Source organism: Gaoshiqia sediminis (assembly GCF_025907915.1).
Taxonomy (GTDB): Bacteria; Bacteroidota; Bacteroidia; order Bacteroidales; family Prolixibacteraceae; genus Gaoshiqia; species Gaoshiqia sediminis.
Genome location: NZ_JAPAAF010000020.1, coordinates 1 through 57,671 on the forward strand (window position 1 = coordinate 1; position 57,671 = coordinate 57,671).

The 57,671-nt window shown below is 46.0% G+C and carries 47 protein-coding genes (1 of these 47 running past the window's edge); 39 read left to right on the top strand and 8 right to left on the bottom strand.

The window, feature by feature from the left end; all coding sequences use genetic code 11:
• Positions 1 to 173: 173 nt before the first annotated feature.
• From N2K84_RS13020 to sucC, 4 genes are all read right to left on the bottom strand, one after another.
• Positions 174 to 1,118: a mechanosensitive ion channel family protein gene (locus N2K84_RS13020; RefSeq protein WP_282592261.1), complete on the bottom strand. Its 945-nt coding sequence runs from the start codon at positions 1,116 to 1,118 to the stop codon at positions 174 to 176.
• Between the two features lie 4 nt (positions 1,119 to 1,122).
• On the bottom strand, positions 1,123 to 4,002 hold the full coding sequence (locus N2K84_RS13025) for a hypothetical protein (protein ID WP_282592262.1): 2,880 nt from the start codon (positions 4,000 to 4,002) through the stop codon (positions 1,123 to 1,125).
• Positions 4,003 to 4,597: 595 nt separating this feature from the next.
• Entirely contained in the window at positions 4,598 to 5,479 is an 882-nt protein-coding gene (gene sucD, locus N2K84_RS13030) for a succinate--CoA ligase subunit alpha (protein WP_282592263.1), read from the bottom strand.
• A gap of 48 nt (positions 5,480 to 5,527) precedes the next feature.
• Positions 5,528 to 6,661: an ADP-forming succinate--CoA ligase subunit beta gene (gene sucC, locus N2K84_RS13035; RefSeq protein WP_282592264.1), complete on the bottom strand. Its 1,134-nt coding sequence runs from the start codon at positions 6,659 to 6,661 to the stop codon at positions 5,528 to 5,530.
• Between the two features lie 217 nt (positions 6,662 to 6,878).
• Between sucC and N2K84_RS13040 the strand changes: the two genes are divergently transcribed.
• Positions 6,879 to 7,490, top strand: a complete 612-nt coding sequence (locus N2K84_RS13040; RefSeq protein WP_282592265.1) for an SIS domain-containing protein — start codon at positions 6,879 to 6,881, stop codon at positions 7,488 to 7,490.
• A 116-nt stretch (positions 7,491 to 7,606) separates the two neighbouring features.
• Complete coding sequence (locus N2K84_RS13045; RefSeq protein ID WP_282592266.1) at positions 7,607 to 8,149, top strand: isochorismatase family protein; 543 nt, start codon at positions 7,607 to 7,609, stop codon at positions 8,147 to 8,149.
• Positions 8,150 to 8,348: 199 nt separating this feature from the next.
• Here the strand turns inward: N2K84_RS13045 and N2K84_RS13050 are convergent, their stop codons facing one another.
• The 4 genes from N2K84_RS13050 to N2K84_RS13065 form a co-directional block, all read right to left on the bottom strand.
• Complete coding sequence (locus N2K84_RS13050; protein ID WP_282592267.1) at positions 8,349 to 10,922, bottom strand: T9SS type A sorting domain-containing protein; 2,574 nt, start codon at positions 10,920 to 10,922, stop codon at positions 8,349 to 8,351.
• A gap of 590 nt (positions 10,923 to 11,512) precedes the next feature.
• A complete protein-coding gene (locus N2K84_RS13055; RefSeq protein ID WP_282592268.1) occupies positions 11,513 to 11,731 on the bottom strand; it encodes a hypothetical protein in 219 nt (72 codons plus the stop codon).
• Between the two features lie 23 nt (positions 11,732 to 11,754).
• Positions 11,755 to 12,306, bottom strand: coding sequence for a hypothetical protein (locus N2K84_RS13060; RefSeq protein WP_282592269.1), 552 nt, complete (start codon positions 12,304 to 12,306; stop codon positions 11,755 to 11,757).
• Between the two features lie 36 nt (positions 12,307 to 12,342).
• On the bottom strand, positions 12,343 to 12,591 hold the full coding sequence (locus N2K84_RS13065) for a hypothetical protein (RefSeq protein ID WP_282592270.1): 249 nt from the start codon (positions 12,589 to 12,591) through the stop codon (positions 12,343 to 12,345).
• Between the two features lie 250 nt (positions 12,592 to 12,841).
• On the opposite strand from N2K84_RS13065, the gene N2K84_RS13070 reads away from it, so the two are divergent.
• The 37 genes from N2K84_RS13070 to N2K84_RS13245 all read left to right on the top strand — a co-directional run.
• Positions 12,842 to 14,086 (top strand): tyrosine-type recombinase/integrase, encoded by a 1,245-nt coding sequence (locus N2K84_RS13070; RefSeq protein WP_282592271.1) that lies wholly within the window; start codon positions 12,842 to 12,844, stop codon positions 14,084 to 14,086.
• A 198-nt stretch (positions 14,087 to 14,284) separates the two neighbouring features.
• The gene (locus N2K84_RS13075; protein WP_282592272.1) at positions 14,285 to 15,280 is read left to right on the top strand and encodes a hypothetical protein; all 996 of its coding nucleotides are present in this window, start codon (positions 14,285 to 14,287) and stop codon (positions 15,278 to 15,280) included.
• A 222-nt stretch (positions 15,281 to 15,502) separates the two neighbouring features.
• Positions 15,503 to 15,805 (top strand): helix-turn-helix transcriptional regulator, encoded by a 303-nt coding sequence (locus N2K84_RS13080; protein ID WP_111446900.1) that lies wholly within the window; start codon positions 15,503 to 15,505, stop codon positions 15,803 to 15,805.
• A 177-nt stretch (positions 15,806 to 15,982) separates the two neighbouring features.
• Complete coding sequence (locus N2K84_RS13085) at positions 15,983 to 16,318, top strand: DUF4406 domain-containing protein (protein WP_111446899.1); 336 nt, start codon at positions 15,983 to 15,985, stop codon at positions 16,316 to 16,318.
• 71 nt (positions 16,319 to 16,389) lie between these two features.
• A complete protein-coding gene (locus tag N2K84_RS13090; RefSeq protein ID WP_282592273.1) occupies positions 16,390 to 16,683 on the top strand; it encodes a hypothetical protein in 294 nt (97 codons plus the stop codon).
• Positions 16,683 to 19,796: a DNA primase gene (dnaG, locus tag N2K84_RS13095; protein ID WP_282592274.1), complete on the top strand. Its 3,114-nt coding sequence runs from the start codon at positions 16,683 to 16,685 to the stop codon at positions 19,794 to 19,796. The genes N2K84_RS13090 and dnaG overlap by 1 nt, the downstream gene beginning before the upstream one ends.
• Positions 19,797 to 20,258: 462 nt before the next feature.
• Entirely contained in the window at positions 20,259 to 20,477 is a 219-nt protein-coding gene (locus N2K84_RS13100; RefSeq protein WP_111446953.1) for a helix-turn-helix transcriptional regulator, read from the top strand.
• 12 nt (positions 20,478 to 20,489) lie between these two features.
• Positions 20,490 to 22,112, top strand: coding sequence for a site-specific DNA-methyltransferase (locus tag N2K84_RS13105; protein ID WP_282592275.1), 1,623 nt, complete (start codon positions 20,490 to 20,492; stop codon positions 22,110 to 22,112).
• 12 nt (positions 22,113 to 22,124) lie between these two features.
• Positions 22,125 to 23,228 (top strand): AAA family ATPase, encoded by a 1,104-nt coding sequence (locus tag N2K84_RS13110; RefSeq protein WP_282592276.1) that lies wholly within the window; start codon positions 22,125 to 22,127, stop codon positions 23,226 to 23,228.
• A complete protein-coding gene (locus N2K84_RS13115) occupies positions 23,225 to 23,881 on the top strand; it encodes a DUF4276 family protein (RefSeq protein WP_282592277.1) in 657 nt (218 codons plus the stop codon). Before N2K84_RS13110 ends, N2K84_RS13115 begins: the two co-directional genes overlap by 4 nt.
• Positions 23,882 to 23,902: 21 nt before the next feature.
• The gene (locus N2K84_RS13120; protein ID WP_282592278.1) at positions 23,903 to 26,584 is read left to right on the top strand and encodes a DEAD/DEAH box helicase; all 2,682 of its coding nucleotides are present in this window, start codon (positions 23,903 to 23,905) and stop codon (positions 26,582 to 26,584) included.
• A 226-nt stretch (positions 26,585 to 26,810) separates the two neighbouring features.
• Entirely contained in the window at positions 26,811 to 27,224 is a 414-nt protein-coding gene (locus N2K84_RS13125; protein ID WP_111446948.1) for a Fur family transcriptional regulator, read from the top strand.
• A 71-nt stretch (positions 27,225 to 27,295) separates the two neighbouring features.
• Entirely contained in the window at positions 27,296 to 27,694 is a 399-nt protein-coding gene (locus tag N2K84_RS13130; RefSeq protein WP_282592279.1) for a hypothetical protein, read from the top strand.
• 64 nt (positions 27,695 to 27,758) lie between these two features.
• Complete coding sequence (locus N2K84_RS13135) at positions 27,759 to 28,217, top strand: hypothetical protein (protein ID WP_282592280.1); 459 nt, start codon at positions 27,759 to 27,761, stop codon at positions 28,215 to 28,217.
• A gap of 36 nt (positions 28,218 to 28,253) precedes the next feature.
• Complete coding sequence (locus N2K84_RS13140) at positions 28,254 to 32,597, top strand: CusA/CzcA family heavy metal efflux RND transporter (RefSeq protein ID WP_282592281.1); 4,344 nt, start codon at positions 28,254 to 28,256, stop codon at positions 32,595 to 32,597.
• Positions 32,598 to 32,615: 18 nt separating this feature from the next.
• A complete protein-coding gene (locus N2K84_RS13145; protein ID WP_282592282.1) occupies positions 32,616 to 33,923 on the top strand; it encodes an efflux RND transporter periplasmic adaptor subunit in 1,308 nt (435 codons plus the stop codon).
• Between the two features lie 11 nt (positions 33,924 to 33,934).
• Positions 33,935 to 34,264 (top strand): P-II family nitrogen regulator, encoded by a 330-nt coding sequence (locus N2K84_RS13150; protein ID WP_282592283.1) that lies wholly within the window; start codon positions 33,935 to 33,937, stop codon positions 34,262 to 34,264.
• A 111-nt stretch (positions 34,265 to 34,375) separates the two neighbouring features.
• Complete coding sequence (locus N2K84_RS13155) at positions 34,376 to 36,871, top strand: heavy metal translocating P-type ATPase (RefSeq protein WP_282592284.1); 2,496 nt, start codon at positions 34,376 to 34,378, stop codon at positions 36,869 to 36,871.
• 4 nt (positions 36,872 to 36,875) lie between these two features.
• A complete protein-coding gene (locus N2K84_RS13160; protein WP_282592285.1) occupies positions 36,876 to 37,670 on the top strand; it encodes a cation efflux transmembrane domain-containing protein in 795 nt (264 codons plus the stop codon).
• Positions 37,670 to 37,867 (top strand): GDCCVxC domain-containing (seleno)protein, encoded by a 198-nt coding sequence (locus tag N2K84_RS13165; RefSeq protein WP_282592286.1) that lies wholly within the window; start codon positions 37,670 to 37,672, stop codon positions 37,865 to 37,867. Before N2K84_RS13160 ends, N2K84_RS13165 begins: the two co-directional genes overlap by 1 nt.
• A gap of 437 nt (positions 37,868 to 38,304) precedes the next feature.
• Positions 38,305 to 38,538, top strand: a complete 234-nt coding sequence (locus N2K84_RS13170) for a DUF4248 domain-containing protein (protein WP_111446889.1) — start codon at positions 38,305 to 38,307, stop codon at positions 38,536 to 38,538.
• A gap of 7 nt (positions 38,539 to 38,545) precedes the next feature.
• Positions 38,546 to 38,911, top strand: a complete 366-nt coding sequence (locus N2K84_RS13175) for a J domain-containing protein (protein WP_282592287.1) — start codon at positions 38,546 to 38,548, stop codon at positions 38,909 to 38,911.
• 105 nt (positions 38,912 to 39,016) lie between these two features.
• Positions 39,017 to 39,418, top strand: a complete 402-nt coding sequence (locus N2K84_RS20540; protein WP_428221989.1) for a DUF3795 domain-containing protein — start codon at positions 39,017 to 39,019, stop codon at positions 39,416 to 39,418.
• A 153-nt stretch (positions 39,419 to 39,571) separates the two neighbouring features.
• On the top strand, positions 39,572 to 42,124 hold the full coding sequence (locus N2K84_RS13180; RefSeq protein WP_282592288.1) for a hypothetical protein: 2,553 nt from the start codon (positions 39,572 to 39,574) through the stop codon (positions 42,122 to 42,124).
• Positions 42,125 to 42,148: 24 nt separating this feature from the next.
• Complete coding sequence (locus tag N2K84_RS13185) at positions 42,149 to 42,808, top strand: hypothetical protein (protein ID WP_282592289.1); 660 nt, start codon at positions 42,149 to 42,151, stop codon at positions 42,806 to 42,808.
• 64 nt (positions 42,809 to 42,872) lie between these two features.
• Entirely contained in the window at positions 42,873 to 43,715 is an 843-nt protein-coding gene (locus tag N2K84_RS13190) for a hypothetical protein (RefSeq protein ID WP_282592290.1), read from the top strand.
• Between the two features lie 137 nt (positions 43,716 to 43,852).
• Complete coding sequence (locus tag N2K84_RS13195) at positions 43,853 to 44,251, top strand: hypothetical protein (protein WP_111447049.1); 399 nt, start codon at positions 43,853 to 43,855, stop codon at positions 44,249 to 44,251.
• Between the two features lie 21 nt (positions 44,252 to 44,272).
• Positions 44,273 to 45,049: a hypothetical protein gene (locus N2K84_RS13200; RefSeq protein ID WP_282592291.1), complete on the top strand. Its 777-nt coding sequence runs from the start codon at positions 44,273 to 44,275 to the stop codon at positions 45,047 to 45,049.
• Positions 45,036 to 45,386 carry a hypothetical protein gene (locus N2K84_RS13205; protein WP_111447100.1) on the top strand — a complete coding sequence of 117 codons (351 nt, stop codon included), beginning with the start codon at positions 45,036 to 45,038 and terminating at the stop codon, positions 45,384 to 45,386. The genes N2K84_RS13200 and N2K84_RS13205 overlap by 14 nt, the downstream gene beginning before the upstream one ends.
• Positions 45,387 to 45,393: 7 nt before the next feature.
• Positions 45,394 to 46,500: a coiled-coil domain-containing protein gene (locus N2K84_RS13210; RefSeq protein WP_282592292.1), complete on the top strand. Its 1,107-nt coding sequence runs from the start codon at positions 45,394 to 45,396 to the stop codon at positions 46,498 to 46,500.
• 101 nt (positions 46,501 to 46,601) lie between these two features.
• Positions 46,602 to 46,778 (top strand): hypothetical protein, encoded by a 177-nt coding sequence (locus N2K84_RS13215; RefSeq protein ID WP_170124437.1) that lies wholly within the window; start codon positions 46,602 to 46,604, stop codon positions 46,776 to 46,778.
• Positions 46,778 to 47,254: a hypothetical protein gene (locus N2K84_RS13220; protein ID WP_111447053.1), complete on the top strand. Its 477-nt coding sequence runs from the start codon at positions 46,778 to 46,780 to the stop codon at positions 47,252 to 47,254. The genes N2K84_RS13215 and N2K84_RS13220 overlap by 1 nt, the downstream gene beginning before the upstream one ends.
• Positions 47,255 to 47,268: 14 nt before the next feature.
• Positions 47,269 to 47,892: a hypothetical protein gene (locus tag N2K84_RS13225; RefSeq protein WP_282592293.1), complete on the top strand. Its 624-nt coding sequence runs from the start codon at positions 47,269 to 47,271 to the stop codon at positions 47,890 to 47,892.
• A 31-nt stretch (positions 47,893 to 47,923) separates the two neighbouring features.
• On the top strand, positions 47,924 to 50,476 hold the full coding sequence (locus N2K84_RS13230; RefSeq protein ID WP_282592294.1) for a hypothetical protein: 2,553 nt from the start codon (positions 47,924 to 47,926) through the stop codon (positions 50,474 to 50,476).
• A complete protein-coding gene (locus tag N2K84_RS13235) occupies positions 50,469 to 51,779 on the top strand; it encodes a hypothetical protein (RefSeq protein WP_282592295.1) in 1,311 nt (436 codons plus the stop codon). Before N2K84_RS13230 ends, N2K84_RS13235 begins: the two co-directional genes overlap by 8 nt.
• A gap of 3 nt (positions 51,780 to 51,782) precedes the next feature.
• Positions 51,783 to 55,730 (top strand): strawberry notch-like NTP hydrolase domain-containing protein, encoded by a 3,948-nt coding sequence (locus N2K84_RS13240; protein ID WP_282592296.1) that lies wholly within the window; start codon positions 51,783 to 51,785, stop codon positions 55,728 to 55,730.
• Positions 55,727 to 57,671, top strand: the 5' portion of a protein-coding gene (locus N2K84_RS13245) for an LPD1 domain-containing protein (RefSeq protein ID WP_282592297.1). The gene runs 74 nt beyond the window's last position; 1,945 of the gene's 2,019 nt are visible here — the first part of the coding sequence; the start codon lies at positions 55,727 to 55,729; its stop codon lies beyond the right edge, outside the window. The genes N2K84_RS13240 and N2K84_RS13245 overlap by 4 nt, the downstream gene beginning before the upstream one ends.

A 57,671-nucleotide genomic window follows, 5' to 3' on the forward strand; every position in this document is an offset into this window, starting at 1 on the left:
CGGTCATGCTGAACTCGTTTCAGCATCTATGGCCATTTGCCGCTTCTGCAATTCGCGACAGAGATCCCGAAATAAATTCGGGAGGACGCTTTCAGTAGCGCTGGCACTTTCTTGCCACTCGTTTGAGCAAAGCGGAAATGAACCACGGTATCAGCTCCTGTTCCGGCGCCTGGTTAAATGGATATTTTCGGGTCTATTAGTCCGGCGGTGAGTAACTCGCGCAAAACGGTTTCCGTCATCTCACTTTTAAACTGAAACTCGTAGCGAATGTCCATCACATAAGCTTTCAGGCGCATTTTGTAGCAGAGTTTATTGTGCTTGATATCATTGAAGAAGAGCACAACAATGGGCTTGGCCAGATACACGAAGCGGGATGTTTGGGCTGCTTCGATGGCAATTTGCCTGACCAGGTTGGTGTCGATCGTAATGGGCAGATAAATCTCGGCCACCACCTGGCAATTCGACTCGCCCGAGTTGGCATTGGAAATAGGCTGGTTCAGCAGGTCGCCATTGGGCAGGGTAACCACCGAATCGTCGGGCGTATGGATGCGGGTGGAACGCAGCGACATGTCGAGCACCTCGCCGTACACCTGCCCCACTTCAATTTTATCGCCCACCTTAAACGGACGGTCGATGAGAATGACAAAGCCGCCAAACACATTTTTCAGGACATCCTGCGAAGCAAAGCCTACGGCCACACCTACCGAAGCGCCGAGTGCGATCAGGCTTTCCACGGGAGGCTGAAAAATGCCGCGAATGATGATATAACTGACAATCATCCAACTGACTATTTTAAAAACCGGGAGGATCGCTTTCCACCGGATACGCCTCTCTGCATTTTTCTCCGACCAGGTTTCGATGCTCCTGGACAGGAAACGGATGACAAAATAACCCACGGCAAAAAACACGATGGCCCAAAATATCTTTGAAAAGGAAAAGATTTGCTTCAGTTCTTCGCCGGGCATTTTCCCCACGGCCTTCTCCATCGCTCCTTGCTTTTCCGGAATGGTATCGGCCACTTCGGTTTGGGTTGAAGCTGCCACTGCGGGGTCAGGGGTTTGAGCCAACAGCCACCCGGATAAAAGCACCAGCAAAACAGACAAAACAACATTTTTCATCACGCTAATAAATAAAGTTTAACGACTTCAAACGGCTGACCAATGTACGGTACAGCAACGGATTAATTACATATTTCCCATCCTGCAGATCCAGCAGGCCGTCATCATCCAGGATCATCAACTGGTGAGCGCTTTCCTCCTCCGAAAGATTAAAGACAGCTGCATGTTCACTTGCTGTCAGTCCCCCGTGTACCAGGATGCCGTGCAAACTGGTCAGCTCCCAGGTTTTCAGCGAATTTAAGAACTGAAAACTCAGGTACTTTTGCTGGATAAACAGCCGGTCGTCCTCCACCTTTACAATGGCCCGTAACCAGTATATAAAGGCCAGGTTGATGTTCCCTTGCGCATGTTGCCACAAATCATCAAAAAATACATCCATCAGGTATTTTTGCTTTTCCTCCGTGCTTAGCTTCTGATAACCCCGCTTGGGTGAAAAGTTTTCGGGCTCCAAAAAAGTCAGGTTGAAACCACTCACCAAATGACGCTTTAAGATGGCCTCCCGCAGCAAGTCAACCGACGACTTCTCAAACTCCACCACATAGGCAAAATAGCCGGAAATATCCAAGGTATAATCCAGCAACTTCCAGCTGTATAAAAAACAGCTGCTCAGCCAGAAGATTTTCCGGTTGGTTTGGCTCATCAGCTTAAACAACAGGCGGAGGTTGCCAAAAGCGCCATTCTTCCGAATAAACAGATTATGAATGTTTTCCAGGATGATGACTTTCTGCTCGGGCAGCCCGTTAATCCCTTTCACCAGGCCATCAAAATCATCAAACGTCAGGCTCGGGAACACCTCCCGGAAAAAGTCCAGAAAATCAGCTTCCGTGTAACGGTTCCGGCGGATGAAGAAATGCCCCACGGCAATTTCCTGGTAAATGGAATAGATAAAAAAGTTGAACACGGTAGTGGCGCCGCTTCCCTGTTCGCCCACCAGGCAAGCGGGTGCAAAATTGCCGCGTTTCCAGCTTTCAAAGGCGGCGGTTAACTGATCCAGTTCGGCCTTTCGCGGCATATAAAACCGCTCTTCGGTAAGTGGCGTATTTTCGAACAGCTTTTGGTACATCAGCGGCAAACGGCCAATGGCCTGGCGGGTTTCCGACAAGTAATTGGAAAGTTCGGTACTGATTGGCTCTTTCTGCGGGGCAATGCCCAACAAGTTTTTCAGGTTGAAATACTTATCGCTGGAAAGCACATACATATTTCGCGCCCACTGAATTCCCTTTACGCAAAGCAACAATGTCAGCCGCCAATATTTCAGGACGGTTTGCTTTACCTCGCGGATCAGCGCCTGCCTCCGGTTAACTTTTTCGGAATGGTGCAACCACACCGGCTGAAAATACTTCAGGGTGCGGCGGGTAAAATCCGAACTGATCTTACCGAGGGCGCCATCCGCAAATTCGCGCAATTCGGCCAGCCGGTTCAGGTTCTCTTCGGCTTTCCGCACAGCCCGTTTCACCCCTTCGGCCAGTTCCTGCAAATTACTTTCGGCTTCGCCCTGTTCCAGAAAATAATCCACCGTATATTCCAGGGCATGTTGTATTTCGTCCAGGTTTTTGGTCAGCTGCTGTATGCGCGAAGCAAATTCCTTTTGTTCGGCCGAAAACTGTTCTTTCAGTTTCTGAAAGATGGCTTCCTGCATCAGTTGGCGCACCTTTACCGTCCGGAATGACGTTGCCTTAACCCGTTTCTCCTGAAAAGCAGCCGCCGCGAACTGCCGCGCTTCCGGTATGGATTGGATGGCGTGCTCCAGCGACAGCAGCGGTTTATCAAAAAAATACCCCACCTTCGATTGCACCAGCAGATTGATCAAGACAGGGACACGCTCTGCAACAAACGATTTTATTTCAAATGAATCTTTTTCGGTATCATCCCCCTCCGCCTCCAGGCTTTCCGAAAAAGCCTGAAGCTTATCCCGCAATTCCTGAAAAGCCGGCTGCATGTTCTGGTCAAGCTGCTTGGCCATATCGGAGATATTTTGCTCCCGGCTGGCTTGCATGCCAAAAATCAGCTTCCGGTTGTGCAATTTCAACCGCCAATGCTCGACCAGGGCAAAGCATACGCGGTGTTGCTGCTGGTGGGTGGTTTCAATCGGGGTTAGTTCCAGTTGGTAAAGCCGCGCCAGCCGCTCTTTGCTTAACCGGCTCACCGGAAACTCCAGCGTACCTGCTTTGTCGCGCAAATCGGCAAAACGACCTTCCAATTCCGCTCCCACCGAGGCAAAAAAATCGGTCAGTGCGGCTTTGTCGTTAGCCATACGTTCACGCAGATTGTCCAGTTTCTCGTCCATGTCAGGCCAATCGGCCATCAAAAAAAGGTGTTCTTCCAGCTGACGGTCGAGCTCGTAGAACTGGCGCAAGCGATCTTCCCGGTTATGCAGCAACCGACTGTACTGCGGAAACAACTGATTCAGAAACTGATCCAGGAATACAAATTCGGCCAGCGCAGCCTCAGGCACCTGGTGGTCCCAATAGGTTTTTGCCGACTTATTTTTTCGGAAGATATTGGCGATACCGGTCATCAGCCAATCCAATTTCAGCAGGAAACGTTTCCCGTTTTTCTTCAGCCGAAGCGAAAAAGCATCGCCCGCCACCACATGAAAACGTTCCGGCGCCTGATTTTCCGAGAATAGCTCGCGGTAACCTTCCAATGAACGGCGAACCGCCTGGAAATCATCCATCACCTCCGAAAACGGAACCGCCTGCACATCAACAAGCCGGGTCTCAAACAGAACGGCCAACTTGCGGGATAGCTCGGCGTAGGCTTCGGAATCAGGCAACTTTTTCCGGTACTGATCGAAAAGGGCAAGCAATTTATCTTCCGTTTCAAACGAAGCGGCTATCACCTTTTCAACAAAATGATAGTTAGTTTGTATTTTCTGTCCCATAGAAGAAGACTTATTTTCTGCGAATCAATTAGACACTAAGTTAATGCAATTCTGCCAAATTCATCCGCCGGAAACCATCCGGGACAGGAAAATCGCTTTTATGAATTAAATGCCATTCTTTCTATTAGAAGATGTTAAACAGCTCTTCTAAGCTCGTCACCATCCGTCCGGCCACGGCATACCGTGCCCTTACACGCCGGATAAAATCCGAAACACCCTAGAACGGGAAAGCCAGGTACGGTCACGACATGTCGTGACCAACATGCCATAGCCACGTGGAAAGCCCATATTAACATATCCTGCACCTACCGGAAATGCCTTAGGCATTGGAAGCTTTTGAGGCACATGGGCATGGAAAGGGTGAACTATATTTTAAAAGCGATTTCCCTGCCATCCGGGACGGCCATAAAACAAAAAAAGAAGGTGCCCAAAAAGCCATTCCCAGTTGGAATTAGTCACCCTGAATTTATTTCAGCGACTGTTTCTCAATGGATTGAGATCCCATCCGGCAGTTGCCGAACCGGATGACTCGTAAGCGCTTTTTGGACACCCCCGATATGATTGTCCGCAATATCCCGGCAAGTTGTTGTATTCGCTAAACCGAAGCTTTGGCCAGCTTTTCTGCCAGCAATTGCGGGATTTCGGATGGCTCTTTGGCTACCGGCACGCCGGCTGCCGCAAAGGCCTTCATCTTTTCTTCGGCAGTACCCGAACCACTGGAAATGATGGCCCCGGCATGTCCCATTCGTTTACCGGGGGGCGCGGTTTGCCCGGCAATAAAGGCCACCACCGGCTTCGTCACGTGTTTGGCAATATACGCGGCAGCCTGTTCTTCGGCATCGCCGCCAATCTCGCCAATCAGCACGATGGCTTCGGTTTCCGGATCGTTTTGGTACATTTCCAGCAACTCGAGGTAGTACAGCCCGGCAACCGGGTCGCCGCCGATACCAACTACCGTACTTTGCCCCATCCCACTATGGGTAAGCATATTCACCACCTCGTAGGTGAGGGTGCCGCTGCGCGACATCAGCCCGATATTCCCTTTTTTGAAGATCATGCCCGGAAGGATGCCAATCAGCGCTTCATCAGGCGTAATCAACCCGGGACAGTTGGGGCCAATCAGTTTGGTGCCATTTTGTTTCAGGACGGGCGTAATGCGGATCATATCCAGAATAGGAACGCCTTCCGAAATGGCAATCACCAGGTCGATACCCGCATACGAAGCTTCGAGAATAGCGTCGGCAGCAAAGGGGGCCGGCACAAAAATAATGGACGTGTTGGCGCCAGTGGTTTTCACGGCCTCGTCAACCGTATTGAAAACCGGAATGCCCAGAACACTGGCGCCGCCTTTCCCGGGCGAGGTTCCGGCAACTACCCGGGTTCCGTATTCTTTCATCCGGGCGGCATGAAACTGCCCGTCGCGGCCGGTAATCCCCTGTACCAGCAGCTTTGTATCTTTGTTTACAAGTATGCTCATGAGTTTTGATTGATGATTTTTGATTGATGAATGATGAATGACTTTAGGTCAACGTTTACTTAATTCGATTGCTTTTTTGGCGGCTTCGCTCATGGTGCTCACAGTTGGCAGTCCGGTTTGTTCCAACAGGGCCAGCCCTTCCTCAGCGTTGGTTCCCGACAAGCGCACCACAATCGGGATATCGGTTTTGATGGTGTCCAGCGCTTCAATCAAGCCGCGGGCCACATCGTCACAACGGGTAATCCCGCCAAAAATATTGATCATCACAGCCTGTACGTTTTTATCCGACAACAGGATGTTCATGGCATCCACCACCTTTTGCGGGTTGGAGCTGCCGCCGATATCCAGAAAATTGGCCGGATTGCCGCCATACAGTTTGATCATGTCCATCGTGGCCATCGCCAGTCCGGCGCCATTCACCATGCAGCCAATGTTGCCGTCCAGCTTGATGTACGACAAGCCTTTTTCTTTGGCATCAATTTCTTTCAGTTCATCTTCGTCGGCCTCGCGCATGGCCAGGATCTCCGGCTGACGGTAGAGTGCATTGTCGTCAAAGTTCATTTTACCATCGATCGCCAGGATTTGCTTGTCCGGGGTCAGCACCATCGGGTTAATTTCGGCGAGCGTGGAATCGGTTTCTATAAAAATGCGATACAGCTTCTGAAAAATGTCGGCTGCCTGGCGAACCAGTTTCATGTCGTCAAACAACTTCATGGCCATGTCACGAGCCTGAAAATCGAGCAGCCCGGTTTGCGGGTTGATCGGGAACCGGTGGATCAGCTCCGGATTGGTTTGGGCCACCTCTTCAATTTCCACACCGCCCTCGGCGCTCACCATCAGGGTAACCGACTTGGCGTTCCGGTCGTTGATCAGACCCACATAGTACTCCTTTTCAATGTCCACAGCATCGGCTACAATCACTTTTTCAACCTGGCAGCCTTTGATGTCCATTCCCAGTATCTGCCCGGCAGCCGCAACAGCAGCCGCTTCGGTTTTGGCCAATTTAACGCCACCTGCTTTTCCGCGGCCGCCGACTAACACCTGCGCCTTCACCACCACGAGCCGATCGAGGTTTTTCACGGCCTCTTTTACTTCCGCAACCGAATGGCAAAGCACATGGTTCGGCACCGGAAGGCCATATTTTTTGAAGATTTCCCTGGCTTGATATTCGTGTATCTTCATACTGATTAAAATTAGATTAAAAGGTTAGTATCCTTGTTTTTTAAAATTATCAAAATATACACATACGCATCCCTGTTGTTTCTCAGCCTTAATCGTATTTTAAAACATACTAACGTCCGTATTGCCGAATTGTTTGACCAATAGTTCGAAACTACGGAAAACGTTTGGCATCCCTGAAAAATGAAGTAGTTTTGCAGCAATTTCTAATCCATAAAACATGATAGAAGAAGTTCAGAAACTAATCAAGCACGAAGCCGAGGCCATCCTGAACATCCCGGTTACCGACCAGTTTGAGAAAGCCATCGAGCTGATTAACGAACGGGTACACCGGCAAAAAGGGAAACTGGTTGCCAGCGGCATGGGCAAAGCCGGACAAATTGCATTGAACATTGCCACTACGTTCAGCTCAACCGGAACACCGGCCGTTTTTCTGCACCCCAGCGATGCCCAGCATGGCGATTTGGGCGTAGTTCAGCCCAACGACATTTTGCTGCTGATCTCCAACTCGGGCAAAACCCGCGAAATTCTGGAGTTGGTTGACCTGGCCGACAACCTGTATCAAGGACTGCCCATCATCGTTATTACCGGAAACCCCGACGGCGAACTGGCACAGCTGGCCGATGTCACCTTATTCACCGGCAACCCCGCCGAAGTGTGCATTTTGGGACTCACACCCAGCACCTCCACCACCACCATGACCGTGATTGGCGATATCCTGGTGGTCCTGATGATGAAGCAGATCGGTTTCAGCAACGAAGAATACGCCAAGCGTCACCACGGCGGCTACCTGGGCGACAAATCGCGCAACCAGGCCCGGCTGAAGAAATAGGATTGGGCACTGGTAATTGGTCATTGGTCATTCAGGCATGGACAACTTGAACCTTGAAACTTGAAACCCGAAACTTGGAATTTGAAACTTGGAACTTGAAACTAAAGAACAATATTATGCGCATTACACGAGAAAACACTGTAGGATTGGTGATTGACATTCAGGAGCGGTTGCTCCCGGCCATGGCCGAACAGGAAGAACTGCTCCGCACCTGTAAAATTTTGATTGAAGGCTTGCAGGAACTGGCCATCCCGCTGGTAGTTACCCAGCAATATACCAAAGGATTGGGCGAAACCGTGGAGCCGATCCGTTCACTGATCAACGATTTCAACCCGATTGAAAAACGCGATTTCAGCTGCTGCGACGAAAATGCCGTGGTGGAACAACTGAAAGCGAAAGATGCCAAAAACGTGATCATCTGCGGCATCGAAAGCCACGTGTGCGTGCTGCAAACCGCCATCGACCTGAAAGAAGCCGGTTATGTGCCGGTAGTGGTGATGGACTGTGTTTCGTCGCGCTCGCTCGACCATGTTGACCTGGCAGCAGAACGTTTCCGCCACGAAGGGATTATGATGACCTCGTACGAATCCATCTTGTTTGAGCTGACCCGCTCGTCGGCAGCTGCCGAGTTCCGCGCGATCTCCAAACTCGTCAAATAAAACGACAGAAAGCGGGTGTATGAAAAATTTAATGGTTCGTCATTCCGAACTTGTTTCGGAATCTGTTTCGTTTGGTGTTGTAACTGTTACAGATCCTGAAACAAGTTCAGGATGACTTACGTTGGCCGGCAATTTTTCAAACACCCGCTTTCTCGCTTTTTACGCCAACAATCTCAGCCAAAAACAACAAGCCTGGAGATTACTTTGTCACCATCAGCTTTTTGGCCAAGACGGTCCCATTCAGTTTCACCCTGAAAAAGTACAACCCGTCAGGCCAACTGGTCAGGTCCACATCGACTGTATTTTCATTGGCCGCAAACGAAACCGACCGGGCAAACACCCGCTGCCCCGTCATCGAATAAACAGCCAGCTCAACCGTGCTGCCTTCCGCTTCACCCAGGGTAAAATGAAACAAGCCGGTTGACGGGTTTGGATACACTTCAATGGTTTGGCTGATCAGGCTGATAGCCATTTCGCCAAAATCCCCGTTATTCCCATCTACTTGCAGGAAGTACGTTTTTGAAGGATCGACGGCCAGGTTCTCGATCACTGCCGCTGTTCCCAGGCTTGAATTATCGTTGGCCGCCAGCAACGTGTACCGGGCTGCAACCCCCGAAACAATATCAGCAGCCGATTCCGCCTCATAAACGGCCATTTGGGTGTCGAAGCCCGAAGTTTCAATGGTAACCAGGCCGCTTGATGTTCCCGGAAAGGTGAACCAAACCGAGTTGTCGAGTACCGGGCCGGAGGCTGGCACACACCACGCTTTTGGCGCATTGCAACCGCTTCCCGTCGGGTATGGCTCCCGGGTTTCCACCGTGGCACATTCATTCGTGAAATAGGCATTCCGCCCAAGCTTCAGGGCAATGGACTGCGCCACGTCGTCGTTCGCGGGCATCACCACCTGCAACAGCACGCTGTCGGACGATGCGCAATCGCCATGTCGGCCGGTAACTTTCACATACGTATCGAACGAACCAAACTTTCGCGCTTCCTCTTTCAAGGTCAAAAACAACAAATTGCCGCTTACCTGCTTGTCAAAGAATTCATCAGCGGTGACTTCAAACTCAAAAGAATTGGCCCCCGAAGCGCTGAACTCATAATTCTGAAGGTCGGAACCGCACAGGCTCATCACATCCGGCATATCATCCAGCGCAACCGGCAACTCCTGAAAAGCAGTGATCAGGTCCTCAAAAACCACCTGATCGGTGCCGTTTTCGTTGCCCACTGTAAGGGAAATGGTATAGCTGCCCTCAGCCGTAAAAATGATTTCCGGGTGCTGCGAATTGGCCGAAGTGCCGTTCACAAACGCAAAGCCTGCGGGCTGAATCTGCCACAGCCAGCTCTCCGGCTTGTTGCGCGAAAGATCGGTCAACTGCACCGGGGTCTCCAGGCAGGCCACCGACACATCGGCCTCAAAATTAGCCCGCGGAACACTGAAATAGTCCCAGCCGTCGAGCTGCAAAACGCCCGTATTGTCGGGGTCCAGCCAGTTTTTCAGTTGTTTGGCCGGATCGGAACTGTAATTCCACGACAGGGAGAACTTGCCGAAATACGAATTCACATCGTCGCCGCCGTGTAGCTGGCCGATTACCCGCTTATTACCGTCAAAAAGAGGCGAACCGGAAGATCCCGACTGATCGAGGCCTACATCGTAGGTTACTTCCCAGTGGGTGTTGGCTTGCGACGTGAAATTGCCGTCCCAGATGATGGGGGCCGCATAACTGACCGGCGGGTCCTGGTCGAGGGCAATATTTTTTGGCCCGCCTTCGGGATGATGAATACAGGTGCCCGAAGCCGGTTGCTGTCCGCCAGCATCCCACCCGGCGAAATAGGGCGCGTAATCCTCCGTCGGATATTCGCTCAGCAACAAGAGGGTAAAATCAGTATAGTTGTTGGTCGCCACCAGGCCGGAGCCGGAAAGGGTCTGTTCCAGGCTGGCATCGTTGCTGGTACAAGTCGAATTTTCGTAGTTGAAATAAGTGACCAGCGTGGCCGCCTCGCCTGCGGTGCTAAGGCAATGGTTGGCCGTAAGAAAGTAAGGTGTGCCATCGGCGCGCACATTGTTCACCAACGCGCCGGTACAGTAATAACTAAACCGGCTATCCTGGTAGGTCATCAGGCACACCGAGCGCTTTTCCTCCTGCCAGTCGGACCCTTCGGGACAATTGATAAACACTTCGCTCCGGGCCACCGATTTAACATCGAGGTAGGCCTTGCTGACGGCACCGATGATCAGCTGACCGGGAAAGTCGGCATCCAACGGCTCGTTGTATTCCACAATCAGGTGATTGTCCGGAAATACAGCCAGGGCCAGCTGTCTGTTTTCTTTGTTGTTGGTGTGCGTAAAACCACCCCGGACCAAAGTCTTGTCCTTGTTGTAGAGGTACACCGCCGCCCCTTCGGGAAGCAGGAAGGTTTCGAAGAATACACCCAGCGACAGGGCATCGGGACAGCTGACTTCGTACTGCCACACGGTTTGATCGGCCAGCTCGGTTTTGACGCCTTTCTCCCGGATATCCACCGATAAGGCCTGCACCAGTCCAAAACGGTTGGGGACACCCTCGCGGACATCTTCGTCCAGGCGGTCGGCCACCTGCACCGAATCCAGCCGCGACACCGGAATGATCTTGGCTTGCTTCTCGGTAATGCCGAAACTGGCCGGAAGGCTGTTGTCCGACAATTGGCCAAATGCAAACGTGCCAACCCATAAAAAGGCCAGCAGCAAGCTCCCCTTTTTCAACCAATCCTGTAAACTGAAACACACCTTCATAACCAACGTTATCCTCCACTCCTTTTATAAATAGTTGGCAACCTCTGCCGGAAACCCGTCGCCGGAAAACAGCACGCAAACAACGAAATTTTTTTGAGAAAATTGAAAAAAAACCAGCCGAAATAGCCGCTGGAAATATTTCGGACAACCAACCCGGCATTTTTTTGGCTCAACAGCCTACAGGGTAGAAACAAACCAAGCGACGAAAAAGATTTTGATGTTGACGCATCAGGGCCATGTCCCGTTTTCCAGATCGATTTTCACACGGCGATACCGCGGGCTTCGATACTGATTAAGTGACCTTGGGTTCACTTGGTCAGTAAAATCCTATTTTCACCTTGGCTCATCCGGATTTGCAGAAACATCATTCAACGCGGCTGAATCTAACGGCAATCCGATCCAGCCAACCGCCAACGTTGGCACATCCGGAAGAGTATGGCTTGCTTTTTTCGAAATTAACCTGGTGACTTCGAGTCACCTGGTGAATAAGAGGCCAGTACATAGCCCCAAACCCGGCCGGTGTCGTTCAACACCGACTCATCGCTGGGTCTTGCAGACCGCTCAGAGTTCTATTTATTATGGTACGTTTTTTATTTTACATATCCTTCATTAATCAGATGTTTATTTAAATTTTCAAAAACTTCAGTCCAGGTTGAACCGTAAGTTCCGCAACTTGCAGTTTTATCTTTGTGTCTGTAGCAAACTCCTTTTTGTTCTTTTGAATCAACAACAATTTCAAGTTCTGCATATCCCCAAACTTTGTGGTCAATAATGTCGGGGACTTTTGATAAAAATTCTCTTTTAGTCACTGTTTACAATGTTTAGCATGTACTTATTTTGATAATAGCGATTTTATAAATGGAGACATGTAGGAAACATTGTTTTCATCAATTGCCCAATATTTCCCGTATTCATTTTCCTTTTGTATTGTGTGTTTAATCAAGTTTTTAAAAATATTTTCTTGTTCTTTGGGTCTTATTAGATGTTTAGGAAGTTCAACTAAAACATACTGTCTGAAACCTTTTTTTGTTATTAGAATTTCGTCAAGTGAAAATATATTAAGCATTGCTTCAAAGAATCTGTATTTTCCATTTCTAGCATCATATTTACTCGAATCAACTAGTATTCTTCCATTTCTTTTTTTGTCAAATACTAGTTTCATTGACTTGCCTTTGTGATAATCAAGAATTCCTAGTCCCCCAGTCTCGAAGTGATTAAGTTCCAATAAAATCATTTCACATTCTTCATCTGTGAGTCCAATTACATTTTCACCTCTTGATTTTCTTACATCATATTCTGCTTTTCCTAAATTAAGTGGGGCAGAATGAGCAAACAGTGTTTGAATAAGTTGCGTTTTGTCAAGATGTGTAATGTCAAATTCCATCGCTTAGTATTTTATCGTTTTTAATTTTTATGTAATTCAAAACCATTTATTTTTTTCTTGGTAAAATCCCCAAACTCCATTTGAAAATTCTCCTGCTGCAAACGTGACTGTTTTATTATCTGTTTTTATCTCAAAAATCTGCATTTTGTGGTCTTGTTTGTATAAAGGGTCTTTTACGATAATTGAATTTTGTGTCGGAATCCATTTATAATCCCAAACGTTGATTCCATTTAATTTACACTTTTCTCCGTCTGGTACAGTTTTTTTATGTTTCCACTCAGTCATTTTGTTTTTTTTTAAAATTACCGCCAACGGTTACGTATATTAACCGTAGCCCTGTTTTTATTTGTTACCATTTGCTTTGATTTGGTTAGTTTTCAACAGTTTACCGAGATTCTGATTTTGATATAATACCGCATTTTTCTAGTTTTGGAGTACAAAAGTATGGCAAATTTCATGGTACATGTTTTGGCGAACAACCATAGAAATCTGCCATACAAAGATTGAATGTATAACCAAAAATTACTTTTCAGTTATGTCTACCAAAGTTAGCACAGCAATCGTGCTTTTCAAAAAACGGCAGAAGAAAAATGGCAAATACCCTGTGAAGCTCCGTTTAACGCACGATAGGAAGCAGATGTATTATAACATCGACACCAAAAACCGGGTATATGAGTTCACCGAGGAGGAGTTTGAGAAAATCACCTCACCCAAACCCAGAGGAGAGTACAAAGAGATCCAGATTGAGTTTTCATTGATTGAGGAAAAGGCTCAGAAGGTCATAAAGTCAATGAATAATGACTTCTCCTTTGAAGAATTTAAAGCTAATATGGGTATTAGCGGCTCAGATAAAAAGAATGTATTTCACTACTTGGATATTAAGATTAACGCTGCGTCAATAAATGGCTACGGTGACAAATCTGCCAAGCCCTTGAAAACTTCACTGCAACAATTTTTCAAAAGGGAGAAAAACCTAGATTTCAAAGAAGTCACCATAGCTAAACTTCAGGAGTTTGAGCAATTCATGAGGGATAAGGGAATTCGGCCAAGCACCTATTACCGGTATGTTGCCAGCCTAAGAAGTATCTTTATCATGGCTCATAAGGAAAACAGTATCCCAACAACCATATATCCTTTCGGAAGGCACAAATATTTAGCTCCCCAGTTTGTCACCACGAAACGGTCTTTAAAGCTTAACGAGATTGAAAAGATTTACAACTATCGACCAGAACCATATTCACAAGAGGAGGAAGCTAAAGATTATTGGCTCTTCACGTACCTGTGTAATGGTATCAACATGGTTGACATGTGTCATCTTAAATATCAAGATATTGGAAAGGATTATATAACTTTCATTCGGAAGAAGACTGAGCACTCGTCAGCGGTGAAAAGACCGATTACGGTTCCCCTTACTCAGGATATTAGGGAAATTATTGAAAGACAAGGAAATAAGGACAAATCCCCTGACAATTACGTCTTCCCGGTCATCCAAGACGGTTTAACGCACAAACAGAAGACTTACAAAATTGCTTGGAGGGTTCGCAAAACCAATGTTTACATTCAAAAAATTGGAACGAAATTAGAAATTGATAAACACCTCACCACTTATACAGCTCGCCATAGTTTCGCAACCATTCTAAAACGCTCTGGCGTTTCAACAGAGTTCATTAGTGAAAGCTTAGGGCATAGCAACCTGAAAATTACAGAGACCTACCTCGACAGCTTTGAGAACGACCACAAATTAGAAATTGCCAAACACCTAACGGCATTCAAGAAATAAACCTCAAAGGCTTCCACGTAAAAACGGAAGCCTTTCTTTTTCAATCCCTTTCTGCATTGCCCTATCCATCGGCCATTGATACGAATAAAAGTTATTAACAATGCCGAAAAAAGTGCGGCTCAGTTACACCAATTCACCGCCGTTAGAACTATACTCATAAGTGAATATTTTAACATTTTAAAAAAAGAAATTAAGCTTATGAATCAAAGAGAAATGACAACAGAGAATTTTGAAAGGGATAGCCTTACAGCATTTGAGAAGATGCTGCAAGGCTACAAAAAAGCGAAGCAATCATTGGTGTGGGAATCGAACATGGATGACCTGATTGAGAGAATGACCCATCTGCCAACGGCTCCGTTTCCCACCGAATTGATGAAACTTTTCGATTACAACTATTTGGTATTATCCGATGACATCAGCACCCTTATCCAAAAAGCCCTGCAAATACGTGAACAGATGCAGCACACGCAGCGATTTGTCCACATCGAGGAGAAATACTACTCGCTGCCCTTTTTGCCCAAAAACACCTTCCTGAAGAAACTGAAAGTCTTTAACAATGAAGGCGAACTGTGCTACCAGCAAATGGGCAAGCTATACATCCGCTTTAACAGGTTGCTAATTTGGATTCTTCCCGGAAGAAAGTCATTTTCCTTCCACGACATCTTCACCTTCAAGCAAAAATCCATCCAGCTCCGTGATTTAGAAATCTACTATTACTCACCTTTTCTGGATTTGACCACCACAGACCCCCAATGTTACTACGACTTCTTTTGCGACTACTACGGCAAAGCCCAATTCCTCAAATATTTCAATACTAAGGACATTATCAGCTTTGCCCTCGACAACTCATTTGACAACACCCTGCACAACACACCCAAGGCACTGGAGGAAATCCTTAAACTCACCAGCTCCCAGCAAGTACTTTGGGCTTACTTCCTTTTTCGGCTCATGGGAATGAAACTCAGGCTGCATATTGATGCGGCCATGATGACACGCTTTTTGCTAATTGTGAACCGGAATGACCTTGAGGACTACAAAAAATCTTACTTCTACAAGTTGGTATCCAAAGCTCCGTTCGTGAAAGAGGACAAAAAGCTGTTGGCCGATTTGGAGACCATCCGGCTCCATTTCCAAAAGAGCAAATTGCCCACCGGGGACATCGACAAAGAGATACTGAATTTGATTACCAATTAGCAATTTCAAAGGCCAATTACCATTTATTGCTATTTGGTGCAGTTTTCATTATCCGACACTTTTCCGGGAAAACGGGTTTTGAGGCTCAAAAGACCATTTGTATAAATCACAATATCAAACGGATATGATTTTTCTTTAAAACATCGGACAGTCCGACGACGGAAATTAGGGCATTGGTGACTTAAAATTGTCCCAGAATTTGGTTCAAAAAACACATCAAATATGGACGAACAAAAGAACATCAATGCAGCGGCTTTAAGGAACCTTGAACTACTCAACAAACAGGTAGCGGAACTTCTTCAGGTGCAACGTAAGGCGGTTTCAGGTTACGACTACCTGAACGCAAATGAGCTGGCCGATTTATTAGGCGAAAGTATCAAGACAATTTATGCAAGGGTGCATAACAGACAAATCCCCTTTTACAAGCCGGGTGGAAAGATTCTGCTTTTCAAACTGGACGAAATACGGGAGTGGATAAAATCCGGTCGTCATGCGACTATGGATGAACTGCGTCAGAACGTGTAATTGGTCTTATAGCACCAAATCTATGAAAAAAGTGCAGAAACTAAGGGAGGAAAAAGACGGCAAACAGATAGTAAGGCTTTCGCTGGTAAAGCTCTTTATGAAAAAACGGTCGCACATTCAGTCAGTACCGGAGAATAAGTTTTGCAGGTTTTTAAATCTAACAAAATAGCATTGATTATGGCAACAATTTATATCTGTGGGGTTGACAACCCCGATGATGAAAAGGATAGCTGTGTTGACACCGAAAAAGTAAAAGCCCGGCTCAAATCATTGAAGTGTGCAGTGGTAAACCCATCGGAAATGGCTTTTTCTAAGATGAGCTGGTCGGATACCCTAAGCAACCGGGTAGAACTGCTTAAAAAGAGCCATGCCGTGTACGTGCTGCCCAACTGGAGGGACAGCATCATGGCACGCATCGAGCTGACCGTGGCAATGGATTTAAAGCTGCAAACCTTCTTTCATCCCATCAGCAACAAGGAATTAAAGCAATTAGTAACCACCCTTGACGGATAGCAATGGTTCCGGTGGGGCTGTACAAGGGCAGCCCCACCACTTTTTTTGTACTCAAACTTAGATTGACAATTATGGCAACAGCATTGCATCCAAATACGGTCTCAAAGCTTTATTATCTGGACAACAGGATAAAAAGCTTCTATGAGAAAAACGGTTATTCATCCATCCCTTTCGATGGCCGGAAAGTGCAGGAAATGATTCAGGCATCGCAAAAGGAGTTGGCCGAATTGTTTCTTAAAATATGGGGAAAGAGCATGGGCGCACATCTGCTCGATAAGTTTTACGATAACCGGGGCAATGTGCTGGATTTCTACATGAGCCTTGATGGCCAGAACCGCCAGCTCTTATCACAAAAAGACTGGTGATGATGGATGCAACCCAAGTAATCGAACACATCAACGGAGAGATAGTCAGTGTCATCTCCAATTTTGTGGAGATGAAGAAAGCCGGAACCAACTTTTCGGCTCGATGTCCTTTTCACAACGAAAAGTCGGCTTCTTTTCATGTGAACCCGGCCAAAGGGATTTACAAGTGTTTTGGCTGCGGCAAAGGTGGCGATGCGGTAAGCTTCATCAAGGAACATGAAGGCGTTGATTTTAAACAGGCCGTTGAGATTGGGGCGAAAAAGCTCAAGATTGATTTTGAGTGGAAGAAAAGCAAGGACTTTGACCAAGCCAAATACCAGCACCGGGAAAGCCTGCACATTGCCTGCAACATTGTGGAGCGGTTCTTTGCCGAAAAGCTTTCCCATCCCGAAGCCCAGAAGTACCTCCAAGGCCGCAGTATCATTAACCCCTCACACGGTAGTTTTGAGTTGGGTTACGCCCCTAACGGCAATGAACTGCTGACCTATGCCCGGCAAAATGGCCTCAAGACCGAAATACTGGAGGAAATCGGGGTTCTAAAGAGCAGCGACAACGGGTTGTATGATTTTTTTCGGAACCGTTTAATCTTTCCCATCTCCAATTCAAGAGGCCAGACCATCGCTTTTGCCGGAAGGGATTTATCGGACAACTCCAAGGTCAAATACCTGAACACATCCGAAAGCAGCATCTACATCAAAGGGAACGAACTCTATGCCCTGAATGCTGCCCGTATGGCCATCAAGAACGAAGACCGGGTGTATATTGTGGAGGGCTATACCGATGCGCTGCGGATGCACGCCATTGGCATCACCAACACCGTGGCCACCTGTGGAACTGCCCTGACAAATGCCCAGTCTGCGTTATTGAAGCGGTACACCAACAAAGCCACATTAATCTTTGACGGGGACAATGCCGGACAACGGGCTACCGAGCGCAATGCCGAAATCCTGATTAAAGACCAGTTCCATGTATCGGTGATGGTTCTGCCCGAAAAGCACGACCCGGATACGCTGTTTACCACCAAGGAGCTGTTTCTCCAGCACAACGAACAGCAGACCGATTACATCATCTTCAAAACTCAGCAGTTGGCTGAAAAAGCAGCTTCCGACCCGGTGTATAAATCGGAGGCCATCAAGCGTATCTCCAAGCTGATTGCCAACTACGACAAGACCAAACAGGAGGTTTACACCGAGTTTGTAGCGGAACACATCAAACCCAAGAAAGCTTGGGTGGATGCCATTAAAGAACTGACGCAAAACGAAACGCAACCCACCCACCGCTACACCATTCCCCAACATGTCAGTCTGAATGACTTTAACCGATGGGGCTTCTACGTAGAGGACAATTGCTACGTGTTCCGGAACAAGAAAGGCGATGACTTTGTGACCCATTCCAATTTCGTGATGGCTCCCTTGTTCCACATCGAAAGCCCCATCAATGCCAAGCGATTGTATGAAATCAAAAATCGTCACAATCTGGTGAAGATTGTGGAGCTGCCCCAACGGGATTTGGTGAGCATCACAAACTTCAAACTGCAAATCGAATCCTTGGGTAATTTCCTATGGACGGGAGGAGAAAGCGAACTCAACAAACTGAAAGCATGGCTTTACGAGAAAACTAAAAGCTGCAAAGAGGTGGTTCAAATGGGCTGGCAACGGGAAGGCTTCTTTTGTTGGGGCAACGGCATCTTTGACGGGGAACAGTTTATCAAGGCCGACAAGTACGGGATTGTGCAGCACAACGAGCGTTATTACTACATCCCGGCCTGTTCCGAAATCTATGCCAGTGATGACAGCCTGTTCGAGTTTGAGCGGCACTTCATCCACAACGAGGGCAACATCACTCTTTACGAATATGCCCAGAAATACACGGCTGTATTTGGCAACAATGGTATAATCACCTTGTCCTTTTTCTTTGCCAGTTTGTTTTTGGACATCATCTCCAGACGGTTCGATAAGTTTCCCATCCTAAACATGTACGGACAGAAAGGTTCCGGTAAGAATACCTGTGCCGAAAGCATCCTTTACATGTTTGGCCGCAAAGGCAAAGTCCCCAACCTGCACAACTCCAGTAAACCGTCTATTGCCGACCATGTGGCCACCAGCTCCAATGCGGTTTGTGTGTTGGATGAGTATCGCAACGACTTGGAAATGGAGAAACGGGAACTCCTGAAAGGTTTCTGGGACAAGACCGGGCGAACCCGGATGAACATGGACAAGGATAAGAAGAAAGAGACCTCCAAAGTCAATCAGGGAATCATCGTCTGCGGCCAGCAGATTGCCACGGCTGACATTGCCCTTTTTAGCCGCTTCATTGCCTTGGGCTTTTCCAAAACCATATTCTCGTTTGAAGAAAAGAGGCATTTTGAAGAGCTGGAGCAAATCAACAAACAGGGATTGACACAGATTACCCACCAGCTTTTAAAACACCGGGAAACTTTCAAAAAGAGCTACAACAAAACCGTGGATGCAGTCAGCGACCAGTTCCGGGAGCTATTGGGGACAACTACCATTGAGACCCGGATTTTCAATAACTGGTTGACGGTAGCCTCTGCTTATGCCACGGTGGCTAATATTGTGGAGTTGCCGTTTAAGTACGACAGCATCATGCAGCTTTTTGTAGAGCTGATGGTAACCCAGAACAGTGAAACAGCCAAGAATGATGATTTGGGTATCTTCTGGAAAACGGTTCAATACCTTATCAGCTCCAATATTCTCTTTCAGGAAGGCGATTACCGGGTGGTATATGCCGATAAGATAACGCACACCTTTAAAGAGAACGGTGAATGGAAGAAAAGTGAAATCATTCTGCCAAACCCTCAGAACATCCTCTACTTATCGGTTAGTAGGGTATTTGGCTTGTATAAGTCACAGGCTTTGCGTGAAGGCGACAAGCCCCTGCCGGATGCTACGGTCGAGTATTACCTGAAGAACAGCCCGGCTTTTATTTGCGACACCAAGAAGGTGTACTTTAAGAAGTTCGATGCCAAGAATGGCTATCCCGAATTAGATGAGAAAGGAAACAAGAAATTCACCTATACCTCGGCTTTTGTATTCTATTTGGACAAGCTGAATCTGAGCATTGCCGATGAACATTTAAACGGGGAAAATTGAAAGGGGAAAGAATTAAAAGACGGAAGGGTTTCTGAACAAAAAACAGAACCCCTTTCTTTTTGCACTTGAAATCAAGTTTTACAATGCAAAACTGGTTACTTTAGTTACTTTAATTACTTTATTGAGTGATATTAATTGAATACTAACAGATTAGAAGGTGTTTGCCATTAAAGTAACGTTACTTTAGGTTACTTTAAGTTACTTTAAAAAACGGCTAAAGACGATTAGGGTACTTTAATTGAGGCTAGGGTACTTTAAGAACTTTGTAGAAACATGGAGCTTATAAGTTTATAAAACAGCAACTTAACCCCAATAAAGTAACTAAAGTAACTAAAGTTCGGGTAATGTAGGTTTATTTAGGATAAAAACTAGCTCCAAATTATTTTGCAGAGTATTTAGTATTTTCATTTTAGTTTTATAAATTAGCCTCATGGTTAAAAAAATACACGTAATTTGCGTATTATGACTGAACGAAAGCAGATAAACAGGTTGAAAATTGTTCTGGCTGAGCAGAATAAAACAAATAAATGGTTGGCTGAACAGTTGGGAAAAAGCTTAACCACAGTTTCGAGGTGGTGTACCAATGAATCGCAACCCGGTATAGAAACCATGATTGAAATAGCAGCGAAACTAAATGTTGATGCCAGAGAACTGATTGTATCAACCAAACATGAAAAATAACACAAAGCAACAATGCCAACGCTTAATTGGATAGGAAAAGATAAGGTGATTAACCACCACATGGATGTACCATACAAGATTTTAGACCATGTTTACGGATTCGATAATGGAGAGCAAGCCCCAAAGGAAACCAATAGTGGAAACAAAATCATTCATGGCGACAATTTAGAAGCCCTAAAAGCTTTACTGCCTGAATACGAAGGAAAGATAGACTGTATCTACATTGACCCCCCCTACAATACAGGAAATGAAGGCTGGATTTACAATGACAATGTGAGTGACCCAAAGTTTAAGAAATGGCTTGGCAAAGTTGTAGGCAAAGAGGCGGAGGATTTATCAAGGCATGATAAATGGCTGTGTATGATGTACCCTCGTTTAAAATTACTTCATAAATTATTATCTATTGATGGCGCCATATTCATTTCGATTGATGATAATGAGCAGGCTAATCTAAGATTAGTTTGCGATGAAGTGTTTGGAGGAAGAAATTTTATAGATACAATAATTTGGCAAAAGAAGCAATCGCCTCAAAGTGATGCAACCTATTTCTCAGATATGCATGATTATATCATAGTATATGCTAAAAGAACAAAAGCTTACAAAGACGACCCCAATGGATTTACTTTATCTAAATTGGCAAGAACTGAATTTCAAGATAATAGATATAAAAATCCAGATAATGACCCACGAGGAGCTTGGACTTCTAGTGACTATACTTGCAATAAAAATGCAGAAGAAAGACCAAACCTTTATTATCCAATTGTAAATCCCAATACAATGGAAGAGATATGGCCTCAAAAAACCTCCGTTTGGAGATATTCAAAAGAAAGACATAAGGAGAACCTTAAAAAAAATCTGATAACATGGGGTGCTGACGGGAAAGGTAGGCCTCGATTCAAGCGGTTTAAGAATGAAGTTGGTGGTGTTGTTCCTTCGACCTTGTGGTTAAGGGAGTTTGCAGGAGATAACCAAGAAGCTCGGAAAGAATTTAGATCAATTTTTTCTCAACACGAAACAGATTTCACAACTCCAAAACCAACAAAGTTAATAGATAAGATAATAAATATTTCAACGAATAAAAACTCCCTCATTCTCGACTCATTTGCAGGCTCGGGCACAACAGCTCATGCTGTTTTAAAACTCAATAAGCAAGACGGAGGTAATCGAAAATTCATTTTAATTGAAATGGAAGATTATGCCAAAAACATAACAGCCGAAAGAGTAAAAAGAGTTATTATAGGGTATGGCGAAAATGGTAAAAATACAGAAGGTACTGGTGGTAGCTTTGATTATTACCAATTGGGAAAACCCCTTTTCCTTGAAAACGACTTGCTAAACGAAGAGGTTAGCTTTGAGAAAATACGTGAGTATGTTTGGTTTTCGGAGACCCGCCAATCATATAAGGCTGTCAACCAAAAAGAAGAACATCTTTTAGGAGTTAGCAATTCATCGGCGTATTACTTTTATTATTACAAAGACGAACTCACTACTTTGGATGACAGTTTTTTACGAAAAATAAAAATCAAAGCAGAGCAATACATTATTTATGCCGACAACTGTGTGCTAGATGACAGTTTGATGCAGAAATATCATATTACGTTTAAGAAAATCCCAAGGGATATAACCCGGTTTTAAACCTGAACAGTTATGATTGAATATATTGAAATAAAAGGTTTTAAATCAATAAAGCATTTAGAGTTGGAACTAAAACCAATCAATGTGTTTATTGGAAGCAATGGTGCTGGGAAGAGTAATTTCGTGTCATTTTTTAAGATGGTACATGCCATTTTTAATCAGCAATTGCAACGATATGTGATTGAAGAAAAAGCAGACAACATCCTCCACTTTGGTCGGAAAATAACGGAGACGGTGTTTGGTAAAATGATTTTTACCGAAGATGCGCAAAACAATAATGCTTATCTGTTTAAGCTGGCTCAAACAAAAGATGGTGGATTATTTATTGCCCATGAAGCATCTGGGTATAATGTAGAAAGGACTGATAATTCAAAAGGATATTATGGAACTTCAGATATTCAAGAATCGAATATTCCAAGTTCGAATTCATTTCGAAATAACTATCTGAAAAAGTATTTATCCAATATTCAAATTTATCATTTTCATGATACATCGGCCACATCAATGCTTCGGCGTGAATGCGATATAAATGACAACGACTCATTAAAATCCGATGGACGCAATCTTCCGGCTTTTCTCTACTTTTTGCAAGAGGAACATCCTAAACTGTTTACTCGACTTGAGAAAACGATAAAGTCAATTGCCCCCTATGTCGAAAAATTGATTCTGCAACCTAAAAAACTGAATAAAAACGAAATAGAATTGCGTTGGATTGAGAAGGGCGACCCCAATTCAAGTTTTAATGCTTATCAGTTTTCTGATGGCACATTGCGTTTTATTGCGCTGGCAACGGTATTAATGCAACCGGAGCCGCCCAAAGTAATCGTCATTGACGAACCCGAATTGGGTTTACATCCTCAGGCCATAACCAAACTTGCAGCCCTTATTGAGATGGCATCTGGCAAAACGCAACTAATCATCTCAACCCAATCGGTAAATCTGGTCGATTGCTTTAAAACAAGTGATATTGTTACCGTTGACCGAAGCACCATAGAAAATCAATCCATATTCAAACGCCTAGATGAAGATAAGTTAAAAGGTTGGCTGGAAGAACACACCCTTGGCGAATTATGGGAACGAAATATTATTAACTCTGCTCAACCTTTTTCAAAATGAAGAGAATTATAATAATTGGTGAAGGGCCTACTGAGCAATTATTCTGCAATGATGTTTTGCAACCAGTCTTTAATGCTCATGACATATTTTTGGAAACGCCCAAAATTAAAAAGTCGAAAGGAGGCATAGTTGCTTGGGAGCATCTGAAAAAGCAAGTTGAACTGCACCTTAAAGATACAGGTGTTTATGTCACTACCTTAATCGACTATTATGGCATACATCCCTGTCACGCATTTCCGAAATGGGAAGAAGCAAAAGCAATTGTAAATAAAAGTGATAGAATAACATTTCTTGAGAATGCTATACTTGAAGAAATTGATGAATCAATACGAAATAGATTTATTCCATATATCCAGTTACACGAGTTTGAAGCATTACTTTTTAGCGACATTTCTGTCATCGCAAGTAATTTTAAATCCGATGAACTTAGCGACTATGCCTATCTTTTAGAGACTGATAAAGCTTTTAGTAATCCTGAGAATATAAACGATGGAAAAACAACCGCTCCGTCAAAAAGGTTGGATAGAATTATTGATGATTACAGTAAGGTGGTATATGGTTCGTTGTTGGCACAGGAAATTGGTCTGGAAAAAATTCGGGAAAAATGCCCACGTTTTAACAATTGGATTGAACGGTTATTAACAATTGAATAGTAACGACAAACTCATAGAAAAGTGGAATTAAAACCATATCAACAACAAGTAATCAACGACTTAGACAAGTTTCTTGAATATTTAAACACCTTTCAGGATTCTGCAAAAGCGTTTAATCAATTTTGGGAAGATAAAGTAGGGAAATACCAAGCCAACTTAGATGGCTCCTATTCAGGCATGCGCCCTTACAAAAACAATATTCCGGGAGCTACACATATTGCTATCAAAGTCCCTACAGCAGGGGGCAAAACTTTTATTGCTTGTAATGCACTTCATTCAATTTTCAAGTCGTTTGATGTTACAAGACCCAAAGCGGTCGTATGGTTGGTTCCTTGGTCGAATCTTTTGCAGCAAACAGCCGGACATCTATCAAACCCTACACATCCTTACAGAGAGAAACTGAATGCTCTATTTGGCAATCGGGTCGAAGTCTTTGAAAAAGAGGAATTATTACAGGGCGCCGGATTTAATCCAACCTCGGCAAAAGAACAGCTGAATATTTTTGTATTCAATTTCAGCAGCATCCGAATTAATTCAACAAAAAAGGATGACCGTAAGGTATATGAGCAAAATGGAGCTTTAGAACAATTTCGGGGTTTTGTTGATAAGGATTTAGTGATTGATGACACTGATGAAACGGCTTTGATAAATGTGATACGGTCATTAAATCCTGTTGTCGTTGTTGACGAAAGCCACAATGCCGAAAGCGTATTAAGTGTGGAGATGCTGAATAATCTGAATCCCTCTGTAGTTTTGGATTTAACAGCAACTCCTAAAGAAAACAGCAACATCATCAGCTTTGTAAATGCAATGGCTCTCAAGAAAGAGCACATGGTAAAGCTTCCGGTAATTGTTTACAATCACCATAAAAAGGAAGAGGTAATTACCAGTGCTTTGCATTTACAACGACAACTGGAGTTGCTGGCCATTGAGGAAGAAAAAGTGACAGGCAAATACATCCGCCCTATCATTCTGTTCCAAGCGCAATCGAACATTAAGGGGAAGGACAACACAACCTACATTCACATCAAAGAGCAATTAACGAAACTGAGGATTCCCGAAGAGCAAATCAAAATCAAAGTGAGTGGTTTGGATGAGTTAAAGGGTATCAATCTGATGGCCAAGGATTGCGAAGTTCGTTATATTATTACTGTCAATGCGCTTAAAGAAGGATGGGATTGTCCCAATGCCTATATCTTGGCTTCATTGGCCGATAAGTCATCAGCAGTGGATGTGGAGCAAATACTCGGTCGTGTTCTCCGCCAACCACATGTAACCAAGCACCAAAGCCCATTGCTTAACCTTTCATTTGTATTATCAGCAAGTTCCAAATTTCAGGAGACCTTAGATAATATTGTGAAAGCCTTACAAGATTCAGGCTTTAGCAAAGAGGACTATTATGCTGAAGAAGAGCCTGAGGTTGAATTGACCAACAATGAGGTACTACAACAAGAGCTATTTGGAACAAGCCCGGTGTCTTCTGGTAATTCAGAAGATGGTAAGGTTCCTGTTGACGAAATTAACATTGAAGAAATTGATTTTGACCCAAATGTCGAGTTGGATTCCAACCAGATAGGAAGTACAACTGATATTGTTAAGCAAATTACTCAAAAGGGCGAATCAGAGGGTAAATCATTCGAGCAAAAAGCAGAGTCCTACACAGAAGATAATACTGACTATTTATTACGGGAAATGGGTAAACAGCCAAAGAAATATAGAATTGAAGACCCTTTTGTTGATGTGGTAAACGACTTGGCAATTCCTCAGTTCTATCGAAAAGTTCCGGCAGATGAACTGCATGACACCATCATGTTTGAGGAATTGAAGCAGGAGGAGCAATTATTGAACCGCAACAGTCTTTTAAAAGGGTTTAAACTTGCTTCAAAAAGCACCGAAATCAATTTCGATGACACAGATACAGAAGTATTTCAGGTGGATTACAACGAATCGAAGCATACTGCAACAAAACAGAAAGTTTCAATTAGAGCAAAAGCCATTCTTGTTGATACAATTCTGTCAAAGCCCAAAGAGACTCAGATTAAAGACATCACACAGCTCATCGTCCGTAAATTGGGTGACATGACCCCTATTTCGCATGAAGACATAACAAAGTATGTGACCCGTGTTTTTGAGGATTTGCACAACGACCAGATACGAGACATTATCAACAATGAATTCTTGTACATCAGCAAGATAAAGGCAAAAGTAAAAGAACTTGAATCGGAATACGCAAGAGAGCAGTTTCAAAAGCTTTTAGACACCAATAATATCTTGGTAAAACCAAGCTTTAAGTTCCCCAATGAATTAACTCAAATAAGCCCAAGCAGTGCCATTGACAAGTCGCTTTACGAAGCAGAAGCCTCAATGAATGGGTTTGAGCAGGAAGTAATCATGAATATTGCATCTCTTGAAAATGTGGTGTTCTGGCACCGGAATATTGAGAAACGAGGTTTTGCCCTAAACGGATTTGAAAGCAACCATTATCCTGACTTCATCATTTTCACCAGAAATGGAAACCTGATTCTCATTGAAACAAAGGGAGACTATTTGGATAACGATGAAAGTCGAGCCAAAAACCTACTTGGTAAAAAGTGGGCAGAAAAAGCCGGAGATAATTTCAAGTATTTCATGGTGTTTCAAAAGAAGGAAGTGCCCGGTACTTATACGGCACAGTCAATTACAGAGATTGTTAGGATGTTGTAATTTAATCAGCAAAATAATGAGGAACAGAATCTGGGCATAATTAACACAAGCTAAACACAATGCCGAATTTGCTACACTCTATTCAGATAGGCAAAGAACGATTCTTCGCATTTTTAATATTGGAATATTAGCCTTTTCATCTGCTGGCATTATGGGCTGGAAACTTTGGCAACATTTACCATTAATGGCTTGAATTATTAACGCACTGTTTTTTGTAATCTTGCAAATGAAAGAAGATATTGACAAACAACTCCAAACCCGGAACATCAAACCAACTTCTATGCGACAGTTGGTTTTGCAGGTCTTGACTGAACAAAAAACAGCCATAAGTTTACCGGAGCTGGAAAACAAATTTGAAAAGGCGGACAAGACCACATTGTACCGAACGCTTAAAACTTTTGTAGAAAACAAGCTAATTCACAGCATCGATGATGGCACGGGTTCGGTAAAATATGCTTTGTGCCAAGAAGCCTGTGAATGCCACCCCGAAGACCTTCATGTTCATTTTTTATGTACCGTTTGTGGGCAGACTTATTGCCTTACAGATGTAGCCGTTCCCAAAATTAATTTACCAGCCAAATTTCAACTAGAAAGTGTGAACATGGTAGTGAGAGGGGTGTGTCCCAGCTGCGACAAATAAACTTTGCAACCCGGTTGCATCAACTTTTTTATATCTTTGGCGTTATATAATTGATTAATCTTTAGAAGCAGGTGAATTTTAAAGGACAACATATAGAAAGGATATTTACCTTTTTGGCTGGGCTGATTATATTGGCTCATACTGTTGTGCCGCATCATCACCATTTTGAGATTTCGCACTCATCTGAAGAGGAATCGGCCTGTGAGTTGCCTGTTCATGGGCAAAATCAGGAAAAGCCAGACACACATTGTCACGCATTTAATATTCTGGTATCAGAAAGGACTAGCACCATATCTTTAAACAAGTCTTTATCTGACCATCTCAATTTTTTCACAGCTGGAGTTGTAATTCAAATCGAAACTCCACCTGTAATCGACATTTCCACAACCTTTTTGGGCAACCATGCCATTTTCAAAAAACAATATTTCTATACCGCCCACTTACTTCGGGCACCTCCTGCAATTGCTTAACTTTTGTTTCAATTAACAGGCCGGCAAAACAGCTGGTCTGCATGTTTATCTTAATCTTTTTGACATGAAAAAGAAGAAGTTAAGCAAGCATCAATTACGGGAAAAACAGGAAATCGAGGACAAAAAGTTTAATCGAACACTGATTATCAGTTTTAGCATATTGATAGTTGTCACATTTTCTGTTCTGACTTTCTACACCTATGGCTGCGATACCAGGTTTCTGTATCACAAATGGGCTTGGTATGGTAAGGAAATTCCGGGTGAATGGGCTTGTATGAATGGCAATAATTTAACGATGCATAAATCTTCAAAAGTCGCTTATAATAAAAAGGCATACTATTTCTGTAGCCAGGAATGTTTCAATCACCTAACAAAACACTTTGCAGAAGTTGGGATGGTTCCCGATGCTTTTTCAGGCGATTCAATCAACAAAGCCGATGCCTTAATCGGGTTAAAAGAAAAAGGAAAACCTGAATTGGCTTACTTTAAAAATCAGCAAACATTTAAAAAGTATTATGAGTAGGATAAATAGAGTTTTAATAAATAAAATCAATATCAAATGATAAACAGAATCATATCTTTTTCAATAAAGAACAAAGCCCTCATTGGTTTAATGACCATAGGACTTATCATCGGGGGTATCTGGTCGATGACCAAAGTGCCATTGGATGCTGTTCCCGACATTACCAATAACCAGGTGCAGGTAATTACCACCGCACCCAATTTGGGAACCGAAGACATAGAGCAGTTTGTAACCTATCAGGTGGAACTTTCGGTGGCTAACTTGCCGGGGGTTACCGAAATCCGCTCTGTTTCACGGTTCGGATTGTCAGTGGTAACAATAGTATTTGAGGATAATATGGGGACATACCTTCCACGACAGCTGGTGAGTGAGGCATTGGCCGAAATTAAGGAGAACATCCCTGAAGGATTTGCCGAGCCGTTTATGGCTCCCATTAGTACCGGATTGGGTGAGATTTACCAGTACACCCTCGAAGTACAACCCGGCTATGATACCATTTACGATGACATGGAACTGCGCACCATGCAGGAATGGATTGTAAAACGCCAGATGGCAATGGTTCCGGGCGTAGTTGAAGTAAACTCCTTTGGCGGGCGGGGCAAACAATACGAAATTTCTATAAACCCCGATAAACTTCGTAGCATGAACCTCACCATTGCCGACATTTTCGAGGCTTTGGAAGATAATAATCAGAATACGGGAGGGGCTTACATTGAGAAAAATTTTCAAGCCAACTTTATCCGTGGCGAAGGTTTGATGCGTTCGCTCGATGACATCCGCAATACCCCTGTTGCCAATGTAAACGGGCAACCTGTTTTTATACGTGATGTGGCTGAAGTAAAATATGGCAGTTTTGTTCGCTATGGGGCATTTACCAAAAATGGTAAAGGTGAAGCCGTAGGAGGTATTGTAATGATGCTTAAGGGCGAAAACTCCAACGATGTCATCAAGGATGTGAAGGAACGTATGGCCTTAATTCAAAAATCGTTGCCGGAAGGTGTGAAAATTGAATCTTTCCTCGACCGCAGCAAACTGATAAAAAGCACCACATCCACTGTAGCCGAAAACCTTTCACTGGGGGCGCTCATCGTAATCTTTGTCCTTGTCATCTTTTTGGGCAATTTACGGGGCGGTTTGCTGGTAGCTTCTACCATACCGCTTGCCCTGCTCTTTTCGTTTATCATGATGAAAGTTTTTGGTGTTTGGGCAAACCTGATGAGCCTCGGGGCTATCGACTTTGGGATTCTTGTCGATGGGGCGGTAATCATCGTGGAAAGCATGATTTTTTACCTGCACCGGAATGAATTTATCGGGAAAAAACTGGGGCTGCCCCAACGCAACGAAATTGCCTACAATTCAGCCAGTAAAATGATGAACTCCGCATTTTTCGGGCAGCTGATTATCCTTATTGTTTTTATTCCTGTACTGGCATTGCAGGGTGTGGAGGGCAAAATGTTTATACCCATGGCCATGACCTTTGGTTTTGCCGTGTTGGGTGTGATGGTGCTGTGTCTTACCTACATCCCTATGATGGCAGCACTTTTCCTGAAACCTCCGAAAACAGATAAAAAAACCTGGGGAGAGAAATTTATTATAAAGCTTGAAAACCTGTACGAACCGGTAATTGCCTGGGCTTTACGCAAAGGTAAGCTTGTATTGGGAATTGCCTTGGTGCTCTTAATTTCCGGAGGATTCCTTTTCTCACGTATGGGAGCCGAATTTATCCCTCAGTTGGACGAAGGCGATTTTGCTTTTCAGGCTTTCCTGAAGCCCGGAACATCGCTATCTGAGGTAGAAAAAGCCTCTACCCGTATTGAACAGATAGTATTGGAAAATTTTCCGGACGAGATAGAATCCATTCAAAGCCGTATTGGGGTGGCTGATTTACCTACCGACCCCATGCCGATTGATATTGCCGATATATTTGTCATTCTCACACCGGAAGATGAATGGACAAAGGTTGAATCAAAACAGGAACTGATTGATAAGGTAAAAGAAAAGGTAAGTGTTTTGCCCGGTATAAACTACGAATTTACCCAGCCAATCGAGATGCGGTTCAACGAGCTTTTAACCGGAATTCGTGAAGATGTGGCTATTAAATTGTACGGTGATGACCTGAATATGCTGGCTGATAAAGCCGAAGAAATTTCCGGTTTAATTGCAGGTATTGAAGGCATTGAAGGCATAAAAGCCGAAGCAACCCGTGGGCTGCCTCAAATAACGGTAAAATACAACCGTACCAAACTGGGGCAGTACGGGTTAAAAATAAAAGACCTGAATACCGTGGTAGAGACTGCTTTTAGCGGTGGCGTTGCCGGGGTTATCTATGAAGGTGAACGTATGTTCGACCTTGTGGTTCGACTTGATGAAGCACACCGACAGAGTATTGACGACCTTCGGAATTTATTTGTGAATACTCCCGATGGAAATCAGGTTCCCCTAAAGGAAGTAGCTGAAATCAGCTATCAACCCGGCCCGATGCAAATTAGCCGCGACAATACCAACAGGCGTACTTATGTAGGTATTAACGTGGAAGGCAGGGACATTAAATCGCTGGTAGAAGAAATTCAACAGACGCTCGATGAAAAACTGGAACTGCCTTCGGGTTATTACATTCGCTACGGTGGTGCTTTTGAAAACCTCGAACGAGCATCAAAACGTCTTACTCTGGTTGTACCGCTTGCGTTGGCATTGATATTTATGCTTGTTTTCTTTGCCATTAAATCGTTTAAACAAACCCTGATGATTTATGTGGCCATTCCTTTTGCAGCAGTGGGGGGTATTTTTTCGCTTTACCTGCGCGATATGCCTTTCAGTATTTCGGCAGGAGTCGGCTTTATTGTACTCTTTGGTGTGGCAGTATTGAACGGGCTGGTTTTGATAAGCGGTTTTAACGAGTTGAAAGAAGAAGGAAAACTCAGTATTGGCGAAATTATTAAACAGGGTTCCCTTCGCCGGATACGCCCTATATTCCTGACTGCATCAACCGATATACTGGGTTTCCTGCCTATGGCTATTTCCACCTCAGCAGGGGCAGAAGTGCAACGCCCGCTTGCCACCGTGGTTATTGGCGGCATGTTAACATCAACACTTCTAACACTGGTTGTGTTGCCCATACTTTACAAGATGGTTGAATCAGGAAAAACCAAACTGAAAGTGCCAAAACTCAATACCACGGTAATAGCCGTTCTGCTCATCATAGTCGGTATTGGTGCTTCAGGCACCCTGAAAGCACAGGAAAATTCAGTTACCCTTGAGCAGGCAATTGAACGGGCAAAAGAAAACTACCCTTCGTTAAAAGCAGCTTCGCTCGATGTGGAGAAACAAAAAGCCCTGAAAGCTACAGCTTACGATTTGGGCAATACGTCCATCTACACCGGTAAAGAGGAAACCGGAAACGGAGCGGTGGGTATTCAAAACCAAATTGGGATAACACAATCGGAAATTGACCTGTTTGGCATACCTGCCAAAACAAAACTGAATAAATCACGTACCGGCCTTGCTGTTTCAAAACTTGAACTGACAGAGAATGAACTGGTCAGAAACGTGAGCCTTGCATGGTACAGGTCACTGGTTGCAAAAAAGCAAACAGAATTGTACAATCAGCTCGACAGTATTTATACCAATTTTCTGAAAGCTGCCGAATTGCGGTTTAAAACCCAGCAAACATCCAAAGTAGAGTACCTTTCTGCCTCGGCTAAATACAAAGAGTTAATGGTGAATATGAAACAGGCTGAGAGCGAATACCTGGCATCGCTGCAAATTCTGAACCAGTACCTGATGTACCCCGGCGGTGTAGAAATTACAGATGCCGGACAAGAGTGGGGTAAATCGATTCATGCTGCCTTTTCAGGTGATTCGTTAAACAATGTTCCTTTATTGAATTATTACAGGCAGCAGCTTGATGTTTCAGAAGCAGAGTGGAAAGCCGAAAAAGCAAATTTTTTACCTAAACTCGATTTGGGGTACTCGCGGCAATCGGTCGATGGTACTTCTGGTTTTTATGGTTGGGAAGCAGGTGTTTCCGTTCCTTTACTGTTCTTTTCCCAGTCGGGAAAAACAAAAGCCGCCCATATAAATTACCAGATTACCGGACAGGAATACAAGCAAAGGGAATTGGAGCTGAATGCCTCTTACAAGGAACTTTTAAGCCGTTACAGGGTAATGAGCGAGGTGCTGGAATATTATAGAAACGAAGCCCTTCCGCTTGCTGCCGAGCAAATTGAAGCTGCAAATCTTGGTTATCGTCTTGGAAACCTCAATTATATCGAGTTTATCCAAAACACCGAATCAGCCATAAAAACAAGGCAGGAATATTTATCACGGCTATCAGATTTCTTCGAAATTAAGGAGCAATTGGAATACATAACAGGTCAATAATTTTAAAAACAGATAAAAATGAAAACGAAAATATTTTTAGCACTTCTTGCAGTAGTAACGCTCATGTCGTGCAACAGCAACAAAAAGGAAAACAGTGAAGCCGGGGAACATGCAGAGCATGAAGGCCCCGAAGGTGTGGTAATGCTGAACGAACTTCAGCGTGAAGCCTTAAATCTGCAATTGGGTAATTTTCAAATGCGAAACCTTACCACACTGGTAAAAACAAACGGACAACTTGAAGTACCACCTGCTGCCAGTGCTGATGTTACGGCCATTATTGGTGGAAATGTAAAAGAAATAAAGGTTTTTCACGGCGATAAAGTAAATAAAGGTCAGGCGTTGGCCATACTGGAGCATCCTGATTATATTGTCCTTCAGGAAGAATTTGCCGAAACAGCCAACAAACTCGAATTTCTTGAACAGGAATATGCCCGTCAGAAAGAACTTTTCGAAAATAACGTGGGTGCAGGTAAAGACTTCCAACAGGTAAAATCGGAATACAACACAGCCAAAGCACGTTACGAAGGTTTAAAATCAAGGCTTCAACTGCTCAATCTTTCGCCCGATAAAGTAAAAGAAGGAAGCATTTCAAACACCATTTCCATACTTTCACCCATCAACGGCTTTGTTAATGATGTGAATATTAAGGTGGGAACCTATGTCGATGCCAAAGACCAGCTTCTTAGCATTACCGACAACCGGGAAATACATGCCGACTTTATGGTGTATGAAAATGATGTACACCTTATAGAAAACGGGCAAAAAGTTGATTTTACCGTTTCCAACCGTCCGGGCGAGGAATTGAGTGCAACCATTTTTGCCATCGGCAAAGAATTTGAACCCAACACCAGGGCAGTACACATCCATGCACGCCTCGATAAAAATCCGGGCAACCTGATTCCGGGCATGTATGTTTCGGGGCATATCCACACCGATGAAAATAACACCCGAACCCTTCCTAACAATGCTGTGGTTGCCGAAGGAACTAAATCCTATATCTTTATTTTGGATGAATCGGTTGAAGCAGAAAAACATGAGGGGCATGTAGACGAAGCAGTAGCAGAAAACGAAGAAGGACATGAAGGACATGAACATGAGGCTGAAGAAAACCATGAGGAACATGAGGGCGAAGCAGGACATGAAGACGAAAACGATAGCCATGTAATGGCTTTCCGAATGGTAGAGGTCATCACTGGAAAGCAGGACGGAGGCTACACCGAAATAAAGTTGCTCAGTCCATTATCTGATGATACTCAAATTGTAATGAATGCAGCCTATTATCTGCTGGCCGATATGAAAAAAGAAGAAACAGAACATGAACATTAAAAATTAAGACTATGAAAGAAATAAAAGCATTTATACGCCCCAATAAAGTGAACGACATTGTACACCATCTAAAAGATGCAGGTTTTGAAAACATGACCATTTCATCGGCAGAAGGTACCGGAAAATTACAGGATGAGGATGCCTTTGTGTCCCAAAAATTTTCCATTACCGACAGCGAAGTGGCCAAACTGGAACTTGTAGTCAGTAAAAACGAGGTGGACAAAGTCGTACATATTATATCGGAATTCGGGCAAACCCTGAATCCTGGTGATGGTTTAATTTATGTTTCTGATGTTGAGAAAGCTTACCGGGTAAAAACAGGATTGGAAAACGGGTTGTAAAAAATTGAAAAGGTTGCTGCAAATCTGATTTTGATTTATGGCAGCCTTTTCATTACCTTAGGTTTTGCCAATAGTAATATTGATTATTTTCATCGTTAATATAAAAGGAACATGAAAAAGCTACAGATAGAAATACCACTCATCCTGCCCGAAGTACCTGACGAAAAAGACCAATGTGTTCAGGAGCTTATCTCACTGCTTCAGGAGCAAAAAGGACTGGAAAAAGTTCACGTTTCAGAAGCTGCTGAAAATGGCGTACCCCAGCTCTGTTTTCACTATGACCCGGAATTGATTTCCATTGACCGCGTACGTTCAATTGCCCGGCAAACCGGGGCGTCCATCACCGAAAAAACCGGGCACAAGCTCATCGGGGTAGAAGGCATCCGCCACCCGCGCCATGCGCGCAGTATCGAGCACAACCTGCTCAGCCTAAACGGCATAATTGAAGCATCGGTTTCTGCCTCGGGAATGGTACGGACTGAATTCGACACAAGAAAAATTGATGAAGCAGCGATAGTTAAAGCCTTACGAAAAGAAGGCCTTGGCATAACCGATACTGCTTTAGAAGCCGGGAAATATCTTCGCGGCACCAAAGAAACGGAGAAAGTGCAGAAAGGCAAGAAGCCTGAACACGAAGAAAAAGAAGGGGAAGAAGATGAACATGCCCATGGCGGCCTTTTAGGTAAAAATACGGAGTTGATTTTCTCTATCCTTTCGGGAATATTACTGGCCATTGGTTTTGGCCTCTCTTTCGTGGATGCAGTCCCATCGTGGATTAGCTTATCGCTGTACATCGGAGCGTATTTCTTTGGTGGTTTTTATACAGCCAAAGAAGCCATACAAACCATTGCCAAAGGTGGTTTTGAAATTGATTTTCTCATGTTGGTGGCAGCCATAGGGGCAGCTATCCTGGGTGAATGGGCAGAAGGCGCTTTGTTGCTGTTCCTCTTTAGCATGGGGCACGCTCTGGAGCATTATGCCATGAACAAAGCCCGCAAATCAATCGCGGCTTTGGCCGACCTGGCGCCCAAAACAGCCCTGCGGAAAAAGAACGGGAAAACTGAAGAAGTAGGGATTGAAACCCTTGAAATTGGGGATATTATCGTGGTGCGGCCCAACAGTAAAATTTCGGCAGATGGTGTTGTGGTCAACGGCGAAAGCAGCGTGAACCAGGCCCCCATCACGGGCGAAAGTGTACCGGTAGATAAAATGCCTGTGGATGACCCGGAGAAGGACTACTCCAATGAAAAAGATATCAGTGATAAAAACAGGGTTTTCTCAGGTACAATCAATGGCAACAATACGTTGGAAGTTAAAGTTATAAAGGAAGCCAGCGATTCCACCCTCTCCCGTTTGGTAAAACTTGTAAATGAAGCCCAAACGCAGAAATCGCCAACACAACGGTTTACCGATAAATTCGAGAAATATTTTGTGCCCTCTGTTTTGGGTTTGGTCGTGTTGTTGCTTGGGGCTTTTTTGGTTATTGATGAAAATTTTAGCGACAGCTTTTACAGGGCAATGGCCGTTCTGGTAGCCGCCAGCCCTTGTGCCCTGGCCATTTCCACACCCAGCGCAGTGCTGAGCGGGGTTGCCAGGGCTGCAAAAAGCGGCGTACTTATTAAAGGAGGACGGCCGCTGGAAGACTTGGGAGTTTTAACCGCCCTTGCTTTCGATAAAACAGGAACCCTTACCGAAGGCAAGCCAAAACTCACTAAAGTAATCCCGCTGAACAATATCGATGAGAATGAATTGCTAAAAATGGCCATAGCCGTAGAAAACCTGAGTGACCACCCGTTGGCAAAGGCGGTGGTTAGGGACGGCAAAACACGCTTGAAAGGAGATAATATTCCCGAAGCCAAAGACCTTGAAGCCGTTTTGGGAAAAGGAATAAAAGCAACACTGGGTGAAGACAAAGTTTATATAGGAAACCTGGAACTGTATGAAGCACTTGATGACAAAAAGCCTTCGGAGGAAATTACAGAAAAAGTAAAAGCTCTTGAATCTGAAGGGAACACCACCATGCTTGTTCGCCGGAATAGCGATTATGTGGGCATCATCGCCTTAATGGACACACCGAGGGCAGAAGCAAAAAGCACGCTGGAACAATTAAAGAAACTCGGAATCAAACGCATGGTCATGCTCACAGGCGACAACCAAAAAGTGGCGGATGCCGTGGCCAAAGAAATAGGCCTGACCGATGCCTGGGGCAGCCTGTTGCCGGAGGAAAAAGTAGATGCCATAAAGAAATTGAAAGAAAAAGAATCAAAAGTAGCGATGGTAGGTGATGGGGTAAATGATGCCCCCGCAATGGTCCACAGCACCGTTGGCATAGCCATGGGTGCGGCCGGTTCGGATGTAGCACTCGAAACCGCTGATATTGCCCTAATGGGCGACAAACTGGAAACCCTTCCATTTGCTATTGGCCTGAGCAGAAAGGCAAAAGGTATAATAAAACAGAACCTTTGGATTAGCCTGGGTGTCGTAGCGATACTTATTCCTTCAACTATCCTTGGTTTGGCCAGCATTGGTATTGCCGTACTCATTCACGAAGGTTCAACCCTTGTTGTGGTATTTAATGCATTAAGATTATTGGCATACAAAAAATAATAATATGCAAAAGAGTTTATTTCACATTCCCAAAATGGATTGCCCTTCCGAGGAAGCCCTTATCAGGATGAAACTTGAAGGGCTTTCCGCTATTAAAAGTTTGGTGTTCGATATTGAAAACCGAAAACTCACCGTTTTTCATTCCGAAGAAAACCCGGAAATAGAAAAACGACTGAAAGAACTCAATTTAGGCGCTGAACACGAAGAAACAATTGTTGCCAAACAGGATGAATTCAAGGACAATTCATCAGTACTATCCAAACTCCTTTGGACGGTGCTGATAATCAATTTTGTTTTTTTTATTATTGAAATCACCACGGGTTTTATTTCTAAATCGATGGGATTGGTTGCCGATTCGTTGGATATGTTAGCCGATTCCTTTGTATATGGATTAAGCTTATGGGCAGTAGGCTCAACAGTTTTACGAAAAAAAAGAGTTGCTCGTCTAAGCGGTTACTTTCAACTATCATTAGCCCTTTTAGGTATAATAGAAGTAACCAGACGGTTTATTGGTTCAGAAGCCATGCCTGATTATCGAATAATGATTGGCGTTTCAATCCTTGCATTAATAGCAAATGCAGCATGTTTATATATTCTACAAAAATCAAAAAGTAATGAAGCACACATGAAGGCAAGTATGATTTTTACCTCCAATGATGTTATAATAAATGGAGGTGTAATTCTTGCAGGGTTTTTGGTTTTACTTACTCAATCAAAGTATCCTGATTTGATAGTTGGTTCAATTGTGTTTTTGATTGTAGTAAGGGGTGCTTTTAGGATACTAAAACTTGGAAAATAATGAAGCCAATTATTCTAAAGTCTATTATTACATGCCCGAAATGTCGTTTCCAAAAAGAAGAAACTATGCCTGATAATGCATGTCAATTCTTTTATGAATGTGAAAATTGCAAAACCATACTAAAACCAAGGCAGGGAGATTGTTGCGTGTTTTGTTCGTATGGTTCAATTATATGCCCAGTATCCACAAAAAAATAAAACATTACTATTTTTCACTTTCGTAGTTTCTATTTTTCTATATCTTAGCTACGCTATCCGTCAAGGGTATAATTGGAAAATTATGCCCCACATACTCGATTATTGCCTGCAAGCAAGTCCTATTTCGGGGCTTTTAGTTGTTTGCATCCACCAATCACACCGAACACTTTCGATTTTTAGTGCCAATTCCGGCAAAGTCCACCAAAGTATCTCAATTTTCCGGCAAAGCAGGATAATTCAGGCTGGTTATACCCTTCAAAATCGGGTCTGCCCTAAAAAGCATTTGAATTATCCTGTGGAAGCACCCAAAAGCATTTCGAACATCCTCAAAAGCCCTGAAAAGGAAGAAAAAGCAGTGTCAAAGCACTTGACAAACCTGCATTTTCAAGCTTTTTCAGGGCTTTTTGCATTGTATTCACCGCTTAATCCGACAAGCTATGACCTTCCGTAGAACCGTATTGAAGCAGGATTTGGTAAAAAAGCTGTACCCGGACAGCATCTCCATTAGAAGTGCCTTGCAGTTACTGCGCAATGAAATCGACCTATGCCCGGAATTAAAGGAACGAATCAGCCGAGCTGGCCACATGCGCAAGCACACCTACAATTTTGAGCAGTTGCGGCTCATTCTGGAACACTTTAGCCTCACTCCCGAAGATTACAACCAATTATAACAGACGCATGAACTATTTTCAGAACATCACCGACTTGGAACAGGCCAAGCAACGATACCGCACCTTGGCCAAAGAACTGCACCCGGACAAAGGCGGTTCAGTACTCCGGTTTCAGCAGATGCAGGAAGAATACAAAACCCTGCTATTGGAACTGCAACGCAAGCAGGTAGCCCCTACCGGGCAAAACACTCCCCAGCAGTCGGATATAATGGCAGAGCTGGGCAAACTAGCTAAAGTCCTCATCCAGAAACAAGTCCCCCAGCGATACCTGCAAGAGAAAATCAAAAAGAGCCAATCCCCACCAGAAAGAATTCTCTTCAATGGGTTAATCAGCATTTTAAATGGTTTTGTAAAAGCAAAAGAAGACGATTGAAAACCGATATGCTTTTGATATATCGTTTTTTAACTCGAAATTTAAAGGCACAAAAATTCATCGTAGTGGTAATACAAAGTTTTCTCATGGGATTGTAGGATGAAGATGCCATCTAAAATAGACGATTACTTTTTCGCTCCCTGCGGTATAAATTGCATGGTTTGCTATGTCCATCTGAAGGATAAGAAACCCTGTGCTGGTTGCTTGGGGGAAGATGTTTCTAAACCTGAACGTTGTAAGTCTTGTAAAATAAAAAATTGTGCCACCGAAAAAGGATTTAAACATTGTTTTGAATGTCCAGATTTTCCTTGCGTTCAGATAAAAAATCTGGACAGGAGTTACAGGAAACGGTATCATATTAGCCTAATTGAAAACAGTAGAAAAGTTCAAGAAATCGGACTTGTCGCTTTTCTATCAATCGAGCGAGAAAAATGGACATGTGGCGAATGCTCCGGTGTTATTTCACTTCACGACGCTGAATGTTCCCATTGCCACAAAAAATCCTAATACAACTGCCAATTAGTACGATTATCTCCTGAGAAGATGAGCAATTGAAAATGCAAAAAATTGCCATTAATGCACACCACAAAACACTAATAACCACCACCAGCCAATAACGGCCAAACCCTTACGTGCCTGCTATTTTAAGTTTGCTTCCCTATGGAATCAAGCACAAAGAAAATAGTAGGCACATTGGCCGTTGTGGCAGCCATCGGAGGCGGGTTTTACCTGTTTACCAAAGGCAAAAAACTACTGGCCGGGGCAAAGATGAACTTCGCCCTGTTGGGTTTCCGCATCCATAAGCTCACGTTACAGGAAGTCCAGTTTGCGGTCAAGCTCCGCTGTTACAACCCCACCAACGCACCCATTACCCTTGCCATCAATCAGGTGGTAGCCAAATACAAGGGTTCCGACATTGCCTATTCCACCCCCGATATTAAAGGACTGACCATTCCAGCCGGACAAACCAAAGAGCCGGAAATCACCTTTCAAGTGCCTTACCTGAACCTCATGGGTAAAGGCTTGTCAACGGCTGTACTCCAAAACACCCAACAGCTCAAGGCCGATATGACCTTCACGCTCACCCTCAGCATCAACGGGGAAACCATCACCACTACGCAAAATTTAACAGACGAGAATATGAACGGACTAGCATCGGGACAACTCGGTATTGTATCCGGTCCACGCAATACAAAAGACGGACGACAGTTCAACCACCTGATAAAAAGGGCTGCCGGAGCCAGTACCTTTATCAAGAACGGCAGTGTGCTGGAGACGGTGGAGAGCTGCATCAACATCATTGCCGACCACTACCGCGAAGTCGAGGAACTGGCCGCAAAACTTAAAGCGGATTCGGTAAAAGAGACCTGCCGCAACATTTTCAATTTTGCATACACCTACCTGCAATACCAAAAGGACGAGGACGGAACCGAACAGCTCCGCACACCAGCCCGAAGCTGGTTGGACGGGCAGATTAAGTTCAGACAACAGGGAAACACCGATTCAGGAATCGACTGCGATGATTACAGCATCTTTTGCGGCTCCATCCTCAAATGTCTGGGCATCCCCTTTAAGTTCCGCATCACCAAGTATGACGGCAAAAGCTACTACCAGCACATCTATGTGATTGTTCCGGCACAGGGCGACAGCGAAGATGAGATTGTCATTGACCCGGTACTTTCTAAGTTCGACTACCAGAAGCCATACAGCTATGAGAAGTCCGACTTCAATATGTCGCCCCTGCAAATGCTCGGTGGCCTTCGTGGCATCAACGGACTGACCGGAACGCTGGGGCTGGGCTTGCCCATTTACGCCCTCTCCGGTCTGGATATGGCTGGCGGACGGATTGCCGATGAAGACCACACCGAACTTATGGCCATCATTTCAGGGGTTGACTTTGATGATGCCATCAACGGGCTTGGCAGTGCCGATGATGCCACACTCAACTACCTGACACGCACCCGTGACTTCCTTCTGAAAAGCAAGGAGAACAAGGGCAAGATGTCGCACATCCAGAACCCCGACCAGTTCATCAGCATGATTGACCAAGCCATCAAGTTCTGGAACACGCCACAACGTGACCAAGTGCTGGACAAGCTGGCAGCCATTGAAGACAAGCTGGCCAAGAGCGGCTTTATCAAATACGATTCGGAGGCCATGCAGGGATTGGCAGAGCTTGACGATTTGGACGAAGAACTGGATGGTTTAAACGGCCAAAGAAGCCTAGGCGGCTTTTTCAAGTCCCTCAAACGCATTGGCAAGAAGGTGGGCAAAGGCATTAAAAAAGGAGCCAAAGCCGTTGCCAAAGTCGGCAAAAAGGTGGTAAAAGCCATCGTTCGCTTTAACCCACTCTCCATTGCTATTCGCAACGGACTACTGGCGGCCATGCGCCTGAATATGTTCGGCATTGCCAAGAAGTTGCAATACGCCTTTTTGCCAGATAATCTGGCCGCAAAGCACAACATTGACCCACAGAAGCTGGCCGACTTGAAAAAGCGCTATGCCAAGGTAAGAAAGCTCTTTGATGGCTTACAGGGCAAAGAAAAGAACCTGCGCTCCGCCATTTTGAAAGGGGCAAAACAAAAAAGCCCGGACTTTTCGGTGAAAGGGGTTCATGGCATTGTGGCCGGATTGCAGGGCTTGGAAGCCATTGGCCAGTTGGCCGAATTGGGCAGTCTGGGCGTTGCGGCCACCGCAGCATCGGTGGGTGCAGCAACAGGGGTGCTGGCAAAAATCAAGAGCTGGCTCCAGCCAGTTACCAACATCTTCAAAAAAACCAAAGAGAAGATTGTCGCCCGTAAGCAAGCCAGACAACAGGCAACGCAGGCACAGCCGCAACCGCAAGCCTTGCCGCAACCCCGGAACATCATCGACACCAGCGAGGCATTCACAGAGAACCTCACACCAATAATGCCGATTGCGCCAGTTGCGCCTACGACCAGTTACACCATCCCCAGCCTTAGCCCGGCAAATGCCAACACACCGTATTTGCCATCGCCCACCCCCACGAATATGGCACGCACGCCCACAGCGGTCAGCCCGACCAAGGGCATCAGCAAGGGAGCCAAAATGGGCATTGGGTTGGGACTGGCCGCACTCATCGGAACCGGGGCTTACTTCATGTTCCGGGACAAGGGCAACAAACCCAAGACAACCACCTCCCCCAAGGAAACGCCCAATAAGAAATCGTTGGGGCGCATAGAACTCAGTTAAAACCAGTACTTAAATTTTATAAACATGGCAGTAAGAAAAAAGACTTCGAGAACCCCGACCACTTCGGCACGGGCAACCAAGATTGACTTTATGAAAGCCACCAACAACATTGGAAAACCCGTTGCTGCCATAGCAGGGTTTGCCGTTGGCAAGTATGCTTTGAAAAAGTTATCGAAAAGCCAGACCGTTACCGGGCTGATGGGAACAGATATGAAGGATTACATCCTTCCGGCAGCCGTCACAATGGGGGGTTTGATTGGTACACAGTTCACCAAGAACGAATACATCCAGCTGGGCTTGGTAGGTGCGGCAGGTGCAGGCGTGGAGGCCATCATCAAGAAAGCCACCGGAAAGACCATCCTGCAAGGATTGGAGGGCTTAATCGGTGACGAGGAAACCCCCGATTTTGAGGATATGAGCGGCCTTCGTGCCCTGAACCCGGTTACCCAAGCCCTTCCGGCAGCCGATATTGATATCGAGCGGGAAATCCAACGCTCGGTATCGGGTGCTGCGGACTTCTCCATGTCGGACGAACCCGTGGGTAACATCACCGCTGATTATTCCATGTCGGATGACCCTATCGGAAATATGGATTATTCGGATGATGTGGTTGGCTCACTGGCCAAAATCAATCCAGACAGCATGGACTTCGACATCTTTTCGGGCGACATGATGGAATCCTAAAGCCTTGGGGCAAAGCAATTCAACACAGTAAACCAATTATTAAAAACACAAAAAAGTAAAAATCATGGCAGACATTAATGAGCAGAATGATTTGTACCCTTCAATGGAAGAAATTGAAGGTTTGGAAATAGCGATTCTCAACAAGGAAGAGGACGCTTTGGAGAGGGACGAAGACCAAGACGATGCCGTTGAAGGCATTGGCGACTTGGGACGTGCAAGGCGAAAGCAAAAGCGTCAGGTGCGCAGGGTCAAACGCAGCGTAAGCCGCAAGAATGCGGTGAAGCGTTCGTACAATGCCGGGGCGAAAAGCACCGCAGTCAAAACGGGCTTGACCCGTGACTTGACCTCCAAAGGCCAGTTTGAATTGCGCCGCCAGCAGTTGCCCCCTGAAATCCAGAAGGCCTTGAAGGATGCCCGGATGCAGACGGTGGATGCGGCCATCTACACCATTAAGAGCATTAAAGACCGCTCGGACATCGACCTGATGGAAGCATCGGACGATAAGAAGACTGGCCGCACCAACCTGAACCGGGCGCAGTTGGATTCGGGAAAGTATTTCCTGTTGACCGACATCGTGCTGGAATACGCCCACGGCTCTTCGGAAGACGACAACGACCCGGCTGATTACTCCTTCGGACAGTTCGCCTTTCCTCCGCAGATGATTAACGGAACCTTTGAGATGACTTTGGGAACCAAGGTGATTCTACCGGAAATCTCATGTGCCGTGTTCGATGACAGCGATACCAACAAGCGCAAGTTCCTTTACAAGCTGGCCAACCCCAAATGGTTGAAGCCCTCGATGGACATCACGCCCAAGCTGAACATGCCCAAGGCGGTGACCGGGGACAAGGTATTTAACCCAGCGGTGAAGATTACCTTGTTGGGAACCATGACCGAGAAAGCGTAGAACCATCCTGTTTGCCGTCGGAACAAAGAGAAAAACCATACTAAACTTTGGCTCTGTGATGACCGCAAACGATGCGTCCATAAATCTTCAGGGACGGTGATTAAAGCCGTCCCTTTTTTCTAAAACCAATTCAAGCAATGGAAACAAAAGAGATAAAAACGCCCAGCCCCATCAAGAAGCTTCAGGTCATCAAGTTTGAGGTGAAAAAAGGCCAGACCTATGAGTTTAACGGTAACACCAAGACCGAACACGACCGCATCAAAGGCATCTTCCTTCGTCTTTCCAACCCCAATGCTTTGCAGGGCGCCACGCTCCGGGTATGGATTGATGATACCGAGATTATCCCTGACGATACCGAAGTCGCCCTGCTGCACCACAACGATGACCTCTCCATTCAGGATGTGGCCTTTCCCTTGGATGAGAAAGCCAAGAACAGCCCCGTTCGCATCATCTACAAAGACGACAGTGCCAACCTTGCCGTGGCCGACAGCTACCACGTTAGGGCTTACCTGCTGGCCGAAGTAAGCAAGAAGTAACCTTTCAATCCCCTCCAAGAAATGAAACGATACTTTGTCATCACCCACCAGTCGCAGCACAACGGCCATTTGAACGTGCAGGACTTACTCCCTGCATCGTGCAAACTCATTACCGGGGTGACGGTCGTTGCCACGGTGAAGCAAGCCGGAGAGATGGAAGACACCACCCGTGAATTGGTCTTTCCACAGGCGTTGATTACCAACCTGACCAAGCTGGACAGCATCGCCGGGCTGTTCTATTCCTACCTGCGCACCCGCTCCAGTGAAGCGGAAAGCCGTGAGTATTTTGATGCTTCCATCTTACCGGAGATTACCAGCGTGTTGGCTCAAAACATCCTGTACACCTGTTTGGATGCCACTCAGCAACAACAGTTGACCGACAACCTTTCGCAGCTCTTTCTGTCCGGGTTTGCTGATTACCTCTACAACGAAGTGGGGCTTTACGAGAAAGGCAAAGGCATGAGCAATACGGACTTTGCCGATTTCATAGCCCAGCACATTTTGATGTTTGCCTACCTGAAAAAGGAAGAGGTTTTCTTTCATACCAAACAGGCATACAAGCAACCCGAACCATACGAGTGTGGCAACATCAGTCTTTTAATCAACGGGAACAGCTTTTTGCTCCGGGATTACATGTTGACGGCCAACCGCAAGGTGCGCAACCTCAAAAAGGAGATTATCCCTTTCCACGAGCCTCTGGAGGTGAACTCCAACATCCACACGGTTTTTAAAAGCAACAAAAACAGCGATGGCAGCACCCTGACCATTAGAATCTATATCGAATATGAACACAAGTGAGCTACTCCATACCATCGCCAAAGACCGCATTGCCGGACTACGAACCATTGACAGCTACCAGCTAAAGCCCGTGGTGGTCAATGTGACCAAGGCCGACCAGACCATCGACCTGAAAAACGACATGTGGATTCTCAACACCCAAAGGATTCCGGCATCCATCACCGGGCTGGAGCTGGTCAGCAGCGACAACGTGTTCACGGCCACCCCCGATGAATACGAGTTCATGGATGAGTACCGCTATCAGGTTTTTACCGATTACATCGACATTAGAACCGAAACGGATGAGTTCAAGCCCTTCCGGCTGGAATTTGTAAAGATTATCCCTCACCGCAATTGATGAAGCTATGTTAGATTACAGAGAACAAATAAGCAGCATATACAACTTTTTAAAGCGTTCGGAAGCCGAGCAGAAGTACCCTTACGCTTACGAGATAGTCCTTTTGGCGGGCATTGATGAGACCGCCCTGACCTCACGCACTTCCGGCAGCAGCAAGTTCAATCAGGACATTGAAAATGCCGTGGATAAAGCCAAACAGGCTCACGGGATGCTCCGTGTGGATGTGTATGGCGGTAAAAGCCCCAATGCCCGGAAACTCAATACTTACACAGTCAATGTGAGCGGACTGTTGAACCCACCCAAGCCAAGCTTGGAGAAGGAAGAAATCCAGAGCCTCATTAAAGCAGAAATCAGCCAGATGCCCAAACCCCAGAACGGGTTGGGCGATTTGAACAGCCTCTTGGGCATGTTCACTGGGAACAGCGAAGGCTTGCAAGGCATTGAAGGGCTGTTTGGCCTTTTCAATACCATATCTGGCAACAACAAGGAGATGGACAGAATCAGTTACCAAAAGCAGTTGGATGACTTCAAGTTCGAGACCCGGTTCAACACCCTTCAGGAACGCTACGAACAGCTCCGAAGCGAGAATGCCGAACTCCGTGTGGAAAAGGAACGCTTCCTGAACGAGAACAAGGAGCTGAAAAGCGAAAAGATAGACCTTGAAAACCGTCTGGCAGGGTACGCCCCCAACGAAATCATGAAGCGTGTGGCCATTGGTGCGGTAGCAACCCTAGGCGGACGGCTTCTGAGCAACAGCCCCAAAACGGCAGAACTCCTTGGACTGACTGCCAACGAACTCAAAGGCGCATTGGGCTTTGTGGATGAGCCGACCGACAACACGGGTATGCCACAGGCCAATGTGGAGATAAGCGAAATCGGTGCGCCCCAATCGCCGGAGGATAAGAAGAAAGCCGAAATCATCAGGAACCTTTCCGATGCCCTCTCCACATGGGAATTGCAGGACGTGGCCAAGATAGCTAACATCGTGGGTTTGTGCCTCGACCGGGCTGAACTCATCAACAAAACGCTGGCCTTTTTGAGCCAATCCATCAAGGGAACCCCGGCAGGCGAACCCGAACAGGTGGAACTGGAGAGCGAAGAACTGGACAACTAAAAAACCAAGGATATGAAACGAGCCATGAGCAACCCTTGCTCACACAGGAGGAAGATTATTGGCGAGTTCCATCTGGCCGATAAAAATCAAATTACAAACAGATGAAAAAATTCAAAGTAGCCATCACCATCGAAGCCGAAACGCCCGAAACGGTTCAGAAAGTAGGCAACCTCATTCAGAATGCCGTCAACAAGGTGGAGCAAAAGGACATCATCCGACTGCTGGAGAAGGTGTCTCAGAATCCGGGCATTGTTAAAACCGCCTTAAAGTTCATCTGATGGATGCAGCGCAAGCAAATAAGGCGGCCATGATAACCACTGGCATCAAAATCGGTGTCCCGGTGGTGGCCATTGGTGTGGGCATTTACTTAATCCGAAGGGCTATCAAAAAGAGAAGCAACCCGGATGGGACTTCCTCACGGGTAGCTCCTTCGCTAAAGGATACGGTCATCGAAACGAAAAACCTGACCATCACCCCATCCGATGCCGCCCTGTTTGCCAACACCCTCTATGGCGCCATGCTGGATTTTGGAACGGATGAAAAGACCATTTACAGTACCATCGACAAAATAGCCACCAAGGATGATATGCTGCTGGTGATAAAAGCCTTTGGCATGAAGCAATACCTCTGGGGAACCCGTGCGGCCTTCATTGGTCAGGATTACAATCTGGTCGGCTGGCTGCGCTTTGAGTTAAGCGAGGGCGAACTGGCCAAAATCAAACCCAAGTTCGACCAGTGGGGCATTCCGCTATAAACACCGACACGACTATGGACAAGAAGCACAAGAAGATATTATTTATTTCGGGAGGGGTGTTGACCACCGGGGCAATAGTGACCACCGTTTTGCTGATTCGAAGACGAAACAAGCGCAAACGTGGGCTATTGCCCCCAAGTGGTTCCGATACACGTCCAGCCAATATCCTGACCACCAACAGCAACACCTTGCCTTCCAATTTCCGCAACTGGAACGGTGGCAGTGATTACCTGTCTTCGGCTCCAAGGGGCATCCGCAACAACAATCCGGGCAACCTGATTTTCACCAACATCAACTGGACGGGCAAACTGCCCAAAGAGCAGAACAAGGACAGGCGTTTCGAGATGTTTATCGCCCCGGAATATGGTATCCGTGCCATGATTAAAGACCTGAAAAACGACATCGAAAAGGGCAAGAACACGGTTCCGGCATTGATGACCGAATATGCCCCCCGGTTTGAGAACAACACCGATGCTTACATCCAGACGGTATGCAAGGATTTAAAGGTCAGTGCCACAGCCAAACTTCTGCCGACCAAAAACACCCTGCGGCTTTTGGTTCACTCCATCAGCCGGGTGGAAAACGGTGGCAATTTTATCACCAATGAGCTTTTTGATAAGGCTTATGCAATGATTTGAATTAGAGTATTAACGATTTATCACGACATAAATGGCAACAATAAAGATGTTCAGTGGAGATACGCCTCCACTCTTAAAGCAAGGAGAATGGGCTAGTGACGGCAACTATGCGTATCTGGGGATGGAAAACGGGGAATACAAAGTCTTTCAGGGCGTATTCGACATGGCCAAAGACCAGAAGGTGACTGGCTTTAAATACAGTCTGGATGAAAAAGCCATCATCATCCCCAAGGGTACACCCTTTTCAAAGCTCCAGCGTTTGTTCAACACCCTACCCAAAGCGTTGAAGTATCACACCAACGAAAAGGCCAGCATCGACATCATGTTTGAAAACGGAACCTACGTCAACGACTTGGGGACGTGGCTGGTGTTGCGTGATTTCTCCTATCAAATCAACATCAAATCGCTCACCAATAAGGTGGACGGGACGGTTGGCTCTTACGTCAAGCCTGTGGTTTTCCAAAGCGACAAGGCCATCGAGGTGTACAACAGTGCCGTCAACTTTGCCGACATACGCTTTGAGTATTTTGATGCGGTCAGCGGTGCAGTGGCCTTCCTGAACAGCACCATCAACATTGACGATTGCTGTTTTGATGCCAAGGTGAACCAGTGTTGTGCCTTAGACCGGGGTTACAACAAGATTGTGTTTTCGGATACTTACTTCAAGATGAACCGGGACGTTCAGGATTCCATTTTGGACAAGGCTTCCGTGGGTTCCTTCATCAACATTGCCCGGAGCAAGTCGGCAGCAGAGTTTCGACCAAAGACCATTGTGAAATCCCTGAGCGGTGGGATGATTATTGCCGGAAACGTGGAAGACCTCTTGATTGCCGAGAAAAGTCCGGTGTATATGCCCAATGGCGGTGTGGAGATACACGGTGGATTTGTCACCAACCCCAATGGCAACATCGACATTGCCGTACCTACCAAGCTTTCACAGTTGGAAAACGACCTGAACCTGACCAACGATTACACCCGGCTGGAAAACAGGCCCACTACCATCACCCCGGAACAGGCAACAGCCATCGAAGCCTCAAAAAGCAAAAACAGCTATCCACAAGCTGATGCGCAAAAATTGGCAGGCATTGAAGCCAATGCCACCGTTGGAGCCGATTGGAACACCAATGTGCAGAACAAACCTGTCACCATCACGCCTGAACAAGCAGCGGCCATTGAAGCCAATACCGCAAAAAAGAGTTACCCGGAGGCTGACAAGCAAAAACTGGCAGGGATTGAAGCCAATGCCACCGTTGGAGCGGACTGGAACACCAATGTGCAGAACAAACCTGTCACTATTTCACCCGAACAGGCCGCAGCCATTGAAGCCAACACGGCCAAAAGAAACTACCCGGAAGCCGATGAACAGAAGTTGGCAGGGATTGAAGCTAATGCCACCGTGGGGGCGGACTGGAATACCAACATTCAGAACAGACCAGTGACCATCACCCCAGAACAGGCTGCCGCCATCGAGACCAACAGGGCCAAAAGAAATTACCCGGAAGCGGACGAACAAAAGCTGGCCGGAATTGAAGCCAATGCCACTGTGGGAGCCGATTGGAACACGAACGTGCAAAACAAGCCTGTGACCATTTCACCCGAACAGGCCGAGGCCATTGAAGCCAACACGGCCAAAAGAAACTACCCGGAAGCCGATGAACAGAAGCTGGCAGGGATTGAAGCCAATGCCACCGTGGGAGCTGACTGGAATACCAATGTCCAGAACAAACCAGTCACCATCACCCCGGAACAGGCGGCAGCCATCGAGACCAACACGGCCAAAAGAAACTACCCGGAAGCGGACGAACAAAAGCTGGCAGGTATTGAAGCCAATGCCACTGTGGGAGCCGATTGGAACACGAACGTGCAAAACAAGCCCGTCACCATTTCACCCGAACAGGCCGAGGCCATCGAGACCAACAGCCAAAAACGCAGCTATCCACAGACTGACCAAGAAAAGCTGGCAGGGATTGAGGAAGGTGCAACCGCAGGAGCTGACTGGAATACCAACGTCCAGAACAAGCCTGTGACCATCACCCCGGAACAGGCGGCAGCCATCGAGACCAACACGGCCAAAAGAAACTACCCGGAAGCGGACGAACGAAAGCTGGCAGGTATTGAAGCCAATGCCACTGTGGGAGCCGATTGGAACACCAACGTGCAAAACAAGCCCGTCACCATTTCACCCGAACAGGCTGAGGCCATCGAGACCAACAGCCAAAAACGAAGCTATCCGCAGGCTGACCAAGAAAAGCTGGCAGGGATTGAGGAAGGTGCAACCGCAGGAGCTGATTGGAATACTAATGTGCAAAACAAACCAGTCACCATCACACCTGAACAGGCCGCAGCCATTGAGGCGAACACCCAAAAACGGAGCTACCCGGTAGAAGACCAAGAAAAACTGGCCAGACTTAATGAAGCGGCTTTAGAGGCTGGTGCTGATTGGAATGAAAATTTACGGAACATCCCCCCTGTTCTGCTGGAGTTTGTTCGTTGTCTGCAAAATGACGGGGTGACGCATTTTGAGATTATCGAAGATGGGACTGTTTTGCGCTTGGGTAAGTTAGGTAATTCGGGCAATGACTAATAAAAGCGGCTACATATCCAAGGTTCGGGAAGAACTAAAAGCAGGTCTCCGTCATTCCAAGACCACCATTGAAAGCCTTGCCAAGGGGTTTGGTATCACCAACAAAAACTTGGTTAAGGAGTTCACTGAGCTGGCCATTGTACTCAATGCCCGTGAGATTGCCCACGACAGCTCCCTGACCACCTATGAGAAGTATCTGGATATTGTAGCCCTTTACCAGTCGCAGGTCAACCTCTCCATGCGAACCAGCATGAGCGTGCTGATGCAGCAATATTCCACGCCTGCACCCATTTCGTTTCTGGCTTCCAGCTATGTATTGAAACAAGATGGGCTGAGTGGCTACAAGGCGTTTAAGAACATTGTCAAGGGTGACAAAAACGCCAAGATAGTAGGCAATGCCCATTTGCAACCGGAGCGCAGCCATCAGGAACCACTCTATCTGGAGCCATCGGCAGGAAACGGACTCTTGACCATTGCCTTGCCCTATCACCAGACCTATGTGAACGAGCTGGATGATGTGCGCTTGAGCAATCTACAAGACCAGCCTTTTGCCACGGTCAGCAGTTGGGATGCCTTGCAACCGCCCTATGCTTTTCGTCAAAAGTTTGATGGTGTGGTGACCAATCCGCCTTTTGGTGCATTATCTGAACCCATCCTGTTTGGCAACTTCCGGATTAAGCGGATGGAACATGCCATGTGTCTGGCCGCTTTGCGCTGCATGAAGGACGATGGCCGTGCCGCCATCATCATCGGTGGCCACACCACTTGGGACGAACAGGGACGGGTGACAGCCGGGCATAACCGCATTTTCCTGAACTACCTCTACCACTTTTACAATGTGGATGACATCATCCCCATCAACGGTAAAAAGCTCTATTCCCGTCAGGGGACTTCCATCAATACCAGATTGATTCTTATCAACGGGGCAAAAGACAAACCCGAAGGGGCAGCCCCACTTGTAAAGACGCATGGCAATGCGTCTCTAAAAACCGTGGTCAACACACACGATGAACTATGGGAACGGGTGGGCTTGGACAAATCAACCAGCAACGACATGACAAAAATGAAACTTCGGGCAAAGGCCATCCTGCTCAAACAGAAACAGCAATCCTTGGGCGGTCTCCGTGCCAGAAAAGATGAGTTCTGGACTGAGGTTAAGGGCGACATCATCCTTGTGAAGAAGCTCCCCAACGGGATGATTGAATACGATGATTTCTTCAAAGGAAAGGTTCGGAACATTCGCATGAAAAGCGAGCTGTTCAAGCGCAAGGCCGATGCCACCAAATATTTTAAACACTCCTAAGCTATGAAGTCGAATATTTTATTTCAAAAGCAAAGCATTACCATCAAATTCAACCAAAAGCCACCCCGACACGTTGGCTCCCGGTTGGTTGAATTGGGCTTTTCGACCAAGGACAACAAGAGCTTTGTCCGCTCCAAGAAGTTGGCGCAAAACGAACATGAATACCTGCAAGGGATGCTTGGTCACAAAGGGTTGGGCATGGCCTATATCCCGGCAGCCGAAAAAGGGTTTATTCTCGATACCACCGTACCTGACAGCATGGGACATGAGATGCACATTGCCATCCGTAAAATCAAAAAGAGCATCGGTCAGCCGCTATTCGATTACGTAGCCGGGAAGTTGGATTACTCCAATGATGAACTGGTGAAAGCCTTGAGTTGTGAACAGATTGATGCGGTTTCACTGGCTATCTACAATATTGAAAAACGCCATCAGGGTATCATCGTGGGCGACCAGACCGGGATTGGCAAAGGCAGAACCGCAGCCGCCCTCATCCGCTATGGCGTGAAACAAGGCTTGCAGCCAGTGTTCCTTTCCGAAAAGCCCAACCTGTTTACGGATTTGTACCGTGACCTCTCCGACATTGGCAGCTCCGCCCTTGTGCCGTTCATCGTGAATGCCAAGGAGAGCAAGACCAACATCATGGACAAAAGCGGTGAAGTGGTCTATTCAGCACCGGAAAAGCCCACACAGGACAGAATCATCAACAACCAGAACGTGCCGGGCAGTTACAACTTTGTGTGTGCCACCTATTCGCAGTTCAACCAGCCCAAGAAGCCAGCCAAACAGCAGTTTTTGAGTGCCGTTTCCGGTGGTAACATCATCATTATGGACGAAGCGCACAACGCTTCGGGCAGCTCCAATACAGGTGAGTTTATGCAGGATGTACTTCGCCAGACCAAAGGGGTTTGTTTCCTGTCGGCCACCTTTGCCAAGCGGCCTGACAACATGCCCATCTATGCGCAAAAGACCTCCATGAGCGATGCCAACATGACCAGCGAGGATTTGGTGGAAGCAATCACCAAGGGCGGTGTGGCCTTACAAGAGATATTGGCCGCACAATTGGTTTCAGAAGGTCAAATGATTCGCAGGGAACGCTCCTTTGAAGGTGTGGAAGTCAACTACATTGAGCTGAAAGAGAAAGCCGCCCAGCAAGCCGATACCGCAGATAAGATAACTTCCATCATCCGGGACATCATCGGCTTTCAGGAAAAGTACATCAACAAACAGGTGGAGCAGCTCGATAAGATTGCCGCAGCCGAAAGCAAGGAAGTGGAAACACGCAAAGGAACCGAGAAAGCCGGGGTTGACAACATCCCCTATTTCTCCAAGGTGTTCAACGTGATTAACCAGCTCCTTTTCAGTCTCAATGCCGAAGATGTGGCCGAACATGCCATCAAGCGGTTGAAGGAAGGCAAAAAGCCAGTGATTGCCTTTGCCTCCACAATGGGCAGTTTCTTGGAGGACATGGCCAAGCCGGATGACATTATTAACGGTGATTTCTCCATTGTGCTGGAGAAAGGTCTGGACAGTGTGCTTCGCTACACCGAAAAGGACATTGACGGCCAGAGCGAAGGCAAGACATTCAACATCTCCGACCTTTCGGAAGATGCCCAATTTGCTTACCGGGATATTCTCAAACGCATTGAGAAAGCATCTACAGGAATTACCATCAGTCCATTGGATTTGATTATCCAGAAAATTCGTGAAGCCGGGTATTCAGTTGGTGAGGTGACCGGGCGCAAGCTTTGTGTGCAGTACAACTCCACAAAGAAAGGCAATACCACTGCCTTAGTGTTGAACCGCAAAAAGGAAAACACGGCCAGCCTATTCCGCCAGTTTAACGACAACGAAATCGACTGTTTGCTCATCAACCAATCCGGTTCCACCGGGGCATCGGCTCATGCCATTGTCACCGATAAGGTTCCGGCAGAAAAGGTCAAGCAACGGGTGATGATAATCCTCCAGCCGGAGCTGAACATCAATACCGAAATACAGAAGCGTGGCCGCATCAACCGCACCGGGCAAATCATGAAGCCGATTTACGACTACATCATCTCATCCATCCCGGCACAGAAGCGGTTTATGATGATGCTCAAAAAGAAGCTCAAATCGCTGGATGCCAATACCACCTCCAACCAGAAAAACAGCAAGTCGCAACTGGAATCGGATGACTTCCTGAATAAGTACGGAGACAAGGTAGTCCGCCAGTACATGCTGGAAAACCCGGAGCTGAACAAAGCCTTGGACAACCCCTTGAAATTTGAAGGCAAGGACGGTGATGAAACGCCATCCGAAGGCGATGCTTCCAAAGTGACCGGGCGTGTGGCCGTGTTGTCGGTGAAGGAACAGGAGAAGTTTTACGGAGAGGTGATTGAGCGGTACAACGACTATGTGGAGTACCTCAAACAATCTGGCGAGTATGACCTTGAGGTGGAAGTCTTAGACCTGAAAGCAGAGACTTTAGACCGCAGAGTGGTGATTGCCGGGAAAGGTGGCCGTTCGGTATTTGGGAACGACACCTTTCTGGAAAAATGCGAGTGCAATGTTTTAAAGAAACCTTATGGCAAAGCAGAACTGGAAAAGCTCATCCAGAAACATCTGGAAGGAAAAGACACCGATGCCATAGCTGAAGAAATCATCCAAGGCCACGAAAAGCATGTTCAGGCCAAACTCAACGAGGACTTAAAGGAAATTGAGACCAAATACAAGGAGCTGGTTGCGGATATTGTCAATGAAAAGTCGTTCCAGAAGATTCCGGTATTTGACAAGGCCGCCCAGAACGCACACTTGGCCGAACGCACCGAGGAACTTGAAACGGCCAAACAGGAAGCCATTTCCCGGACACATACCCAGAGCGAGAACCGCAAAAACTATCTCAATAGCTTCTTTCGTTTCTTTCGTACCGGGCATGGTTATTTCTACCCGGCATTGAGTTTTGAGGCCGACAGTAGCGACAATTCCTATTGCATCTTCCTAGGCTTCGACATCAATCCCAAACGCAAAAACCCGTATGCACCGTCAGCGGTGAAGCTTCGCTTTGCCATTGCCGACAGCCGTAAATACATTGTCCTTCCGGCTTCGGGTGACACGGCCAAGGAGATTGAGCGCATTCAGGCCAGAAGTTTTCAGCTCACCACCTCCCAAAAGGAAAACCTGATTAACCGTTGGGACGAAGCCATCAAAGCCTACACCTCTGACCGACAAATCCGCTACATCGTCACGGGCAACATCCTGCAAGGTTCGGCTGACTTTTCCGGTAAGCTGGTGAGTTATACCACCAAGGGCAAAGGGGTTCAAAAAGGCATTCTGATGAGCGAGGCATGGTCGCCAGACAATGGCGATTCCAAAGCCAATGCTTATGTAGTGGCTCCCATTGCCAAGCTGCAAAAGCACATCATGAGCCTTCGCAGCGGTGCGGCCATCAACACCGAAAACAAAATCAGCATCGTGCGCCATTACGATGGCAACTTCCAAGTTATCATGCCCAAGACCAAGAGCCACATTCCCATTTACACCGATAAGGATGTGGTAAAGCTTCTGGTCAACAACCGGGACGGCTTTGAAATGGTCTCCGGCAACATGAAAGCTTCGGTGACGGAAAGCAACATGCCCAAGCTGTTGCAAATCTTTGGGGAACGGTTCAGCCTTTCGGTGAAGATACCCCGGCATTACTTCGATGAATACCTTGAAAAAGGTTCAGCCCGAACTGACACCGTGGACAGCCTGACCAAGGAGGCAATGGAACTGTTCGAGCTGGATAAAAAGGAGTTTCCTGAGCGACTGGCCAAACAAAAGCAAGGTTTTCAGAAAAGCAAAGCGGACAACGAGGATAAGACCAAAGTATTAAAGTTGGTCAAGCTCAGGGCTAAAGCCATCCTGATTCTACAAAAGCAGATGCGCAACGTGGCAGGGTTGGGTTCCCATCCTAAAATCAAGACCATCCTATGAGTAAGGCAAAGAAGATTCAGCTCCGCACTGACCGCTTTCCTGAACTTCGTGGTATTGAGGATGAAGTGGAAAAGGCCTTGCAGGAGAAGCAAAAGAACCGTCAATACAAGGATGCCGGAAAACGGGTGCATGGCTCACGCAAGGAACAGGCCATGTACAGCAAGCTCATCAGCTCCAGCGACCTGCAAAGCATCGAACAGGACGAGGCCACGGCCATCGAGCTGGTGAAAAAAGACAAGGTTTTTCCAAAGGTTGACCCACAACTGGAGAAGGAAAACGGAACGGATTCGGGGTGCGCTTTTTTAAAGGTAAAGCTTCGTCAAGCATTCCCGGCCACACCCCATGCCAATACCAAGCTGGCACGGGAGCAATACGTGAAAATGGCTGAGGCTTTCAATACCGTCTTCAACGAGGCCGTGACCATTGAAGACTTAAAGAAGCTCTTGCCCATCGCTACCGATGGGCAAATCGTACCTAATACAGACTTCGGGATGCTGTTCGGAAAGCAGCTCCGAAATCTGGTATTCGTGCTATATGGCTATGGTAACGGTGTGGGTGCAGCCAAACAAACCCTGATTGATGCACGCAGGTATTCAGGCATCTCCAGAGAGAGAGCCTTGCCGCACTACAACAACCTAAAAGCGTATTACGACCGGATTATCGAACGCCAGCAACGTTGCATTGATTCGGCCAAGCAGATAATCTCTGAGGCGGACATGAGGCAGCACCGGACAAATGACCTGACCTTCCGGGGCGGAATGCTCAGTAGTGTCCGCACCGTGGAGCAATACGTCCAGTATGTGACGCAGGTGTGTACCCGGTTTATTGGCGACCACCAAAAGGAGTTCAACCAGAAAAAAGAAGAGTTCCCCAATAAGGAATTTCAGCCGGACTGGTCGTGGGCGAACATTAAGAAAACAGCGGCCACCCAAAGCAGCTCCAAGCCCAAGATGGAGGCCGTACCCTTGGCCTACATCAAGCGCACCGGGGGATTATTGATTGAGGAGGCGGATGAAAAGACGGTCATCGAACGGCTCCATTTTAAATCGCTCACATTGGGCAACTATGTGAAGGACAATGAAGCGCAGGAACATATCCGTCATTTTGTGGCTGCCATCGTGGATTTGTGCGAAGTGTTGGACATCAACCTCTCCATCAATGAAAAACTTGCCATTGCCTTCGGGGCTTTTGGCCGGGGCGGTAAAGCGATGGCCACTTATTACCCCACACGCCAGCTCATCAACCTGACCAAGCGCAACGGGGATGGTTCGGTAGCCCACGAATGGGGGCATTTCTTCGACCATTATCTGAATGGTTTTGCATTGACCAAACCAGCCTTGCGCTCCGAGCAGTATTTAGACCTGTTAATGGATAAGTTTGGCAGCAGGCGCAAATACCTGACCAGTTCACGCTCCTCTATGAGCTGGGATTATTTCATCAGTGAGATGGAGTACAACCTGAAAAACCATATCCCGGACAGCCCCCTGCTTAAAAGCATGGCCGGAATGGTAGCCATGCTTCGCTTTGGGTATTACCACATCGAGGGGACGATGGTCAGCTACCATCAGGACGACATCAAAGGCAAAAAGCCAACTGACAGTTTCCTGTATTACCATTCAAAGCTGCAAGGTTCCTATTGGAGCAACATCGCCGAGATGTTTGCCAGGAGCTTTGAGTGTTATGTGGCCGATAAGCTCAAAGAGCAAGGCCGGGTGAACAACTATCTTGTTTCGGGGAGCTTGTTCGGCTTCCCGGTCTATCCGCAAGGCAAGGAACGGGAGTGCATCAACAAATGCTTCGACCACCTGATAGCTTCTATGAAAAGCCATCTCTCCATCAAATCCTTCACACCGTTTACCTCCCAACGAGCCGATGAGTACATCGACCTAAACCAAGAGGGAACGATCAACAAAGGGGTGATTGTCGGTAAAGAGCGCAAAC

Bases quoted from the DNA above. Each gene is read 5' to 3' on its own strand.
- N2K84_RS13020 (WP_282592261.1), bottom strand. From the start codon at position 1,118: ATGAAAAATGTTGTTTTGTCTGTTTTGCTGGTGCTTTTATCCGGGTGG.
- N2K84_RS13025 (WP_282592262.1), bottom strand. From the start codon at position 4,002: ATGGGACAGAAAATACAAACTAACTATCATTTTGTTGAAAAGGTGATA.
- sucD (WP_282592263.1), bottom strand. From the start codon at position 5,479: ATGAGCATACTTGTAAACAAAGATACAAAGCTGCTGGTACAGGGGATT.
- sucC (WP_282592264.1), bottom strand. From the start codon at position 6,661: ATGAAGATACACGAATATCAAGCCAGGGAAATCTTCAAAAAATATGGC.
- N2K84_RS13040 (WP_282592265.1), top strand. From the start codon at position 6,879: ATGATAGAAGAAGTTCAGAAACTAATCAAGCACGAAGCCGAGGCCATC.
- N2K84_RS13045 (WP_282592266.1), top strand. From the start codon at position 7,607: ATGCGCATTACACGAGAAAACACTGTAGGATTGGTGATTGACATTCAG.
- N2K84_RS13050 (WP_282592267.1), bottom strand. From the start codon at position 10,922: ATGAAGGTGTGTTTCAGTTTACAGGATTGGTTGAAAAAGGGGAGCTTG.
- N2K84_RS13060 (WP_282592269.1), bottom strand. From the start codon at position 12,306: ATGGAATTTGACATTACACATCTTGACAAAACGCAACTTATTCAAACA.
- N2K84_RS13065 (WP_282592270.1), bottom strand. From the start codon at position 12,591: ATGACTGAGTGGAAACATAAAAAAACTGTACCAGACGGAGAAAAGTGT.
- N2K84_RS13070 (WP_282592271.1), top strand. From the start codon at position 12,842: ATGTCTACCAAAGTTAGCACAGCAATCGTGCTTTTCAAAAAACGGCAG.
- N2K84_RS13075 (WP_282592272.1), top strand. From the start codon at position 14,285: ATGAATCAAAGAGAAATGACAACAGAGAATTTTGAAAGGGATAGCCTT.
- N2K84_RS13080 (WP_111446900.1), top strand. From the start codon at position 15,503: ATGGACGAACAAAAGAACATCAATGCAGCGGCTTTAAGGAACCTTGAA.
- N2K84_RS13085 (WP_111446899.1), top strand. From the start codon at position 15,983: ATGGCAACAATTTATATCTGTGGGGTTGACAACCCCGATGATGAAAAG.
- N2K84_RS13090 (WP_282592273.1), top strand. From the start codon at position 16,390: ATGGCAACAGCATTGCATCCAAATACGGTCTCAAAGCTTTATTATCTG.
- dnaG (WP_282592274.1), top strand. From the start codon at position 16,683: ATGATGGATGCAACCCAAGTAATCGAACACATCAACGGAGAGATAGTC.
- N2K84_RS13100 (WP_111446953.1), top strand. From the start codon at position 20,259: ATGACTGAACGAAAGCAGATAAACAGGTTGAAAATTGTTCTGGCTGAG.
- N2K84_RS13105 (WP_282592275.1), top strand. From the start codon at position 20,490: ATGCCAACGCTTAATTGGATAGGAAAAGATAAGGTGATTAACCACCAC.
- N2K84_RS13110 (WP_282592276.1), top strand. From the start codon at position 22,125: ATGATTGAATATATTGAAATAAAAGGTTTTAAATCAATAAAGCATTTA.
- N2K84_RS13115 (WP_282592277.1), top strand. From the start codon at position 23,225: ATGAAGAGAATTATAATAATTGGTGAAGGGCCTACTGAGCAATTATTC.
- N2K84_RS13125 (WP_111446948.1), top strand. From the start codon at position 26,811: ATGAAAGAAGATATTGACAAACAACTCCAAACCCGGAACATCAAACCA.
- N2K84_RS13135 (WP_282592280.1), top strand. From the start codon at position 27,759: ATGAAAAAGAAGAAGTTAAGCAAGCATCAATTACGGGAAAAACAGGAA.
- N2K84_RS13140 (WP_282592281.1), top strand. From the start codon at position 28,254: ATGATAAACAGAATCATATCTTTTTCAATAAAGAACAAAGCCCTCATT.
- N2K84_RS13145 (WP_282592282.1), top strand. From the start codon at position 32,616: ATGAAAACGAAAATATTTTTAGCACTTCTTGCAGTAGTAACGCTCATG.
- N2K84_RS13150 (WP_282592283.1), top strand. From the start codon at position 33,935: ATGAAAGAAATAAAAGCATTTATACGCCCCAATAAAGTGAACGACATT.
- N2K84_RS13155 (WP_282592284.1), top strand. From the start codon at position 34,376: ATGAAAAAGCTACAGATAGAAATACCACTCATCCTGCCCGAAGTACCT.
- N2K84_RS13160 (WP_282592285.1), top strand. From the start codon at position 36,876: ATGCAAAAGAGTTTATTTCACATTCCCAAAATGGATTGCCCTTCCGAG.
- N2K84_RS13165 (WP_282592286.1), top strand. From the start codon at position 37,670: ATGAAGCCAATTATTCTAAAGTCTATTATTACATGCCCGAAATGTCGT.
- N2K84_RS13170 (WP_111446889.1), top strand. From the start codon at position 38,305: ATGACCTTCCGTAGAACCGTATTGAAGCAGGATTTGGTAAAAAAGCTG.
- N2K84_RS13175 (WP_282592287.1), top strand. From the start codon at position 38,546: ATGAACTATTTTCAGAACATCACCGACTTGGAACAGGCCAAGCAACGA.
- N2K84_RS20540 (WP_428221989.1), top strand. From the start codon at position 39,017: ATGCCATCTAAAATAGACGATTACTTTTTCGCTCCCTGCGGTATAAAT.
- N2K84_RS13180 (WP_282592288.1), top strand. From the start codon at position 39,572: ATGGAATCAAGCACAAAGAAAATAGTAGGCACATTGGCCGTTGTGGCA.
- N2K84_RS13185 (WP_282592289.1), top strand. From the start codon at position 42,149: ATGGCAGTAAGAAAAAAGACTTCGAGAACCCCGACCACTTCGGCACGG.
- N2K84_RS13190 (WP_282592290.1), top strand. From the start codon at position 42,873: ATGGCAGACATTAATGAGCAGAATGATTTGTACCCTTCAATGGAAGAA.
- N2K84_RS13195 (WP_111447049.1), top strand. From the start codon at position 43,853: ATGGAAACAAAAGAGATAAAAACGCCCAGCCCCATCAAGAAGCTTCAG.
- N2K84_RS13200 (WP_282592291.1), top strand. From the start codon at position 44,273: ATGAAACGATACTTTGTCATCACCCACCAGTCGCAGCACAACGGCCAT.
- N2K84_RS13205 (WP_111447100.1), top strand. From the start codon at position 45,036: ATGAACACAAGTGAGCTACTCCATACCATCGCCAAAGACCGCATTGCC.
- N2K84_RS13210 (WP_282592292.1), top strand. From the start codon at position 45,394: ATGTTAGATTACAGAGAACAAATAAGCAGCATATACAACTTTTTAAAG.
- N2K84_RS13215 (WP_170124437.1), top strand. From the start codon at position 46,602: ATGAAAAAATTCAAAGTAGCCATCACCATCGAAGCCGAAACGCCCGAA.
- N2K84_RS13220 (WP_111447053.1), top strand. From the start codon at position 46,778: ATGGATGCAGCGCAAGCAAATAAGGCGGCCATGATAACCACTGGCATC.
- N2K84_RS13225 (WP_282592293.1), top strand. From the start codon at position 47,269: ATGGACAAGAAGCACAAGAAGATATTATTTATTTCGGGAGGGGTGTTG.
- N2K84_RS13230 (WP_282592294.1), top strand. From the start codon at position 47,924: ATGGCAACAATAAAGATGTTCAGTGGAGATACGCCTCCACTCTTAAAG.
- N2K84_RS13235 (WP_282592295.1), top strand. From the start codon at position 50,469: ATGACTAATAAAAGCGGCTACATATCCAAGGTTCGGGAAGAACTAAAA.
- N2K84_RS13240 (WP_282592296.1), top strand. From the start codon at position 51,783: ATGAAGTCGAATATTTTATTTCAAAAGCAAAGCATTACCATCAAATTC.